46 protein-coding genes and 2 pseudogenes (1 of these 48 running past the window's edge) are annotated in these 57,671 nt (G+C 71.6%); 32 read left to right on the top strand and 16 right to left on the bottom strand.

Annotated elements, in window-relative coordinates; translation table 11 throughout:
* Positions 1-1,516, top strand: the 3' portion of a protein-coding gene (locus tag ACWEBX_RS18260) for an APC family permease (RefSeq protein WP_384795943.1). The gene continues 533 nt to the left of window position 1, outside the view; 1,516 of the gene's 2,049 nt are visible here — the last part of the coding sequence; the start codon falls outside the window, past its left edge; the stop codon is at positions 1,514-1,516.
* 161 nt (positions 1,517-1,677) lie between these two features.
* Positions 1,678-3,006 carry a class I SAM-dependent RNA methyltransferase gene (locus ACWEBX_RS18255; protein WP_451885851.1) on the top strand — a complete coding sequence of 443 codons (1,329 nt, stop codon included), beginning with the start codon at positions 1,678-1,680 and terminating at the stop codon, positions 3,004-3,006.
* Positions 3,007-3,181: 175 nt separating this feature from the next.
* Here the strand turns inward: ACWEBX_RS18255 and ACWEBX_RS18250 are convergent, their stop codons facing one another.
* The 3 genes from ACWEBX_RS18250 to ACWEBX_RS18240 all read right to left on the bottom strand — a co-directional run bounded on the left by ACWEBX_RS18250 (position 3,182) and on the right by ACWEBX_RS18240 (position 5,916).
* Positions 3,182-4,258, bottom strand: coding sequence for a hypothetical protein (locus ACWEBX_RS18250; RefSeq protein ID WP_451885850.1), 1,077 nt, complete (start codon positions 4,256-4,258; stop codon positions 3,182-3,184).
* Positions 4,258-4,914, bottom strand: coding sequence for a hypothetical protein (locus ACWEBX_RS18245; protein ID WP_451885849.1), 657 nt, complete (start codon positions 4,912-4,914; stop codon positions 4,258-4,260). Before ACWEBX_RS18245 ends, ACWEBX_RS18250 begins: the two co-directional genes overlap by 1 nt.
* A gap of 255 nt (positions 4,915-5,169) precedes the next feature.
* Positions 5,170-5,916 carry a hypothetical protein gene (locus tag ACWEBX_RS18240; RefSeq protein ID WP_451885848.1) on the bottom strand — a complete coding sequence of 249 codons (747 nt, stop codon included), beginning with the start codon at positions 5,914-5,916 and terminating at the stop codon, positions 5,170-5,172.
* A 139-nt stretch (positions 5,917-6,055) separates the two neighbouring features.
* Here ACWEBX_RS18240 and ACWEBX_RS18235 point away from each other — a divergent pair, with 139 nt between their 5' ends.
* From ACWEBX_RS18235 to ACWEBX_RS18200, 8 genes are all read left to right on the top strand, one after another.
* Positions 6,056-6,505 carry a winged helix-turn-helix transcriptional regulator gene (locus ACWEBX_RS18235; protein ID WP_451885847.1) on the top strand — a complete coding sequence of 150 codons (450 nt, stop codon included), beginning with the start codon at positions 6,056-6,058 and terminating at the stop codon, positions 6,503-6,505.
* Positions 6,506-6,691: 186 nt separating this feature from the next.
* Entirely contained in the window at positions 6,692-7,216 is a 525-nt protein-coding gene (locus ACWEBX_RS18230) for an SRPBCC family protein (RefSeq protein WP_451885846.1), read from the top strand.
* Positions 7,216-8,325, top strand: a complete 1,110-nt coding sequence (locus ACWEBX_RS18225) for an LLM class flavin-dependent oxidoreductase (protein ID WP_451885854.1) — start codon at positions 7,216-7,218, stop codon at positions 8,323-8,325. Before ACWEBX_RS18230 ends, ACWEBX_RS18225 begins: the two co-directional genes overlap by 1 nt.
* Positions 8,326-8,545: 220 nt before the next feature.
* Positions 8,546-9,079 (top strand): DUF7144 family membrane protein, encoded by a 534-nt coding sequence (locus ACWEBX_RS18220; RefSeq protein ID WP_451885845.1) that lies wholly within the window; start codon positions 8,546-8,548, stop codon positions 9,077-9,079.
* Positions 9,080-9,194: 115 nt separating this feature from the next.
* Positions 9,195-10,559 carry a hypothetical protein gene (locus tag ACWEBX_RS18215; RefSeq protein WP_451885844.1) on the top strand — a complete coding sequence of 455 codons (1,365 nt, stop codon included), beginning with the start codon at positions 9,195-9,197 and terminating at the stop codon, positions 10,557-10,559.
* Between the two features lie 113 nt (positions 10,560-10,672).
* The gene (locus ACWEBX_RS18210) at positions 10,673-12,307 is read left to right on the top strand and encodes a hypothetical protein (protein ID WP_451885843.1); all 1,635 of its coding nucleotides are present in this window, start codon (positions 10,673-10,675) and stop codon (positions 12,305-12,307) included.
* Between the two features lie 95 nt (positions 12,308-12,402).
* The gene (locus tag ACWEBX_RS18205; RefSeq protein WP_451885842.1) at positions 12,403-13,788 is read left to right on the top strand and encodes an AAA family ATPase; all 1,386 of its coding nucleotides are present in this window, start codon (positions 12,403-12,405) and stop codon (positions 13,786-13,788) included.
* A complete protein-coding gene (locus ACWEBX_RS18200; RefSeq protein ID WP_451885841.1) occupies positions 13,785-15,020 on the top strand; it encodes a vWA domain-containing protein in 1,236 nt (411 codons plus the stop codon). Before ACWEBX_RS18205 ends, ACWEBX_RS18200 begins: the two co-directional genes overlap by 4 nt.
* Positions 15,021-15,049: 29 nt before the next feature.
* Here ACWEBX_RS18200 and ACWEBX_RS18195 read toward each other — a convergent pair whose 3' ends face one another.
* The 3 genes from ACWEBX_RS18195 to ACWEBX_RS18185 all read right to left on the bottom strand — a co-directional run bounded on the left by ACWEBX_RS18195 (position 15,050) and on the right by ACWEBX_RS18185 (position 18,233).
* Positions 15,050-15,859 carry an SDR family NAD(P)-dependent oxidoreductase gene (locus tag ACWEBX_RS18195; protein WP_451885840.1) on the bottom strand — a complete coding sequence of 270 codons (810 nt, stop codon included), beginning with the start codon at positions 15,857-15,859 and terminating at the stop codon, positions 15,050-15,052.
* Between the two features lie 111 nt (positions 15,860-15,970).
* A complete protein-coding gene (locus ACWEBX_RS18190; RefSeq protein ID WP_451885839.1) occupies positions 15,971-17,713 on the bottom strand; it encodes a hypothetical protein in 1,743 nt (580 codons plus the stop codon).
* A 100-nt stretch (positions 17,714-17,813) separates the two neighbouring features.
* Positions 17,814-18,233 (bottom strand): TOBE domain-containing protein, encoded by a 420-nt coding sequence (locus ACWEBX_RS18185; RefSeq protein ID WP_451885838.1) that lies wholly within the window; start codon positions 18,231-18,233, stop codon positions 17,814-17,816.
* Positions 18,234-18,408: 175 nt separating this feature from the next.
* On the opposite strand from ACWEBX_RS18185, the gene ACWEBX_RS18180 reads away from it, so the two are divergent.
* The 4 genes from ACWEBX_RS18180 (at position 18,409) to ACWEBX_RS18165 (ending at position 21,090) form a co-directional block, all read left to right on the top strand.
* Positions 18,409-18,798: a cell division protein SepF gene (locus tag ACWEBX_RS18180; protein WP_451885837.1), complete on the top strand. Its 390-nt coding sequence runs from the start codon at positions 18,409-18,411 to the stop codon at positions 18,796-18,798.
* A 96-nt stretch (positions 18,799-18,894) separates the two neighbouring features.
* The gene (locus ACWEBX_RS18175; RefSeq protein WP_451885836.1) at positions 18,895-20,061 is read left to right on the top strand and encodes an AAA family ATPase; all 1,167 of its coding nucleotides are present in this window, start codon (positions 18,895-18,897) and stop codon (positions 20,059-20,061) included.
* The gene (locus ACWEBX_RS18170; protein ID WP_451885853.1) at positions 20,058-20,417 is read left to right on the top strand and encodes a nucleotide pyrophosphohydrolase; all 360 of its coding nucleotides are present in this window, start codon (positions 20,058-20,060) and stop codon (positions 20,415-20,417) included. Before ACWEBX_RS18175 ends, ACWEBX_RS18170 begins: the two co-directional genes overlap by 4 nt.
* Positions 20,418-20,610: 193 nt before the next feature.
* Positions 20,611-21,090 carry a DUF6099 family protein gene (locus ACWEBX_RS18165; RefSeq protein ID WP_451885835.1) on the top strand — a complete coding sequence of 160 codons (480 nt, stop codon included), beginning with the start codon at positions 20,611-20,613 and terminating at the stop codon, positions 21,088-21,090.
* Positions 21,091-21,185: 95 nt separating this feature from the next.
* Here ACWEBX_RS18165 and ACWEBX_RS18160 read toward each other — a convergent pair whose 3' ends face one another.
* Both ACWEBX_RS18160 and ACWEBX_RS18155 read right to left on the bottom strand, forming a co-directional pair.
* The gene (locus ACWEBX_RS18160; RefSeq protein ID WP_451885834.1) at positions 21,186-22,109 is read right to left on the bottom strand and encodes an LLM class F420-dependent oxidoreductase; all 924 of its coding nucleotides are present in this window, start codon (positions 22,107-22,109) and stop codon (positions 21,186-21,188) included.
* A 74-nt stretch (positions 22,110-22,183) separates the two neighbouring features.
* The gene (locus tag ACWEBX_RS18155) at positions 22,184-22,900 is read right to left on the bottom strand and encodes an SDR family oxidoreductase (protein ID WP_451885833.1); all 717 of its coding nucleotides are present in this window, start codon (positions 22,898-22,900) and stop codon (positions 22,184-22,186) included.
* 191 nt (positions 22,901-23,091) lie between these two features.
* Between ACWEBX_RS18155 and ACWEBX_RS18150 the strand changes: the two genes are divergently transcribed.
* From ACWEBX_RS18150 to ACWEBX_RS18140, 3 genes are all read left to right on the top strand, one after another.
* The gene (locus ACWEBX_RS18150) at positions 23,092-23,715 is read left to right on the top strand and encodes a TetR/AcrR family transcriptional regulator (protein WP_451885832.1); all 624 of its coding nucleotides are present in this window, start codon (positions 23,092-23,094) and stop codon (positions 23,713-23,715) included.
* A 541-nt stretch (positions 23,716-24,256) separates the two neighbouring features.
* Positions 24,257-25,759: a 3' terminal RNA ribose 2'-O-methyltransferase Hen1 gene (locus ACWEBX_RS18145; protein WP_451885852.1), complete on the top strand. Its 1,503-nt coding sequence runs from the start codon at positions 24,257-24,259 to the stop codon at positions 25,757-25,759.
* Positions 25,756-28,299, top strand: coding sequence for a polynucleotide kinase-phosphatase (locus ACWEBX_RS18140; protein ID WP_451885831.1), 2,544 nt, complete (start codon positions 25,756-25,758; stop codon positions 28,297-28,299). Before ACWEBX_RS18145 ends, ACWEBX_RS18140 begins: the two co-directional genes overlap by 4 nt.
* Positions 28,300-28,569: 270 nt before the next feature.
* On the opposite strand, the gene ACWEBX_RS18135 is transcribed toward ACWEBX_RS18140, so the two are convergent.
* A complete protein-coding gene (locus ACWEBX_RS18135; RefSeq protein WP_403650035.1) occupies positions 28,570-29,463 on the bottom strand; it encodes a hypothetical protein in 894 nt (297 codons plus the stop codon).
* On the bottom strand, positions 29,460-30,539 hold the full coding sequence (locus tag ACWEBX_RS18130) for an SPFH domain-containing protein (protein WP_451885830.1): 1,080 nt from the start codon (positions 30,537-30,539) through the stop codon (positions 29,460-29,462). The genes ACWEBX_RS18135 and ACWEBX_RS18130 overlap by 4 nt, the downstream gene beginning before the upstream one ends.
* Positions 30,540-30,701: 162 nt before the next feature.
* Between ACWEBX_RS18130 and ACWEBX_RS18125 the strand changes: the two genes are divergently transcribed.
* Together ACWEBX_RS18125 and argF are read left to right on the top strand one after the other, a co-directional pair.
* The gene (locus tag ACWEBX_RS18125) at positions 30,702-31,928 is read left to right on the top strand and encodes an arginine deiminase (RefSeq protein ID WP_451885829.1); all 1,227 of its coding nucleotides are present in this window, start codon (positions 30,702-30,704) and stop codon (positions 31,926-31,928) included.
* A 150-nt stretch (positions 31,929-32,078) separates the two neighbouring features.
* Entirely contained in the window at positions 32,079-33,086 is a 1,008-nt protein-coding gene (gene argF / locus ACWEBX_RS18120; RefSeq protein ID WP_451885828.1) for an ornithine carbamoyltransferase, read from the top strand.
* 56 nt (positions 33,087-33,142) lie between these two features.
* Here the strand turns inward: argF and ACWEBX_RS18115 are convergent, their stop codons facing one another.
* Complete coding sequence (locus ACWEBX_RS18115; RefSeq protein ID WP_355762972.1) at positions 33,143-33,598, bottom strand: ATP-binding protein; 456 nt, start codon at positions 33,596-33,598, stop codon at positions 33,143-33,145.
* 442 nt (positions 33,599-34,040) lie between these two features.
* Here ACWEBX_RS18115 and ACWEBX_RS18110 point away from each other — a divergent pair, with 442 nt between their 5' ends.
* Together ACWEBX_RS18110 and ACWEBX_RS18105 are read left to right on the top strand one after the other, a co-directional pair.
* Positions 34,041-34,868, top strand: a complete 828-nt coding sequence (locus ACWEBX_RS18110) for an enoyl-CoA hydratase family protein (protein WP_355762969.1) — start codon at positions 34,041-34,043, stop codon at positions 34,866-34,868.
* Between the two features lie 7 nt (positions 34,869-34,875).
* A complete protein-coding gene (locus ACWEBX_RS18105; protein WP_451885827.1) occupies positions 34,876-37,164 on the top strand; it encodes a bifunctional salicylyl-CoA 5-hydroxylase/oxidoreductase in 2,289 nt (762 codons plus the stop codon).
* On the opposite strand, the gene ACWEBX_RS18100 is transcribed toward ACWEBX_RS18105, so the two are convergent.
* The gene (locus ACWEBX_RS18100) at positions 37,148-38,002 is read right to left on the bottom strand and encodes a PaaX family transcriptional regulator (RefSeq protein WP_451885826.1); all 855 of its coding nucleotides are present in this window, start codon (positions 38,000-38,002) and stop codon (positions 37,148-37,150) included. The genes ACWEBX_RS18105 and ACWEBX_RS18100 overlap by 17 nt on opposite strands.
* Before the next feature lie 15 nt (positions 38,003-38,017).
* A complete protein-coding gene (locus ACWEBX_RS18095) occupies positions 38,018-39,766 on the bottom strand; it encodes an AMP-binding protein (protein WP_451885825.1) in 1,749 nt (582 codons plus the stop codon).
* A 139-nt stretch (positions 39,767-39,905) separates the two neighbouring features.
* Between ACWEBX_RS18095 and ACWEBX_RS18090 the strand changes: the two genes are divergently transcribed.
* Positions 39,906-41,021, top strand: coding sequence for an acyl-CoA dehydrogenase family protein (locus ACWEBX_RS18090; RefSeq protein ID WP_451885824.1), 1,116 nt, complete (start codon positions 39,906-39,908; stop codon positions 41,019-41,021).
* Positions 41,018-41,416, top strand: a complete 399-nt coding sequence (locus tag ACWEBX_RS18085) for a RidA family protein (protein ID WP_451885823.1) — start codon at positions 41,018-41,020, stop codon at positions 41,414-41,416. The genes ACWEBX_RS18090 and ACWEBX_RS18085 overlap by 4 nt, the downstream gene beginning before the upstream one ends.
* A gap of 28 nt (positions 41,417-41,444) precedes the next feature.
* On the opposite strand, the gene ACWEBX_RS18080 is transcribed toward ACWEBX_RS18085, so the two are convergent.
* Complete coding sequence (locus tag ACWEBX_RS18080) at positions 41,445-41,639, bottom strand: DUF5999 family protein (protein ID WP_451885822.1); 195 nt, start codon at positions 41,637-41,639, stop codon at positions 41,445-41,447.
* A 251-nt stretch (positions 41,640-41,890) separates the two neighbouring features.
* Here ACWEBX_RS18080 and ACWEBX_RS18075 point away from each other — a divergent pair, with 251 nt between their 5' ends.
* The 7 genes and pseudogenes from ACWEBX_RS18075 (at position 41,891) to ACWEBX_RS18045 (ending at position 50,744) form a co-directional block, all read left to right on the top strand.
* Positions 41,891-42,316 carry a DUF6299 family protein gene (locus ACWEBX_RS18075; protein ID WP_451885821.1) on the top strand — a complete coding sequence of 142 codons (426 nt, stop codon included), beginning with the start codon at positions 41,891-41,893 and terminating at the stop codon, positions 42,314-42,316.
* Positions 42,317-42,471: 155 nt separating this feature from the next.
* The gene (locus ACWEBX_RS18070; RefSeq protein ID WP_451885820.1) at positions 42,472-42,618 is read left to right on the top strand and encodes a DUF6183 family protein; all 147 of its coding nucleotides are present in this window, start codon (positions 42,472-42,474) and stop codon (positions 42,616-42,618) included.
* 164 nt (positions 42,619-42,782) lie between these two features.
* Positions 42,783-46,460, top strand: a pseudogene (locus tag ACWEBX_RS18065) (nitrate reductase subunit alpha).
* A gap of 1 nt (position 46,461) precedes the next feature.
* Positions 46,462-48,192, top strand: coding sequence for a nitrate reductase subunit beta (gene narH / locus ACWEBX_RS18060; RefSeq protein ID WP_451885819.1), 1,731 nt, complete (start codon positions 46,462-46,464; stop codon positions 48,190-48,192).
* Positions 48,189-48,803, top strand: coding sequence for a nitrate reductase molybdenum cofactor assembly chaperone (gene narJ, locus ACWEBX_RS18055; protein ID WP_451885818.1), 615 nt, complete (start codon positions 48,189-48,191; stop codon positions 48,801-48,803). Before narH ends, narJ begins: the two co-directional genes overlap by 4 nt.
* A pseudogene (gene narI, locus ACWEBX_RS18050) lies at positions 48,800-49,527 on the top strand (respiratory nitrate reductase subunit gamma). The gene narJ and the pseudogene narI overlap by 4 nt, the downstream one beginning before the upstream one ends.
* A complete protein-coding gene (locus ACWEBX_RS18045) occupies positions 49,524-50,744 on the top strand; it encodes a nitrate/nitrite transporter (protein WP_451885817.1) in 1,221 nt (406 codons plus the stop codon). Before narI ends, ACWEBX_RS18045 begins: the two are co-directional and overlap by 4 nt.
* Positions 50,745-50,859: 115 nt before the next feature.
* Here ACWEBX_RS18045 and ACWEBX_RS18040 read toward each other — a convergent pair whose 3' ends face one another.
* Positions 50,860-52,389, bottom strand: a complete 1,530-nt coding sequence (locus ACWEBX_RS18040; RefSeq protein ID WP_451885816.1) for a helix-turn-helix domain-containing protein — start codon at positions 52,387-52,389, stop codon at positions 50,860-50,862.
* A 228-nt stretch (positions 52,390-52,617) separates the two neighbouring features.
* Positions 52,618-52,812, bottom strand: coding sequence for a DUF4236 domain-containing protein (locus ACWEBX_RS18035; RefSeq protein ID WP_266763518.1), 195 nt, complete (start codon positions 52,810-52,812; stop codon positions 52,618-52,620).
* Positions 52,813-53,268: 456 nt separating this feature from the next.
* On the opposite strand from ACWEBX_RS18035, the gene acnA reads away from it, so the two are divergent.
* Together acnA and ACWEBX_RS18025 are read left to right on the top strand one after the other, a co-directional pair.
* Complete coding sequence (gene acnA / locus ACWEBX_RS18030; protein ID WP_451885815.1) at positions 53,269-55,983, top strand: aconitate hydratase AcnA; 2,715 nt, start codon at positions 53,269-53,271, stop codon at positions 55,981-55,983.
* A 166-nt stretch (positions 55,984-56,149) separates the two neighbouring features.
* On the top strand, positions 56,150-57,671 hold a 1,522-nt coding region (locus ACWEBX_RS18025; protein WP_451885814.1), incomplete at its 3' end, for a sensor histidine kinase.

Below are 57,671 nucleotides of genomic sequence, written 5' to 3'. Positions count from 1 at the left end.
CGTCTTCGTCGCCGGCGTCTTCATCATGATCGCCTGGGGTGCCTTCCGCGGGCTCGTGCTCGGCGACACCATGCACGCGCCGACCGCCGACTACCACATCAAGGCCGAGCACCAGGGGCTCGCGGGCTTCGCCCTCGTGTTCCTGCTGCTGCGCGCCTTCTCGTCCGGCTGTGCGGCGCTCACCGGCGTCGAGGCGATCTCCAACGGCGTCCCCGCGTTCCGCAAGCCGAAGTCGAAGAACGCCGCGACCACGCTGGCGGCGATGGGTCTGCTCGCCGTCACCATGTTCTGCGGCATCATCGCCCTGGCCATGACCACCAAGGTGCGCATGGCCGAGAACCCCGCCACGGACCTGATCCACAACGGCGTGGCGGTCGGCGCCGGCTACGTCCAGAACCCGGTGATCTCCCAGGTCGCCGAAGCCGTGTTCGGCAAGGGCAGCTTCCTGTTCATCCTGCTGGCCGCCGCCACCGCCCTCGTCCTGTTCCTGGCCGCGAACACCGCGTACAACGGCTTCCCGCTGCTCGGTTCGATCCTCGCCCAGGACCGCTACCTGCCGCGCCAGCTCCACACCCGCGGCGACCGCCTCGCCTTCTCGAACGGCATCGTCCTTCTGGCCGGCGCCGCGAGCATGCTCGTCATCATCTACGGGGCCGACTCGACGCGCCTGATCCAGCTCTACATCGTCGGTGTGTTCGTCTCCTTCACTCTCAGTCAGACCGGCATGGTCCGCCACTGGAACCGCCATCTGGCCAGTGAGACCGACCCGGCCAAGCGCACCCACATGATCCGCTCCCGCGCGATCAACGCCTTTGGTGCCTTCTTCACCGGGCTGGTCCTGGTCGTCGTCCTCGTCACCAAGTTCACGCACGGCGCCTGGGTCGCCCTGCTCGGCATGGTGATCTTCTACGCGACGATGACCGCGATCCGTAAGCACTACGACCGCGTCGCCGAGGAGCTCGCCGCGCCCGAGGGCCCGTCCGACGACAGCGTCCGCCCCTCCCGCGTCCACTCCGTCGTCCTGGTCTCCAAGATCCACCGGCCGGCGCTGCGCGCCCTCGCCTACGCCAAGCTGCTGCGCTCCGACACCCTCGAAGCGCTCAGCGTCAACGTCGACCCGGCCGAGACCAAGACCCTGCGCGACGAGTGGGAGCGGCGCGGCATCGACGTACCGCTGAAGGTCCTCGACTCGCCCTACCGCGAGATCACCCGTCCGGTCATCGAGTACGTGAAGGGCCTGCGCAAGGAGTCGCCGCGCGACGCGGTCTCCGTGATCATCCCCGAGTACGTGGTCGGCCACTGGTACGAGCACCTGCTGCACAACCAGAGCGCCCTGCGACTCAAGGGCCGCCTGCTCTTCACGCCGGGCGTCATGGTCACCTCCGTGCCCTACCAGCTCGAGTCGTCCGAGGCCGCCAAGCTGCGCGCACGCAAGCGCCAGGACTGGAACGCTCCGGGCGCGGTGCGCCGGGGCCCGGCCCAGGTGCGGCCCAAGGAGCCCACGCAGAAGAGCTGACGGGGGCGGGAAGCGCGTCGCGAGCTCACGGACGGGGCGGGAAGCGGTGCCGCGAGCTCACGGACGAGGCGGGAAGCGGTGCCGTGAGCACGTAGACTGGACGGCTGTTGTCCGGCCGTGTTGTCCGGCCGTTTCCCCCTCTCATCTGGAGTCACCCCACCATGCAGGCAGAACCGAAGAAGTCGCTGGTGGGGGACGAGTACGAGGTCGAGATCGGCCCCGTGGCGCACGGCGGGCACTGCATCGCCCGTACGGACGAGGGCCAGGTCCTGTTCGTCCGGCACGCCCTGCCCGGTGAGCGGGTCCTCGCCCGGGTGACCGAGGGCGAGGAGGGCGCGCGGTTCCTGCGCGCCGACGCCGTCCAGATCATCGACGCCTCCAAGGACCGCGTCGAGGCGCCCTGCCCGTACGCGGGTCCCGGCCGCTGCGGCGGCTGCGACTGGCAGCACGCCAAGCCGGGCGCTCAGCGCCGTCTCAAGGGCGAGGTCATCGCCGAGCAGTTGCAGCGCCTCGCGGGCCTCACGCCCGAGGAGGCCGGCTGGGACGGCACGGTGATGCCCGCCGAGGGCGACAAGCTGCCCGCGGGCGAGGTGCCGCAGTGGCGCACCCGCGTCCAGTACGCCGTCGACCCCGACGGCAACGCCGGACTGCGCCGCCACCGCTCGCACGAGGTCGAGCCCATCGAGCGCTGCATGATCGCCGCCCCGGGTGTCACCGAACTCGGCATCGAGGAGCGCGACTGGTCCGGGATGGAGGCCGTCGAGGCGATCGCCGCGACCGGCTCCCAGGACCGCATGGTGATCCTGGAACCGCGCCCCGGCGCCCGCCTCCCCCTCGTCGAACTCGACAAGCCGGTCTCCGTGATGCGGGTCGCCGAACAGGACGGCGGCATCCACCGCGTCCACGGCCGCGCCTTCGTGCGCGAGCGCGCCGACGGCCGCACCCACCGGGTCGGCAGCGGCGGCTTCTGGCAGGTCCACCCGATGGCCGCCGACACCCTTGTCAAGGCCGTCATGCAGGGCCTGCTGCCCCGCAAGGGCGACATGGCCCTGGACCTCTACTGCGGCGTCGGCCTCTTCGCGGGCGCCCTCGCGGACCGCCTGGGCGACCAGGGCGCGGTCCTCGGCATCGAGTCGGGCAAGCGCGCGGTGGAGGACGCCCGGCACAACCTCGCCGGCTTCGAGCGCGTCCGTATCGAACAGGGCAAGGTCGAGGCGGTCCTCCCGCGCACCGGCATCACCGAGGTCGACATCATCGTCCTCGACCCGCCCCGGGCGGGCGCCGGCAAGAAGACGGTCGAACACCTGTCGTCGCTGGGGGCACGGAAGATCGCCTACGTGGCCTGCGACCCGGCGGCGCTGGCCCGTGACCTGGCGTACTTCCGCGACGGCGGCTACAAGGTGCGGACGCTGCGGGCGTTCGACCTGTTCCCGATGACGCACCACGTGGAGTGTGTGGCGATTCTGGAGCCGGTGAAGAAGTCCGGCTGAGGCCGCGGGCTCCGGGCCTGCGGCCGCGGAAGGAAGGGCCACACCGGCGGCGAGTCCCGCGGAGGTGGTCCTGCTTCCGCTGCCCGGCTCAGTCGTGCGGGACTTCCTAATCACGGTCTCCTTGAAGCGTCGAAGTCGATGCGAATGTCACCCATGATTCCCCCGTGCGTCTGCTCTAGCGGTTGATGGACTGGATCTCCTGGACGTTCATGTCCTGGGTGGTCTCGAACGTGCCGTCCGGCAGGTCTCCCTTCGCGCCACCGCTGCCCTGCCAGGAGATCCGCCAGGTGATGGACGCGCTCAGCCGGTACGGCTTCCCGTCCGTGGCACGCAGGTAGGTGATGCCGCACGGCGGGGTCCTGCCGGCGTCGCCCTTGGCGTACGGGGTGCCGATGGATCCGTCGTCGTTGATCGCGCAGTCACCGGAGGCGGGGGAGGTCTCGGCGTCGCCCGTGCCCGGGTTCAGGTGGAGGGCGACCGGCTTGGCCGTCGTCTCCGCCCACACCCCCGCGGCTGCCAACTCGGCGCGCACCTTGACCTCCTTGAAGGTGCCCTTGTCCAGCCACACCCAGGTCGGGACGTTGACCGTGGACTTGGTGGCCGGCTTCAGTTCGATCTCGGTCTCGGGAACCTTGATCTTGTTGTAGACGTAGGCGGCGAGCACGTCAGGGGTGGGAGCGTGCTTGTTGGCGGGGAGTGTCCTGGCGTTCTGCCAGAACAGCGTGTCCTCGCAGTCGTAGGACTCGGGATCGTTCGCCCTGTCCTGGTTGATGACCCCGCGCCAGAACATGCCGTCCTTGCCGAGGTTGTAGTTCTCGTAGCCGTCCCCGCTGCCGTTCTCCGCTTTGCCCTTCTCGTAGTGGTCCACCATCAGGTCCTCGCCCCAACTCAGCGTGGGCGTGACGGGTACCAGGTCCCTGTTGGGGTTCTTCTTGAGGCTGTCCACTGCTGCCTTGAGCGCCTGCGGCGTGGCCACGGGTTCGTACCAGCAGGCAGGGGGCCGCCAGTTGGGATCCGCAGGAGCGAGCGTCTTGGGTGAGGTCCCCGAGGTGCCACCGCTCAATTGGGTGACCTTGATCCGGGTGGCGGTGGCCTTGGCTCGCAGCGTGTTGCCGGATGCGCCGCCTGAAGGTGTCGATGAAGGGGGCTTGTTGTCCTGATCTCCGATGGCTCCGTAAGCCGCCGTGGAGGAGAGGACCACCGCGTAGACCGACGTGGCCAACAGCGTGCACGTCTTCGCTGCGAAGCTCATCAGCGGCAGGCTCCCGGAACCACCGTCGAGGACGTGGTCTTCCAGACGCCTTGGGGGTTCTTGTCCAGCTTATTGCGGTACTGGAGTACGTTCTCGGGCTTGTCAGCGGTGGTGGTGATCTTCGCGGTCTTGCGGTTCTTCGTGGACGCCTTACGTTCGTCGACGCAGTAGAAGAGCACGCCCGAGCCGGTGTCGTTGATGTGGACCTGGGGGGCGAAGGCGGTGACGCTGCCGATCAGACTCTCGTCGTCATCGACAAACTGCTTGATCCACTTGCGGGCTGTGACCAGGGTGGCATCCGAGTTGTAGAACGCCACGGCGTCGGAGTTCAGATCCGCCTCGATGACCGCGGAGTACTCCGACCTCAGTTCCTCCCGGCCGTCGTTCAGGATCGCCTGGAGCTTCGGATCACTGTTCGTCCATCCTTCGAAGTTCGCCTGGAACTCCTTGGAGAGCGTGATTTTCGGCCGGGTGGCTGGGTCCTGCGAGGCCGGAGCGGAAGCGCTCGCGCCGGCCGAGGCCTTCCCGCCGCCGGCGTCCGCCCCTTTGATTTTGTCCGAGGACGAGCCGTCGTCCCCTCCCGAACCACAGGCGGTCAACAGCAGGGCCGCGGATACGGTGAGCACGGCTACGGCGAGCCTGGCGGGGCGGTTCACTCGGGACTCCTGTTGAGGTGGGGGTTGCTGAAGCGAACCAACGCTATCCCTGGGGCATGTCGTGACACCAGTTGGCATCCCGTCAAGACGGCACAACTGGTGCTCACCCAGGGCGGTTTAGCTGATCCCGCCCCACGCTTTCGTAAGGATCACCGATCGACGGCTCGAAGGGGAGACGGCCGTGTGCCGCAGCGACAGGTTGTTACCGGCCGCGGCCAGGAGCCATGCCGGAGGTTCGCCGAGGCGTTGCGGACGCTACGGGCCGCCGGGAGCGGGCTGATCGTGCGGGGAGACGGGCGGTACGTCGTCGTGAGGTGGGGACGGGGGCGTCGCATCCTCCGTCCGGAGCGGGTTTTGTGCCCGTGCCCGCAGTCTGCGTCGGTGGCCGGTGCGGTCGGGGCGGCCCTTGTAGCCCTTGGGCTGCCAGGTGGTGCCGTGCCAGAGGTCTGGCGGGACCCAGCGGGAGCAGGCCTGATCGACGTCCGTGGTCACGTTGATCATCCGGGTGAGTTCGATGCGATAGCGCAGCCTCGGGAGACCGTCGGCGGGCGGGTCGGCGTCTCGTACGTGGCGCCACAGCAAGGGGTGGTCGCGGTCGAAGTCCCCCCGGGGGAAGAGTTCGAGTGTCGCGGTGTCGTGGTCGCCGGCCGCGTCACCAGTGGAGTAGATGCACACCCCGGCCAGCGAATCCCAGGGCAGTAGAGCGTCCCCGTCCATGCTGAACCACCACCAGCCCGTCGCGTCGAAGACGAATCTGTCGTTCGACGTGGCTGCCGTCCCGATCAGCATGAACAGGCCGCCCAGCGCGCACAGGCCGCCGACCGAGGCCAGGAGCCACCGGGTCAGGTCCTGGTCGAGCAGCGCCGCTGCCGACAATCCGACGGCGGCGATCGACCAAGTGACCGCGGTGGTGATCAGGCAGGGTGTGATCTCCCGCTGCCCGTACCGCACGGCGGTCGCGTCCTCGGACGGCCGCTCCGGAAAGCTCCCCCCGGCGCTCATGGACGCCACGGTACCGGCCCCCGCCGAGCTACGGCACCCGATCCGTTCCGAGCTGACGGGTCCTTTTCCGAGACCTTCGTATGCTGGGCGTGTGAGGCGGACTTCTTTTGCGAACTGGCCCTGTTCCATCGCGCGCACGATGGATCTTCTCGGCGACTGGTGGACGCCCCTGGTGCTGCGGGAGGCGTTCTACGGGATCAAGCGGTTCGACGCGTTCCAGCAGGAGCTCGGCATCGCGCGCAACACCCTGACCGACCGGCTCCGGCGACTGGTCGACGAGGGGCTCATGGAGAAGCGGGCCTATCAGACGGACCCGGTGCGCTACGACTACGTGCTCACCGAGATGGGCCGGGACTTCTTCGGGGTGCTGGCCGCCATGAACAGTTGGGGCAACCGCTGGCTCAGCGGTGAGCAGGGCCCGCCGGTCGTCTTCCACCACGACCGCTGCGGGCATCAGGCCGAGGCCGCCGTCGTGTGCGGCGACTGCGGTGAGCCGATGACGGCCGAGGACACCCGTCCGCGGCTCGGCCCCGGCTATCCGCCGCACCTCGCCGAACGGCCGGACATCCAGAAGCGTTTCACCGCCTGACCGCGCCGCGGCTTCCGCGTTCGTCTCCCCTTTCCTCCCGGCTCTCTCCGCGCTCTCTCTGCTCCCCGCTTCCGGTCCCGTACCGGGAGCGGTTTTCCTTGACATGACAGTCTATCTACGCAACTCTCAAGGTCAGGGCCCTGGGATGGGTGAGGTCCTGGGGGACGAGAGGAAGGCCGGAGACTCATGGAGTGGACGGGCGCCCGCTACGCGGACCAGCCGACCGTCGATGTACGGACACGGATCGACGCTCCACCGGGACGGGTGTGGGACCTCGTCTCCGACATCCGGCTGATGCCGGACCTGAGCGCTGAGCTCCAGTCGGTCGAGTGGCTCGACGGCGTGACGGCGCCGCGCGTCGGCGCCCGCTTCGTGGGGCGCAGCAGGCACGCGTCGCTGGGGGAGTGGGAGACCACCTCGTACGTCGTGGAGTACGAGCCCTGCCGGGCCTTCGCCTGGGCTGTGTCGGACCCCGAACACCCCAGCGCCGTATGGCGGTTCGCCTTGGAAGAGGTGGACGACGGTACGGAGCTGACCCAGTGGATGCGGATGGGGCCGGGCCGTTCGGGGCTGTCCTTCGCGATCGACCGGATGCCGGAGAAGGAGCAGAAGATCGTGTTCGTACGGCTGCGGGAGTTCGAACGGAGCATGACGGACACCGTCGCGGCGATCAGGAAGCTGGCCGAGAGCGCGGAAGGGACGGGTGCGTGATGCGTACCTCCACGACGATCGAGGCGTCGACGGGCGACTGGCGGGAGACCGTCGACTTCGTGGTCGAGGCCGAGAAGCTCGGGATGGACATCTGCTGGGTCGCGGAGGCCTGGGGCTCCGAAGCCCCTTCTCCGCTGGGCTACTTGGCGGCGAGGACCGAGCGGCTGCTGCTCGGCTCCGGGATCATCCAGCTCGGGACCCGCACCCCGGCGGCCATCGCCCGCGCGGCGATCACGCTCTCCAACCTCTCCGAAGGGCGTTTCCTCCTCGGCCTCGGACCGTCCGGGCCCCAGGTCATCGAGGGGCTGCACGGAGTGCCGTTCGCGCGCCCGCTGTCCCGGATGCGCGAAACCGTGGAGATCGTCCGGCAGGCGGTCGCCGGGGAGGAACTCGCTTACGAGGGACGGGAGTTCACGATCCCGCTGCCGGGCGGCGAGGCGCGGCCCATGCGGATGTCCATACGGGCCGAGCACGACCTGCCCGTCTACCTCGCCACGCTCTCGCCGAAGATGCTGCATCTGACGGGCGAGATCGCCGACGGCTGGCTGGGCACCAGCTTCGTGCCCGAGGGCGCCAAGGGGGCGTACTTCGACCACCTGGACGCGGGCCTCGCCGCGTCCGGCCGCGGCCGTGCCGACCTCGACATCTGCCAGGGCGCCGAAGTGGCCTTCGCGGAGGACGAGGACGCGCTGCGTGCCATGGTCGCGGGCCGGAAGAAGGAACTCGCCTTCAGCCTCGGCGGAATGGGCTCCGCCACCACCAACTTCTACAACGCCGCCTACAGCAGGCAGGGCTGGGCGGAGATCGCGGCCGAGGTCCATGAGCGGTGGCAGGCCGGGGACCGGGACGGCGCCGCCGGGCTGGTGACCGACGAGATGGTCCTCGGCACCACCCTGATCGGCACCGAGGACATGGTCCGCGAGCGGCTCCGTGTCTGGCGCGCCGCGGGAGTCGACACCGTCCGCTTCTACCCCGCAGGCACGACCCTGGACGAACGGCTCACCACGCTGGGGCGCGCGCTGGATCTCGTAGCGGAGCAGAAGGCGGAACAGAAGGCGGAACAGGAGGCCGAGGAGGAGGCGGAGGGGACGTCGGCTGTCGCCGAGTAGCTTGGCGGGCTCTGTCTCTGCCTCGTGCGGTGCCGGGCCGGGCCGGGTCGGGTCGGGTCGGGTCGACACCGCGCGGCCCGGCCCCCGACCGCCGTCGAGACCGTCACCCGATCAGTGGAACCCCCGTGGCGGGGGAGGCGTGGCGGGCGGACGCTCGAACTCTCCGGTGCTTCCGGCACGGGGACGGCCGGCGGCCGACAGCGCAGCGAGGTGGTCGAGCATGAGCCAGGACTCTTCGAAGCCTCCGGGCCCCCCGCCCGGTGGCGGCACGGGATCCCAGCCCAGCGGCGGAGACATGCCGCTGTGGGGAGACCAGTGGTCCGGAGCCGCTCCCGCCGCGGGAGGCATGGGACCGCCGCCCTCCGGCAGCAGTGGCTGGGCGGCGGGCGGAGTCACCTTCGCGGGTGTCCTCATGCTGGTGAACGGCGGGCTCAACATCCTCCAGGGCATCTCCGCGCTCGCCAAGGACGACGTCTACACGCGCGTGAACGACTACGTCTACCGGATCAACCTCACCGGCTGGGGCTGGATCCTGCTGATCCTCGGCGCGATCGCCGCCGTCACCGGCTGGGGGATCCTCAAGGACGCCGCGTGGGCCCGCGTCACCGGCATCGTGCTGGCCTCGCTGAGCATGCTCTTCCAGTTCATGTTCCTGCCGTACGCGCCGATCTGGTCGGTCATCCTGCTGGCCATCGACGTCTTCGTCATCTGGGCGCTGGCCACGTACAGGCCCGACAGCCGACAGCCGCGCTGACGCGGCACCCTCCGCCGAGTGGAGCGAGACACGCCATGGATGACGTGACCGACCGGACGCGAGCGGGTCTGCTCGCGCGCGGTGCCGCGGGCACCGACGACGACCCGGAGACGACGTGAGCACCGGAGACGTGAGCGGCGGCGCCAACGGCGCCGGGGCCAACAGTGCCGGTGGCGGCGCGGACGCGCGCGAGCTGGCCGAACTGCGGGCCCGCGTTGCCGAACTGGAGAAGCGTCCGCCGAGAGTCGAACACCACCGCGTCCGGTCGACCTTCGCGGTCGTACTGATCCTCCTCGCGGCCCTGCTCACCCCACTGAGCGCCGTCGCGGCCTGGTCGAGCGATCTGATCGGCAACACCGACCGTTACGTGGCCACCATGGAGCCGCTCGCCTCCGACAAGGACGTCCAGGACGCCGTCGCCAAACGGGTGACCGACGCGGTGATGCAGCACGTCGACGTCAAGACGCTGCTCGAATCCGCCGCCCCGGCCGACCGGCCCGAACTGACCAAGGCGATCGGCCCGCTGAGCGGTCCGATCACCAGCGGCCTCACCGATTTCGTGCACACCGTGGCCTTGAAGTTCGTCAGCAGCGACGCGTTCGCCACCCTGTGGACCCAGCTGAACCGAACAGCCCATGCCTCGGTCGACAAGGCGTTGACCGGAAAGGGCGGCGGAGCGGTGAAGCTCACCAACGACGCCGTCGTCATCGACCTCGCCCCCGTCATCGACAAGGTCAAGCAGGCCCTTGTCGACCAGGGGCTCAGCATCGCCGCGAAGATCCCCCAGGTGCACACCAACTTCACGGTGTTGACCTCCGACTCCATCGGCAAGACCAAGAAGATCTACCGGCTGCTCCAAGTGGTCGGGTTCTGGCTGCCGGTCCTGACCCTGCTGCTGGCGGCGGGCGGTGTGCTCCTCGCCGTCCGCAGACGCCGCGCCCTCGTCACGGCGGCGCTCCTGGTGGCGGCCGGGGCCGCGGTCCTCGGCATCGCACTGTGGATCTTCCGGGAGATCTATCTGGACGGTCTGCCGTCGAACGTCTCCCAGCCCGCCGCCGAGTCGGTCTTCGACACCCTGGTGCGCTATCTGCGGACGTCGGTACGCCTCGTGATCACCCTCGGCATCATCGTGGCGCTGGCGGCCTGGCTAACCGGCAGCGGCCGGGCGGCCTCGCGGGTCCTCGCCGCCTGGAGGGGCGGCATCGGTGCCGTGCGCATCGCGTCCGGGGCCGAACTGGGCGCGGTCGGCGCGTGGGTTCACCGGGCCAAGACCTGGCTCATCTGGACCGTGGTCGCCGTCGCCGCCGCGATCCTGCTCGTCTGGAACTACCCCACGGCCGCCGTCACCATCTGGATCGCCGTACTGGCCCTGCTGGCCCTGGCGATCGTCGAGTTCCTCGACGACGACGGCACCCCGCACCTGACCGGCTCCGGGGGCGGCCCGGTCACGGGACCACCTGAGGCCCAGAGCCCGGCCTGATCCTTCGGCGTCCGAAAGCACCTGACAGATCGTCGGCGTGGGGTTACGCTCCCCCCGATGATGACTTCCTCCCCATTCAGATGGGGGGACCCGTCCGCGCAAGGTGAGTGCTGATGCTCACTTCGACCGCGTACGAGGATTCCCTCCTCTCCTTCTGGCCGCGCGTGCGTGACTTCGCCGTGCCGCCCACCATGATCGAGACCGCGACCGTCCGCCGCCGTCAGGGGGACTGGGCGGGGGCGTGTGCCGCCGCCGGTGTCGACATCGACTTCGATCTGCGTTCGCTGGCACGTACGCACGGCCGCGAACAGGCCTCCCGAATCCGCCGTGATCTACGCCATCTGGCTCCCGACCTGCTGCGCTGGCACATGCCGAGAGTCGCCCCCGACGGGCTGCTGCGTCCCGGCCTCACCATGACGCTGGCCCGGTACGACCGCCCCACCGGGCGGGATGACGACGATCCCGTAGGGCCCGTGCACCTCGTGGTCCGTACGCCGCCGGCCTGGGCGGACGGTGGCCAGCGGATCAGCCTCGCGCTCTGGGACGGAGCTCCCGGCGCGTCCCGCGAGCGGTTCTCCTTCGACAGCGGCGCCCGCCGCCATCCCCACCCCCGTCCCAGTCGCCGGTACCGCCTGGATCTGCACCGCCACCTGTGGGACACCCGCAGGACCGACGAGCTGCGGGTCCGTTCCGGAGCCGGACTGCCGACGGGCGACGACCCATCGGGGGGAGGGGATCCGCCGGGGCCGGTGCCCCGGGACCTCGGCTGCGCCGTCGGCCGGTGGGCGGAGGAGGCGGCCATCGTGCTGCGCGACGAGGGGCGTACGACCGGCACCGTCACCGTGCGGCTCGGGACCGGCCGGTGGCTGCTCCTGGAGCCGGCCGCGGACCCGGCACGCGTCGGGCCGCCCGCCCTGCGGATCACCGATGTGTCCGCCGGCCGGCGAGGCGGCGATCTCGCGGTGCCGGCCCTGCCCGACGCCGCGACCTGGGTGCTGCCCGATCTGGCACTGATCCGCGCCGGCGCCATCGAACCCGAGCGACTGCATCCGCTGGTCGCCTCGGCGTTGGTTCCGGGGCACAGCCCGTCGGGAGCCGACTGGATCGTGGCACCGTCGGGAGCCGACCGGACCGTGGCACCTTTCGACGCCGGCCGGATCGTGGAACCGTCCGGAGCCGACGGGACCGTGGCACCTTCCGGAGCCGACCGGAACGCGGTCCCCGCGGGCTCCGGCGGGCACGCGATTTCCTCCGGAGCCGGTGGGCCCGCGACCCCTTCGGGACCCGGCGCGCACTTGGCGCCGGGAGCGACGCGCTTCGTGGAATGCCGGGGAGCCCGGCACCGGATCGGCCTGGTCGACGGCGTGCTCGCGCCCCTCGACCACGATCCGGCCGAGATCCGCAGGGAAGAGCTGCTGGTCGCCCTCACCGGCACACCGCTTCCCTGCCTCCGGGCCATCGACGAGGCGCACCGGCAGCCGCAGTGTCTCTCCGGCGTCCGTGAGCGGCTGCGTCACGGCGACACCGCCGGTGCGCTGGCCGTCGTCGAGGGACTGCTGGGCCCCGACGCGGTGCTGCGCGGCGGTGCCCTGCGGGACGAACTCCAGGCAGCCGCGCGGCGACGCCTCACCTACGGACTGTTCAGGGCCGGGCTGACCGGGCCCGGGCCCGGACCCGACCGACTCGCTCCGGGGCCCGTCCGGCCCCTCGGCCATCGCTCCCACCCGCGTGACACGACCGGCCGCTGACCGCTCGTCCACCGCTCACTGACAGCCAGTTGACCGCCTCCGGGGCCAAGCCCCGTGTCCGGGCGGCTCGTTCACGAACCCAAAGGTGATCAAACATGCCCACAAGCACCCCGCTCGCCGAAGCCGAAGCCGAAACCGCGGTCCCAGTCGAAGCCGCAGTCGAGGCCCGAGCCCAAGCCGAGGCCCACGCTCGCATCGAAGCCGACACCTTCGCCGCCCCGGCCCCCGCCGTCCGACGCGACGCCGCCGACACCCTCGTGGCCCCGGCGGGCCCCGCCCAACTCGACGTGGCCGACGCCCTGTCGGCCCTGCTCCGCGCCACCGGTACCGAGCCGCGCCCCGACAGTCAGCTCGAAGCGTTGACCCTCGCCGTCGCCGCCGATCTGCCCGTACTCCTGTGGGGTGAACCGGGGATCGGCAAGACCGCGGCCCTGACCCAGCTCGCCGAGACCCTGGACCTGCCCCTGACCACCGTGATCGCCAGTGTCCACGAACCCTCCGACTTCTCGGGACTGCCCGTCCTCGGCGACGACCCGGCCGAGCAGGGCGTGCCCATGGCCCCGCCGGACTGGGCGGTGCGGCTCGTCCGGGCCGGCCGCGGACTGCTGTTCCTGGACGAACTGTCCACCGCGCCCCCGGCTGTTCAGGCCGCGCTGCTCCGCCTCGTCCTGGAGCGGCGCATCGGAACCCTTCAACTGCCGCCCGGAGTAAGGATCGTGGCTGCGGCGAACCCGCGCTCCTCGGCGGCCGACGGCTGGGAACTGAGCCCGCCGCTGGCCAACCGCTTCGTCCATCTCCAGTGGGCCCACGACCACGAGGTCGTCGTACGAGGGCTCGGTGGCACCTGGCCGCGGGCGACCCTGCCACGGCTCGACCCCCAACGTCTCCCGGAGGCCGTGGACTTCGCCCGGCGCGCGGTGTGCGGGCTCCTCGCCGCCCGTCCCGCGCTCGTCCACCGGCTGCCCAGCGGCGAGACCCGGCGCGGCGGTGCCTGGCCCTCACCCCGGAGCTGGGAGACGACCGTGCGGCTCGTCGCCTTCGCGCACGCCGCCGGATCCTCTCGCGAGGTGCTCTCCCTGCTGGTCAGGGGCGCCGTGGGCGACGGCCCCGGACTGGAACTGCTGGCGAGCGTGGACCGCATGGACCTGCCCGACCCCGAGACCCTGCTCGCCGACCCGGCGGCCGCGGTCCTGCCCGAGCGGGGGGACCTGCGCCAGGCCGTCCTCGACGGTGTGGTGGCCGCGGTCCGCAAGCGGCCCGACCGGGCCCGCTGGGACGCCGCCTGGGCGCTGCTCGTACGGGCCCTGGACACCGGTGCCCCGGACCTGCTGGTCGTTCCCGCGACGACCCTCGCGACGCTGCGCCAGGAGGACTGGGACGTCCCGGCGTCCATCGAGCGACTGGCCGGAGCGGTGGCTCTCTCCCGGCGCGCGGACGACGCGGCGGCGCGTGTCGCGGTCGCCGCGGAGGCGCGCCGATGACGACGACCGCGCCCGGGGCTCTGGACCTGGACAAGCTCTACGCCGCCCGGCTGCACGCGGCGCGCGCCCGGCCCTATCTGGCGACGGCGCTGTTCGCCCTCCACACCGTCGAGTCCAGGTGGGTGCCGACGATGGCCGTCGACCGGCACTGGCGGTGCTACGTCTCGCCCGGCTTCGTGGACCGCACACCCGTCGAGGACCTGGCCGGTGTCTGGGTGCACGAGGTGTCGCACCTGCTGCGCGACCATCACGGCCGCAGCGAGCGGTACGCCCGCGAACACGGGCTCACCGGCCCGGCGGAACGGCTGCGGATGAACATCGCCGCCGACTGCGAGATCAACGACGACGCGTTCGGGAACGGGCTCGTCCGGCCCGAGGGCGCCGTCACCCCGCAGTTCCTGAACCTGCCCACGGGTGAACTGATGGAGGACTATCTGCGCCAGTTCCGGCTCGGGCCGCGGACGCAGAGCCTCGCCTGGCTGGACTGCGGCAGCGGCGCCGACGGACGCGAACGGGAGTGGGACCTCGGGCCGGACGGCGCGCACGGCCTCAGCGCCCAGGAACGCGACGCGGTCCGCTTCCGGGTCGCGCAGGGCATCAAGGCGCGGCCCGGGCGGAGTCCGGCGGGATGGGAACGATGGGCGGAGGAGGCCTTCCACCAGCCGCAGCCGTGGCGGGAGTTGCTGGGGGCCGCCGTGCGCTCCGCGGCCTCGGGGCCCGGTGCGGGGGAGGACTACACCTACGGCCGGCCGTCGCGCCGCTCGGCCTCGGTGCCCGGTGTCGTCCTGCCGAGTCTGCGCCGCAGACCGCCGAGGGTGTCGGTCGTCATCGACACCTCCGGGTCGGTCAGCGACGCCGAGCTGGGCAGCGCCCTTCTGGAGGTCTCCGCGATCTCCCGTGCCGTGGGCGGCCGCCGCGACCTGGTCACCGTGGTCTCGTGCGACGCGGCGGCAGGGGTCGCGCACTCCCTGTGCCGGGCCGAGGGGATTCCTCTCCTGGGCGGCGGCGGTACGGATCTGCGCTCGGGTTTCACCGCGGCGCTACGGGCCCGGCCGGGCCCCGATGTCGTCGTGGTCCTGACCGACGGACAGACCCCGTGGCCGGATGCGCGGCCCCCGTGCCGGACGGTCGTCGGCCTCTTCCCGCGCGGAGGCGGCTCCTGGGACGAGGACGATCCCGACTACGTACCCGACGCGCCGCCCGCCTGGGCCCGCGTGGTCGAGATCGGCTAGGTCGTGTCCGTGCGTGATCCGATGCCCCCTCACACGCTGTACCCGCCGTCCACCCCCAGCGCCTGGCCGGTGATGAAGCCCGCGCTGTCCGAGGCCAGGAACGCGACGGCCTCGGCGACGTCCCTCGCGGTGCCGAAGCGGCGCAGCGGGGTGTTGCGGCGGGTGATCTCCAGTGCCGTGTCGTCGAGTTCGCCGGAACCGATCAGCCGGGCCGCGATGCCGTCGGTCAGCATGCCGGGTCCGACGCAGTTCACCCGGACGCCGTAGCGCCCTTCCTCGGCGGCCAGGGCGCGTGCGACCGCCTCGACCGCTCCCTTGGGCCCCGAGGAGAGCCCGTCGCGCACCGGATACCGGCGGGTGGCCACGGTGGTGACGGCGACGACGCTGCCCCGGCTCTCCCTCAGCAGCGGCAGCGCGGGGTGCACCAGGTTGAAGAACGCGCCCGCGTCCACGTCGAGTTGGGTACGGAACTCACGTGGCGTGACCCTGCTCAGGTGCACCATCGGCACGTGCGGGCCCGCCGCGTGGACGAGGGTGTGCAGTCCGCCGAGCGCGGCGGCCGTCTCGGACACGGCGGCGGCGACGGCCCGCTCCTCGCCCAGGTCGAGGCGCAGAGCGCGTACTCGGCGCCCCTGCTCCGCGAACTCCTCCGCCGTCTCCGCGGCGAGCGCGTCGGCGGCCGCCCGGCTGGAGCGATACGTGAACACCACGTCGCTGCCCCGCTCGGCGAGGATCCGCACGACCGCCGCGCCGATGCCGCCGGTGCCGCCGGTGACGAACGCGACCCCTTTCCGGTGCGCGAAGTCCGAGCGATGGGCGAGATCCGACGGTTTCGGCATGGGTTTCACCGTCCCAGGGGGTCGGGAGTCGGGAGACGGGCCATTCCAGCACGTCCGCCTCGCCGGCACCAGAAGGCGGACGGGGCCGGGGAGAGAATCGGGGCGCGAGGCTCAGGGCCGGGTCGTCGGCAGGTGGAGGTCCGTGCTCGACAGGGTCATCGGCGAGGCCGAGACGGCTCGCAGGCGGATGCGGACGCCGGCTCGTGGGAGCGTGAACCTGCCGTCGGGAGGCCGGAGTTCGTAGCGGCCGAAGGCGTGGCCGGCCAGGGTGGCGGGGCCGGAGGTCACCGACCAGTAGCGGCTCATGCCCTGGCCCGTGGTCAGCGTGAAGTGCGGACTCAGCGCCGCGGCACCGAGGTTGGTGACGCCTACCGTGAGTCCCGTCAGGGTATGGGCGGCGCGGCGGGCCTCGGTGACCCGCATGCGCAGCGGCGGTGACCCGGTGGCCGCCAGGCTCACCGCGGCCGCCGACGGGGCCAGCAGCAGGGCGACCGCGGCCACGCGGGCCCCGCGCCGGTCGGGACCGCGCAGAAAGGCGGGGCGGGGCTGCCAGGCGGTGCGGAACGACTGCCAGGGCGCGGTGATCACCGCGGCCACCCACAGCGGCGTCATCAGCAGGTAGTAGCCGTCCTGCGAACGGGTCGCCGCGTAGAACGCGCACCAGGGCAGCACCGTCGCCGCCGGCCCCAGCCGCCGTACGAACAGCACGAACAGCGCCAGCAGCCCCGCCGCGAGCAGCAGGCTCGCGTGCGCGTACCAGGCGAGGCGGTCGCTGCCGTCGGTGAGATAGAGCGAGATGCCGACCAGGCCCTGTCCGTGGATGTCCGCGTCCTGGGTGAGGGGCAGGGCGATCCCGGAGAGCCAGGAGCGCGGCTCGCTCACGATGAAGTACGCGTTGATCAGCAGCCAGGTGGTGGCGGCGACGCCCGCGATCCGGCCCACCGCCAGCGCCGCCGGCCGTGCGCCCAGGTCGCCGCGGCGCAGCGCGTACACCCCGGCCAGCAGGAACGGCGCGAGGAACCAGGGGAGTTGCTGCGCCGCGCAGGCCGCCCCGAGACAGGCCGCCCGCACGATGTCGGCCCGTCCGCCGCGGCCCGTCCGTGGCCATCCGATCACCACCGGGACGAGCAGGGCGCAGGCGAGGACCGCCGGATAGCCGAGCCGCGCGTACGTCGGCAGCAGTCCGAAACCGAGACAGGCCAGCGTCGCGGCGGACCGCCACGGCACCGGCAGCATGCGCCACATGACGGCCGTGCCCGCGATCAGGGCGCCGGTGCCGACCATCGTGGCGGCGGCCGAACCGTGGCCGATCCACAACAGCGGCGCGGTGAGCATGAGCGCGAGCGGCGGATAGCCGTACGTGTAGTCGTAGCCGCCGTTCATCGTCGCGGTGAGGGCGACGCCGTGCCCGAAGAGCCGCGGCCACGGACGGCCGTAGACCTGGTGGCCGGCGACGAACTCGTGGGCGGCCCGTGTGGTGAGGACCGACTCGTCGCTGCCCTGGTGGTTCATGACCAGCCCGCACACGACGAGCGTCACCGCGGTCACCAGGACGACGAGGTCGAGCCGCGCCAGCGAGCGGCCCCGGCGCACGACGAGGGTCAGTACGCCCGTCGCCAGGATCGAGGCGTAGCAGAGCGAGACGACCGCGGCCACGACGAGCCGGTGGCTCGCGGCCTGCGCCCACAGTGGGCGCGTACCGATGAACAGGCTGATGTCGGCCAGGAGGGTCAGGACGCGGTGCCACTGCGCGGGCGCCGCGTCCGGGTTCCAGCGCGTGACCGGCCCGTCGGGCGAGACCTTCGAAGGGGCCTGCCGACGGACGGGCGCTGGCGTGATTTCTGCCGAGTACACGGCCCGATACGCTAATTCTCGCCGGTGAGCGGGGTGCGACGGGACGTGAAGAGTCCGGTGTGAGGCCAGTAAGAGCACGTCCGCCGGCCGACCGGGCGCGTCAGGCGTCGGACAGTGCCACCTCGGTGGACTTGATCAGCGCGACGACCTCGGAACCCTCCGCGAGGCCCAGGTCCGCGACGGCGTCCTTGGTGATCGCGGAGGTCAGTTCGCCGCCCGCGATCCGGACCTTGACGCGGGCCATGGCGCCGCCGGAGGTGACGTCGGTGACCGTGCCCGGCAGTTGGTTGCGGATGCTCAGCCCGTCCACCGGACCGGTCGCCAGGGAGACCTCCGTGGACTTGACCAAGGCCCGCACGGCGGAGCCGGACGTCAGGCCGAGTTCCCGTACGGCCTCCAGGGTGACGGCCGCGGTGATCTCCTGTCCGGCGGCGAGCCGGACCTTCACCGTCGCCATCACCTCACCGGGGGTGACGGAGGTGACGGTGCCGGGGAGTTGATTGCGGATGCTCAGGCTCATGCGGAGGCCTCGCTTGCCGGGCTGCGTGATGGATACGGGCGTATATGCGTAGCTTGCCGCACGCGCCGGCTCCCGGTCCGGGTCGCGGACCGTGTCGCTGTTGGGCCGAACGGGTGACCATGCGTAAGAATTGCCCGGTGCAGACAACGAGTGCGAGCCAGGACGGGGTGGATCGATGACCGGCCACGACGTCACAGATGAACAGTGGGAAGGGCTCGCCCAGGTCGTTCCGTTGCGCGGCCGGGACGCCTGGCCGTCGGCGGTCCGCCACCGGTCGATCCCCGAGGCCGCGACCGAGACGCGGCGCCGCTTCGTGGTCCTGCGGGTGAACGTCTTCGCGGACGCCCGCGACGTCGCCGAGACGCTCATGTCCGGCGTCCCGGTGCTCCTCGACCTGACCGGCGCGGAGACCGAAGTCGCCAAGAGAGTCCTGGACTTCAGTACGGGCGTGGTCTTCGGCCTGGCCAGCGGCATGCACCGGGTCGACCGGAACGTGTTCCTGCTGACGCCCCCGGGGACCGAGGTGCGGGGTCTGATGGAGGGGGTCGGTGTCCCCGGCCACTGACAGCGCCCGGCCTCGATCGGGGGCCGCGTCCCCCGATCGTAGGAAGGTCCCCCGGGCGTAACGGTTCGCCCCGCCTCGGGGGCCTACCGTCCGCATATGACTCTGTCCTCGCCGGAAGCGCCCGTGGCGGTGGAGGCGCGCCCGGTCCGTCCGGGCGTCACCGAGCTGCGGCTCGCGGCCTTCGCCACCCACCGCCGCGTCCGGTTCCCGCTCGGACCGTTCACCCTGGTCACCGGTCCCAGCGGCAGCGGCAAGACGGCCGTCCTGCGGGCCTACGAGGCGCTGGCGAGGCTCGGTTCCGGAGCCGGGCTCGCCGAGGTGTTCCCGGACCCGGTCGCCTGGGTGCCCGAGCGGTCCCGGCCCGACGCCCAGCTCCGCCGGGGCTTCCGCATCGGCTGCACGGTCGACGGACCCGAGGGCCCGGTCCGGCTCGATGTCGCCGTCCAGGCCGAACCCGAACTGCGCGTCGTGGGCGAGCGGTTGTCGGCGGGCGGGCGGACCCTGCTGGAGACGGCGCTGCGCGACCCGGGCCGCCCGTCCGTCCAGGCGGCCTGGCACACCGGCGGATACTCGGCGGTGACGCGGGTCCCGCTCCCCGACGACCGCCTCGGCACCGCGCTGCTGCCCCTGCGCGTCGCGGGCCGCACCGCAGGGGAACGCCACGTCCTGGCCGCGGCCGAGCAGACGGTGCTCGCCCTGCGGTCCGTCTACGTCTGCGATCCGGACCCGGACTCCATGCGGGCCCCCGTTCCGCTAGGCCAGGGGCGGCTGCTGCGCGGCTGCGGCAACCTCGCCGAAGTGCTGTGGCGCACCCGGTCGGAGTGCGGTCACCGGTACGCCCACCTGGTCGCGGCGGTGCGCGCCGGGTGCGCGGGCCCGGTCACCGACGTCCTGGCCGACGTGCTCGGCGACGGCACGGTCCGTGCGCTTCTCGACCGCGGGGACGGCGTCCGTACGCCGCTCGGGCTGCTCGGGGACGGCGAGTTGCGGTATCTCGCGCTCGCCCTCGTGCTGCTCACCGGGCCCGGCGTCCTGGAGGTCGACCCGGCGGGCGAAGTGCCGGCCGCGCTCCAGTCGCTGACGGTCCTGGCCGACGGCCTCGACCGCGGACTGGACACCCGGCAGGCCGGGGAACTGGTGCGACTGGCGGGCCGCATGTGCGAGCGGGGACACATCCGTCTGCTGGGCGCGGTGAGCGACGGGGCCCACGCACTCGGAACGGCCGGGGTCACGGTGCTGGAGCTGACGTCGTCGGTGACCTGAGCGAGGGTGATAGACCTGACGCCGTGAGTGAACTGGACGTAGCGACCCTGCAGCGCAGACTGGCCGAGTTCGCGGCCGCGCGGAACTGGCAGCCGTACCACACCCCCAAGAACCTGGTCGCCGCCCTCAGCGTGGAGGCGTCCGAACTCGTCGAGATCTTCCAGTGGTTGACGCCGGACGAGTCGGCCCGCGTGATGCGGGACCCCGGCACCGCGCACCGCGTCACCGACGAGGTCGCGGACGTCCTCGCGTATCTCCTCCAGTTCTGCGAGGTGCTGGGCATCGACCCGCTCGCGGCCCTCGACGCGAAGATCGACCGCAACGAGGAGCGCTTCCCGGTGCCGGGGGAGCCCTGACGGACCGGTCGTCCCGCGGTGCACAAAACGGAATCCGATACTCTCCGTAGTCGTCATGACGCTCCGATGCGATTCCGTGTCCGCAGATTTCGGGCTTCCTCTGGCTTTTCGTCTCAAGGGACTTCACTCTGGGTAGTGAACAAGGGAGTTCGGCTGGACGTGCGAGAGCGCGTCGGACAGACGGGGGCAGCGCATGGAAGCGGTGCGGCTCATCGTGGCGAGCAGACGCGCCCTGGCGGAGGGCGGCGAGACTCCGGAGGTGATGGCGGAAGCGTGGCAGGCGCATTCCCTGGCGCAGGCGATCGGCAGCCGCCTCGCCGTGTCCGGACCCCCTGAACTCCGGGGCGAGGCCCTGGGGTTGACCGAGCTGGCCGGCCGCGGCTGTGGAGTACTCGGCGATCACGCGCTCGGGGTCGGCGTCTTACGGGCCGCCCAGCTCACGGAGCTGGGCGACGCGCGCGAGACCCTGCTCTGTCTCGGCGTTCTCCTCGCCGAGGTCGGCATAGCCCTGGTCGGCATCGCCTGCGCGGCGGACGACGAGGGAACGTACTGGCAGTGCATGGAGGCGATCGACGCGGCGGACGAGTCCAGGGACCGCGTCCTGGAGATGCTGAGACGCCTCGCCGTGCGGGACGAGAAACGCGTGGTGGAGCGGGATTCGGCCACGGGGTAGGAACCAGTGGGCCGTGAGACCCGTGCCGTCGCCCCTGGGGAACCGGTCCCGGTCACGGCGGGTCGCCCGACCGGAACCGTTTGTGGGCCCGGCGGTCAGGCGAGCTGTGGTGCCACCGCGGCGGCGATCAGGTCCAGGTGGTCCAGGTCGGCGAGATCCAGCATCTGGAGGTACATCCGCTGCGAACCGACCGCCTGATACCGGGCGATCCGTTCGACGACCTCCGCAGGCGAGCCCGCGAGCCCGTTGGCCTTCAGCTCGTCGACATCGCGGCCGATGGCGTCCGCCCGCCGCCTCACCTCGCTGTCGGTGCGGCCGACACACGCCACCAGGGCGTTGGAGTAGACGAGTTCGTCGGCCTTGCGCCCGGCCTGGTGCACCGCCGCGCGGACCCGGCCGAACTGCTGCTCCGTGTCCGCGACCGAGGCGAAGGGGATGTTGAACTCGTCGGCGTAGCGTGCCGCGAGCGCGGGGGTCCGCTTGGCGCCGTGGCCGCCGATCAGGACGGGCACCTTCGGCTGCGTGGGCTTGGGCAGCGCGGGCGAGTCCTTGAGCTGGTAGTACGTTCCGTCGAAGGAGAAGCGCTCGCCGACCGGGGTGTCCCACAGCCCGGTGACGACGGCGAGTTGCTCCTCCAGCCGGCCGAACTTCTCCTTCGGGAACGGAATGCCGTACGCCGTGTGCTCGGCCTCGTACCAGCCCGCACCCAGACCGAGTTCGACACGGCCCCGCGACATCTGGTCGACCTGGGCGACCTGGATGGCGAGGACGCCGGGCAGGCGAAAGGTTCCGGCGGTCATCAACGTACCCAGGCGGATGCGGCTCGTCTCGCGCGCGATGCCGGCCAGGGTGATCCACGCGTCGGTAGGACCGGGGAGCCCGTCCACGGATCCCATGTGCACATAGTGATCAGAGCGGAAGAAGGCTCCGTAATGAAGGTCTTCGGCGGCCTTGGCGACGCGGAGCAGCGTCTCGTAGGTCGCGCCTTGCTGCGGTTCTGTGAAGACTCGAAGATCCATGTATCCATCATGCACCGGTCACAACAGCCGTCCCGTGCCGAACCGCTGGCGCATTCCTCCCCGTCCGCGCCGGACTACCACCGCTGCACGGCGAGCTGCGGGTACAGGTCGCTCAGGTCGCCGGAGAGACCGGCCTTGACCTGGCGGGTGAGCGCGTCCGCGAGGACCTCGTGGGCGTCCGTCTCGATCCCGTCGAGGGCCTGCCCGGCGACACTCTCCGCGGAGACCTTGGGCACGTCGAGGCTCGCGGTCAGATCCGTGTCGACGTAACCGACGTGCAGCCCGGTGACCTGGATGCCGCGCGGCTGGAGCTCCAGCCGCAGGGCGTTGCTCTGGGACCACAGGGCGGCCTTGGCGGCGCTGTAGCCGTCGGCGCCGGGCACCGTGACCCAGGACAGCACCGAGTGGACGGTGAGGATGTGCCCGCCGCCGTTGCGCTCCAGGACCGGGACGAAGGCCCGGGTGGTCAGGAGCGGCCCGAAGAAGTTGATGTCGAACTCGCGCCGTATGTCCTCGACGGGGGAGTCCAGGAACGAGGTGGGGGTCGTCGCGCCCGCGTTGTTGACCAGGATGGTGACGTCCTGGGCCTGCGCGGCCGCCGCGGCGACGGACGCGGGGTCGGTGACCTCCAGGGCCAGCGGCACCGCGTCGGGGTGCGTGACGGTCCGCGGGTCGCGGGCCGTCGCGTAGACCTTCTTGGCGCCGCGTTCGTAGAGGGCGTCCACGAGGGCCTTGCCGATACCCCGGCTGCCGCCTGTCACAAGTGCCACCGAGCCGTCGATGCTGGTCATGATCTTCTCCTTCTGAGGCCGCCGGGAAGCGGGGGCTATGGGGTGATCGGGGGAAACGGTGCCGGTCGGAGAGCGGTCGACCGTGCCGTCCGCCCCGTCGGCCTCATCGTAAACCGATCGGTTTTCCGTGTTGCCCGCAACTGTAAACCGATCGGTTTCCGAGAAGCAAGCGGAGAACGTAAGCTGGGCCCATGACACAGGCGACCCCGACCGCGACCGCCGGTTCACCGACCCGCGACCGACTGCTCGACGCCGCGGCCGAGCTCTTCTACCGCGAAGGCGTCGGCGTCGGTGTCGAGGCGCTGTGCCGGGTCGCGGGGGTGTCCAAGCGTTCGATGTACCAGCTCTTCGACAGCAAGGACGGCGTGCTGGCGGCGAGCCTGGAGCGCAGCGCGCCCGCGTACCTGGCGTTCCTGCTGCCCCCCGACGACGACCGGGCGCCGCGTGATCGCGTCCTGCACGTCTTCGAACGGCTGGAGGAGATGGCCGCGCGTCCGGACTACCACGGCTGCCCCTTCGTGGCCGTGAGCGCCGAGCTGAAGGCGCCGGACCACCCCGCGAGCCAGGTGGCCCGCCGATGCAAGGACGAGCTGACCGCGTTCTTCCGGCAGGAGGCGGAGCGCGGCGGAGCCGGGGACCCCGAGCTCCTCGCGCGCCAACTGACCGTCGCCTTCGACGGATCGGGCGTCCGGGCCGTCATGCAGGGCCAGGGCCTCGACGGCCTCGCCCTCGCGACCGCCGCCGCCCTGCTCGCCGGTGCGGGCATGGACGGCGCCGACGGAGCCGCGCGCCGCGAACCGGAAACCTCCGGCTGACCTGGCCGGAAGCTACGGCTGATCCGGCCTGGGGCCGCTGGCTGGCCTGTCTGGAACTTCCGGCTGGTCCGGCCCGGGGCCGCCGGCCTGCCTGTCCGGAACCTCTGGCTGGTCCGGCCCGGGTCCGCCCGCCGGCCTGCCCGGAAGCTCCTGCTGACCAGCATGGAACCTCCGACCGACCAGGCCGGGAGTCGCCTGACGACCCGGCCCGGAAACCTCCTGACGACCTGGCCCGAAGCCTCCGCCCGCGGCCTGGAATCCTTCGGCCGCACCCTCCGCGCGCGGCGAAAAACCCCGGGTCCACCTGCGGCTTCCGCTGTACGTTGTGGGGGCGCGCCGAGGGCAGGCGTCGCCCCTGCGGTCGGCCGCGGCGCGGCGTGGCCACGGGCTACGCGGGTCGCGGACGAGCCGGGAGCGGCGATGGCCGAGACGCGCTCGCCCACGCTGTGACCCGACGGCGTCCGGCGGCTGCGCGCAGCGCACCGGCCGGACGAGTCGCCGGGTGTCCACGGCTCAGAAGACGTTTCGAGGCAGACACACCGTGTTCCTGACGATCAGTACCACCGGTACCCCAGAGCGGCCCGCGACCGACCTCGGCTTTCTGCTGCACAAGCATCCGGACAACGCCCAGAAGTTCTCGACGTCGTACGGGACGGCCCATGTGCTGTACCCCGAGGCGACCGCCGAGCGGTGCACGGCCGCCCTGCTCCTGGAGGTCGACCCGGTGGCGCTGGTCAGGCGGGGCAAGGGGAAGGGGCGCGGTGGCGCCCCCGACGCGGCACTCGCGCAGTACGTCAACGACCGCCCGTACGCCGCCTCCTCACTGCTCGCCGTGGCGCTCAGCGCCGTGTTCACCAGCGCGATGAAGGGCCAGTGCAACGCCCGGCCCGAGCTGCCCGCCGAGAGGAGGCCGCTGCGCGTCGAGGTGCCCGCGCTGCCCGCGCGCGGTGGCGCCGACCTGGTGCGAGGGCTCTTCGAGCCGCTGGGCTGGACGGTGACGGCCGAGGCCGTGCCGCTCGACGAGCACTTCCCGGAGTGGGGCGACTCCCGCTACGTACGCCTGGAGCTGGCGTCGGAGGAACTGACGCTCGCCGAAGCCCTGCGGCACCTGTATGTGCTGCTCCCGGTCCTCGACGACGCCAAGCACTACTGGGTGGCGCCCGACGAGGTCGACAAGCTGCTGCGGGCGGGCGAGGGCTGGCTGCAGCACCACCCGGAGCAGAAGCTGATCACCAGCCGCTATCTCTCCCGGCGCTGGTCGCTGACCCGGGAGGCCATGGAGCGGCTCGAACTCGCCCGGCTCGCCGAGACCGACGACATCGCGGTCGAGGAGATCGACAACGCCGTCGACGAGGAGACCGACACCGAGGAGAAGCCGGTCCCCCTCGCCGTGCAGCGCCGGGACGCGATCCTGGCCGCGCTGCACGCGTCCGGCGCGAGCCGGGTCCTCGATCTCGGCTGCGGACAGGGCCAGTTGGTGCAGGCCCTGCTCAAGGACACGCGGTTCACCGAGATCGTCGGGGTCGACGTGTCGATACGGGCGCTCACCATCGCCTCGCACCGCCTCAAGCTCGACCGCATGGGCGAGCGGCAGGCTGCCCGCGTCCAGCTCTTCCAGAGCTCGCTCGCCTACACCGACCGCCGCCTGAAGGGGTACGACGCCGCCGTGCTCAGCGAGGTCATCGAGCACCTCGACCTGCCCCGGCTGCCCGCCCTGGAGTACGCGGTGTTCGGCTCCGCCCGTCCGCGGACCGTCCTCGTGACGACCCCGAACGTCGAGTACAACGTCCGCTGGGAGACCCTGCCGGCCGGCCACTCCCGGCACGGCGACCACCGATTCGAGTGGACCCGCGAGGAGTTCCGTTCCTGGGCCCGCGCGGTGGCCGAACGGCACGGATACGACGTGGAGTTCACCCCCGTCGGCCTCGACGACCCCGAGGTCGGCCCGCCCACCCAGATGGCCGTCTTCACCCTGGCCACCGGCACGACCGGAGCCACCGGCACGACGGGCACCCCGAACGCGAAGGAGGAGAAGGCAGCATGAGCGAGCAGACCGAACAGGGGCGCGTGCTGCCCGTCACCGACCTCTCCCTCGTGGTGCTGATCGGCGCCTCGGGCTCCGGCAAGTCCACGTTCGCCCGGCGGCACTTCAAGCCGACGGAGGTCATCTCCAGCGACTTCTGCCGGGGGCTGGTCGCCGACGACGAGAACGACCAGAGCGCCAGCGGCGACGCCTTCGACGTCCTGCACTACATCGCCGGCAAGCGGCTCGCGGCCGGCCGCCGGACCGTCGTCGACGCCACCAGCGTCCAGCAGGAAAGCCGTCGGCAGCTCATCGAACTCGCCAGGAAGTACGACGTGCTGCCCATCGCCATCGTGCTCGACGTGCCCGAGGAGGTCTGTGCCGAGCGCAACGCGGCGCGCACCGACCGCGCCGAGATGCCGCGCCGCGTGATCCAGCGCCACATCCGCGAACTGAGGCGCTCGCTGCGCTCCTTGGAGCGAGAGGGCTTCCGCAAGGTGCACGTCCTGCGCGGGGTCGCGGACGCCGAGAACGCGTCGGTCGTGACCGAGAAGCGGTTCAACGACCTGACCCACCTCACCGGCCCGTTCGACATCGTCGGCGACATCCACGGCTGCGCCTCGGAGCTGGAGACCCTGCTCGGCAAGCTCGGCTACGTCGACGGTGCGCACCCCGAGGGCCGTACGGCCGTGTTCGTGGGGGACCTCGTCGACCGCGGTCCGGACTCGCCCGGCGTGCTGCGCCGCGTGATGTCCATGGTCGGTTCCGGCAACGCCCTGTGCGTGCCCGGCAACCACGAGAACAAGCTCGGCCGCTATCTCAAGGGCCGCCAGGTCCAGCACACGCACGGACTCGCCGAGACCATCGAGCAGATGGACGCGGAGAGCGAGGAATTCCGCGCTTCGGTACGGGAGTTCGTCGACGGGCTGGTCAGTCACTACGTCCTCGACGGCGGACGTCTCGTCGTCTGCCACGCCGGTCTGCCCGAGAAGTACCACGGCCGCACCTCGGGCCGGGTGCGCTCGCACGCGCTGTACGGCGACACGACGGGGGAGACCGACGAGTTCGGGCTGCCCGTGCGCTATCCGTGGGCGGAGGACTACCGGGGCCGCGCCGCGGTGGTCTACGGCCACACCCCGGTCCCCAACGCCACCTGGCTCAACAACACCATCTGCCTGGACACCGGCGCCGTGTTCGGCGGCAAGCTCAGCGCGCTGCGCTGGCCGGAGCGCGAGCTCGTCGACGTACCCGCCGAGCGGGTCTGGTACGAGCCGGCCAAGCCGCTGGCCACCGAGGCGCCCGGCGGTCACGAGGGCCGTCCGCTGGACCTGGCGGACGTGCACGGCCGCAGGGCCGTCGAGACCCGGCACGCCGGGCGGGTGGCCGTCCGCGAGGAGAACGCGGCGGCGGCGCTTGAGGTCATGAGCCGTTTCGCGGTGGACCCGCGGCTGCTGCCGTACCTCCCGCCGACCATGGCGCCGACGGCGACCTCGCACCTCGAGGGCTATCTGGAGCACCCCGCCGAGGCGTTCGCCCAGTACCGGGAGGACGGGGTCGCGCGGGTCGTGTGCGAGGAGAAGCACATGGGGTCGCGCGCGGTGGCCCTGGTCTGCCGGGACGCGGACGTGGCGCGCGAGCGGTTCGGCGTCGACGGCCCCACCGGGTCGCTGTACACCCGTACCGGCCGCCCCTTCTTCGACGACTCCGCCGTCACCGAGGAGATCCTCGGCCGGGTGCGCGCCGCGGCGACCGAGGCCGGGCTGTGGGAGGAGCTGGGCACCGACTGGGTGCTGCTGGACGCCGAGTTGATGCCGTGGTCGCTGAAGGCGTCCGGGCTGCTGCGCAGTCAGTACGCCGCTGTCGGCGCCGCGTCCGGGGCGGTGTTCCCGGGAGCGGTGGCCGCGCTGGAGGGGGCGGCGGCTCGGGGCGTCGACGTCACGGACCTGCTGGCGCGCCAGCGGGAACGGGCCACGGACGCGCAGGCGTTCACGGACGCGTACCGCCGCTACTGCTGGACCACGGACGGCCTCGACGGCGTCCGCCTCGCACCGTTCCAGATCCTGGCCGTCCAGGGCCGGAGTCTCGCCGCGCTGCCGCACGACGAGCAACTCGCCCTGATCGACCGGCTCGTGGAGAACGACGGGAGCGGACTGCTGCACACCACCCGGCGGCTCTTCGTCGACACCGGTGACCCGGAGTCGGTGCGGGCCGGTGTCGACTGGTGGCTGGAGATGACCGGCCGCGGCGGCGAGGGCATGGTCGTGAAGCCGGTCGGCGCGGTGGTGCGCGGCGGGTCCGGGCGACTGGTGCAGCCCGGCATCAAGTGCCGGGGGCGCGAGTACCTGCGGATCATCTACGGTCCGGAGTACACCCGTCCGGAGAACCTCGCCCGGCTGCGGGGCCGCTTCCTCAACCACAAGCGGTCCCTGGCCATCCGCGAGTACGCACTCGGCCTCGAAGCCCTGGACCGCCTGGCCGAGGGTGAACCCCTGTGGCGCGTCCACGAGGCGGTGTTCGGAGTCCTCTCCCTGGAATCCGAACCGGTCGACCCCCGCCTGTAGCGGGTCCACCCTCTCGACCCCGGGTGGGAGAGCCCCGCAAGGGGCGCGAGGAACTGCGCGACCAGCCCCCACCGGGACCGGTAATCGCCGGCCCGGTGGGAGCCCCGTCAGGGGCGCGGGGAACGGCGCGCCCGGCCCCCACCGGACGGGCAGCCGAACCCGCCCCCACCGGGGTACACGCAACCGACCCCGCCCGGGGGAAGCCCGGTCCGGGGCGGCGGGGCCCGGCGGGGTTCGGCGCAGCCGGGCGGTGGGGGAGCGAAGCGAACCTCAGCCGACCAGGCGGAGCCGAACCCCGGCCACCCCCACTTGCACGGTCTGGCCCCAGACCAGTTCCACCGCATCCCCCTCCATCCCGTCCCCGAACACGATGAGCCGGTCCGACTCCACCGTGAGGGACAGCCGCCCGGACCCGGTGAGCTCGCCGGCCACGAGCGAGGTGCCCGTGGCCGGCGACGGCCAGGCCTCGCGGACGAACCAGAGCAGGCGCTCGTCCGTGGGCCCCGGCAGCGGCAGCCGCTCCCCCCGCTCCTGCCACACCGAGCGCAACCAGCCGGTGGCCCCCGTCCCGGTCCCCACCAGCACCCCGGAGGACGCCTGGGGTTCGACGGCACCCCCGTACTCGTCGAACCCCAGGCGGTATCGGGCGGTCTGATGGCCGGCGGCTCCCAGATAGATCTCGTTGAGCGCGACCAGCCGCTGGGTGTCGTCCGCGACCGCCTCGACCATGGTCAGCTCGTCGGCGCCGCCCCCGTGCGCCGAGGCGAGCAGCGCGCCCGCGTCCCCGGGCCGGTGCCGCACGAGCACGCCCGGATTACGCCCGGGGTCGGCGTCGATCCCCACGACCGGCTGACCCGCCAGGTACTTGGCGACGTTGGCGACCAGCCCGTCCTGGCCGACGACGACCACCACGTCCTCCGGCGCGAACAGGAAGCGGTCCAGATCGGCGCGCTCCACGCGAGCCTGACGCCAGGTCAGCGGAATGGCCGCCACGACCGCGGCGAGCGCCTCGCGGGCCCGCCGGTGCCGCTCGGCGACCTCCGCGATGTCCCGGCCGCGCGAGGACAGGAAGAACGCCGCCTGCCCGTGCGTGCCGTGCCGGGCCGTCAACTCCTCGTACTCCGTGGTCCGGTGGACGATGACGACCCGGGGCGCGAGACTCACGCCGAGTCCCCTGCGGTGCCGTTGCCCAGCTTGGCGAGCAGCCCGGTGAGGACGTCGGGCGAGAGCGTGAGGTTCTCGATCCGCGGCAGGTTCTCGGCGAGCCGGCTGCCGGTCAGGGCGTGCAGCGTGGCGACATCGACGTCGCCGTGGACACGCAGCCAGGCCGCCTGCGCCTCGGCCCGCGCCGCGCCGACCTCGCGCGCCGCCTGCGCCTCGGCCCCCGCGAGCCGCACCTTGCGCGTGGCCTCCGCCTCGGCGAGCCGCAGCGACCGGGTGGCCTCCGCCTCGGCCAGCCGGACCGTGCGGGCCGCCTCCGCCCCGGCGCGCACCGCGTCCGCCGCCGCGTGCTCCTCCGCCTCGCGGCGGGTGTTCGTGCCCTGCTGCTCGACCAACTGCTCCTCGCGCCGCGCGAGTTCGATCCGGCTGGCGAGTTCGTTCTCGGCGATGGCGCGCTCCCGCTCGACGGCGACCGCCCGGCGTTCGTACGTGGCCTTGTCCGCGTCCTGCTGGATCTGCTCGCGGGCGGGGGTGCGCAGCGCCCGTTCCACCTCGGGCTCCGGGCGCAGCGCGACGACCCGCACCGCGACCACCTCCAGGCCGGTGCCGGGCAGCCGGGGTTCGGCGGCGAGGCCGTCCGTGACCCGCTCCCGTACCGCCGCGACGCCGTCGACCAGGGCGGACGCCAGCGACGTCCGGGCCAGGACGTCCAGCGCGTGCTGCTGGGCCGTCTCGGTCAGCAGCGAGCCGAGCTGCTCCAGCGGGGTGCCGCGCCAGGCGCCGGAGTCGGGGTCTATGGAGAAGTCGATGCGGGAGGCGGCGACGGACGGGTCGCTGATCCGGTAGGTGACGGTCGCCTGCACCGCGACGTCCTGGAAGTCGGACGTACGGGCGTGGAAGGTCATCGCCAGCTCGCGGTCGTCGACGGGGACCTCGGAGAGCGCCGCGGTCAGCGAGCGGTACCAGAAGCTGAGCCCGGGACCGTCGTGGACCAGTTGCCCCGACTTGTGGTGCCGGATGTGGGCGGTGGGCGCCCCCCGCAGATGGCGCCAGCCGAGGCGTCGCGTGATGTCGGCCATGAGTACCCCCTCGACGCCGGGTCGGCCCGGCGGCTCCGCTTCTTCGTTGTCGTCATTGAGACGATAATGAATCGACCGCTTATCGTCAAGGGGACGAAATGAATGCGAGGCGGCTGAGGAGATCCACGGGTGAACACGCGTCCGGATGGTCAGGATGGAGACATGGGATTCCACGTCGACTCCGAGGCCGGGCGGCTGCGCCGCGTCATCCTTCACCGGCCCGATCTCGAGCTCAAAAGGCTCACCCCCAGCAACAAGGACGCGCTGCTCTTCGACGACGTGCTGTGGGTGCGCCGGGCGCGCGCGGAACACGACGGGTTCGCCGACGTCCTGCGCGACCGTGGGGTCATCGTCCACCTCTTCGGCGACCTGCTCACCGAGACCCTGGCGACCGGGGAGGCCAGGTCCCTCGTCCTGGACCGGGTCTTCGACGAGAAGGAGTACGGGCCGCTGGCCACCGATCACCTCCGGGCCGCCTTCGAGGCGATGCCCGCCCAGGAACTGGCCTCCGTGCTGGTCGGCGGCATGACCAAGCGCGAGTTCCTGGACGCGCACGCGGAACCCACTTCCGTGCGCTTCCACGTCATGGACCTCGACGACTTCCTCCTGCGGCCGCTGCCCAACCACCTCTTCACCCGTGACACCTCCGCCTGGATCTACGACGGGGTCTCCATCAACGCCATGCGCTGGCCCGCCCGGCAGCGCGAGACCGTGCACTTCGAGGCGATCTACCGGTATCACCCGCTGTTCCGCGAGGAGGGCTTCAACCTCTGGTCGGAAGGGCAGGTCGACTACCCGTCCACCATCGAGGGCGGCGACGTCCTCGTGATCGGCAACGGCGCGGTGCTCATCGGCATGAGCGAGCGGACGACGCCCCAGGCCGTCGAGATGCTCGCCCACAAGCTGTTCGCGGCCGGCTCGGCCCGCACCATCGTGGCGCTCGACATGCCCAAGCGGCGCGCGCTCATGCACCTCGACACGGTGATGACGATGGTCGACGGCGACATCTTCACGCAGTACGCCGGGCTCGGCATGCTCCGCTCGTACACCATCGAGCCGGGTGTGGGGGACAAGGAGCTGAAGGTCACCGACCATCCCCCGGAGCACATGCACCGCGCCATCGCCGCGGCGCTCGGCCTCAACGAGATCCGGGTCCTGACCGCCACGCAGGACGTTCACGCGGCCGAGCGGGAGCAGTGGGACGACGGCTGCAACGTCCTCGCCGTCGAGCCGGGCGTCGTCATCGCCTACGAGCGCAACTCCACCACCAACACCCACCTGCGCAAGCAGGGCATCGAGGTGATCGAGATCCCGGGCAGCGAGCTGGGCAGGGGCAGGGGCGGCCCCCGTTGTATGAGCTGCCCCGTCGTACGGGACCCGGTTCAGTAGTACGGGGCCCGGTTCGAAGGGGTCCGTGCGGGCCGAGGGGCGGGACCGTCGCGCACAGTCGAACGACAGGCCGCATATAAATGTCGGGCGTCGTATAGAATTTCAGACGTCCGGTCCCGTCCTCGTCCCCGTCATCCCTGGAGCGCCCCCATGGCGACAGTCCCGACCGCCCTCGCCGGCCGTCACTTCCTCAAGGAGCTGGACTTCACGGAGGAGGAGTTCCTCGGCCTGGTCGAGCTGGCCGCCGGACTCAAGGCGGACAAGAGGCTCGGGGCGGAGACCCGGTATCTCACGGGTGTGAACATCGCGCTGATCTTCGAGAAGACCTCGACGCGCACCCGCTGCGCCTTCGAGGTGGCGGCCGCGGACCAGGGTGCCTCGACGACGTACCTCGACCCGGCAGGCTCCCAGATCGGCCACAAGGAGTCCGTGAAGGACACCGCCCGTGTGCTCGGGCGCATGTTCGACGCGATCGAGTACCGCGGCGACAGTCAGGACGCGGTGGAGGAACTGGCCGCCCACGCCGGGGTGCCGGTCTACAACGGTCTCACCGACGCATGGCACCCCACCCAGATGCTGGCCGACGTCCTCACGATGACCGAGCACTGCGCCAAGCCGGTCGCCGAGATCGTGTTCGCCTATCTGGGTGACGCCCGTTTCAACATGGGTAACTCCTACGTGATCACCGGCGCGCTGCTCGGCATGGACGTGCGGATAGTGGCCCCGCGGGCCTACTGGCCGGCCGACGAGATCGTCGCGCGGGCCCGCGAACTCGCCGCGAAGAGCGGCGGCGCCGTCACCCTCACCGAGGACGTGGCCGAGGGCGTCCGGGGCGCCGACTTCGTCGCCACCGACGTCTGGGTCTCCATGGGGGAGCCCAAGGAGGTCTGGGCCGAGCGCATCGGCGCCCTCGTCCCGTACGCCGTGACCATGGATGTGCTGCGCGCCACCGGGAACCCGGACGTCCGGTTCCTGCACTGCCTGCCGGCCTTCCACGACCTCGGCACCCGGGTCGGCCGCGAGCTGTACGACGTGTACGGACTCGACTCGCTCGAGGTGACCGACGAGGTCTTCGAGTCGGCGCACTCCGTGGTGTTCGACCAGGCCGAGAACCGGCTCCACACCATCAAGGCGATCTTGGTCGCCACGCTGGCCTGATCTCGACCTGCGGGCCCGCGGGCCCGCAGGTCGTACGTCGTGTCCCGTGCGGACCGCTACAGCGCCGGCCGACGCTGGGCGGGGATCACGGGCAGCCTGAACCAGACCGCCTTGCCGGAGTCGGTGGGGCGGTGTCCGCAGGCCGAGCTGAGGGCACGGAGCAGCAGGAGGCCGCGCCCGTGCTCCTGCCAGGGGTCCGGCTCGCCGGGCGGGTGCGGCAGCGTGAGATCGAGCGGCGGCACCGGGTCCGGGTCGTGCACCTCGACCCGGCAGCCGGTCGGCATCAGCTCGACGACCAGCTCTATGGGGCCGTCGCCCGCGGTGTGCTCGACGGCGTTGGCGACCAGCTCCGCCGTGAGCAGCTCGGCGGTGTCGCTGTCGGCCGCGTGCTCCCGTTCCGCGAGTGCCGTGCGGACCAGGGCGCGGGCCACCGGCACGGCCGCGACGGTGTGCGGCAGCGCGATGCGCCAGGAGGCGGGTGCTGGGGTGTCGGGCAAGGCGAGTCCGTTCATGGAGCAGGCTGTCCTGCTTGCAACCTAAGGAATGGTACGGCTCCACCGGCCGAACGCGCGCGGTGGGCTTTCTCTGGACATCGGCCGATGTGTTCCGGAGGGGGTGTGGCCTCCTTTCGGGACGTTCGGTCCGATACGGGCTGTCTACCCGGACGAACGGCCCCTCTCCCGCGTCCGCTCCCGCCGTTACACGTCTGTCGAAGGTCCGTGACGGGGTGACGGATCGCGATCCTCTCGCGCCCCCGTGTTCACGGCCTGTCGCCGCTCGCTCACCAAGCGCGACTGCTCTTTCATGTCTCGTAGTCATCACGTTTTCGCGGCGGCACCCTCGCGCCCTGCCCCTCCATCGCTCTATCGCGCACTCGTGACGACAGTCACGAACAGGTGATAACTTGGTGGGACAGCCGTATCGCGTCGCCCCCGCCCTAGGAGGCCGCCCGCCATGAGTCCTTTCACCGGCTCCGCCGCCCGCACCGCCGACTGGCGGCATCTGAGGTACGAGCTCACCGACGGCGTCGCCACGGTCACCCTGGCCCGCCCCGAGAAACTCAACGCGCTCACCTTCGGTGCCTACGCCGACCTGCGCGACCTGCTCGCCGAGCTGTCCCGCGAGCGGTCCGTGCGGGCCCTGGTGCTCGCCGGCGAGGGCCGCGGATTCTGCTCCGGCGGCGACGTCGACGAGATCATCGGCGCGACCCTCTCCATGGACACCGCCCAGCTCCTCGACTTCAACCGGATGACCGGGCAGGTCGTCAGGGCCGTACGGGAATGCCCGTTCCCGGTGATCGCGGCGGTGCACGGGGTGGCGGCGGGCGCCGGAGCCGTGCTGGCGCTGGCCGCGGACTTCCGGGTGGCCGACCCGAGCGCCCGCTTCGCGTTCCTCTTCACCCGGGTCGGACTGTCCGGCGGCGACATGGGCGCGGCCTATCTGCTGCCCCGCGTGGTCGGACTCGGCCACGCGACCCGGCTGCTGATGCTCGGTGAACCGGTGCGGGCGCCCGAGGCCGAACGCATCGGGCTGATCAGCGAGCTCACCGACGAGGGGCACGCCGACGAGGGCGCCCAGGCGCTGGCCCGCCGTCTCGCCGACGGCCCGGCCCTGGCGTACGCCCAGACCAAGGCGCTGCTCACCGCCGAACTGGACATGCCGCTCGCGGCCGCCGTCGAACTGGACGCCGCGACCCAGGCCCTGCTGATGAACGGCGAGGACTACACCGAGTTCCACGCCGCCTTCACGGAGAAGCGGGCCCCGAAGTGGCGGGGGAGGTGAGCCCGCGATGCGGGTGAAGGCCGGCGCTCGGCGTGTCGCGGTGATCGGCGGTGGCCCCGGCGGCCTCTACGCCGCGGCGCTCCTCAAACGCCTGGATCCGGACCGCGAGATCACCGTCTGGGAGCGCAACGCGCCCGACGACACCTTCGGTTTCGGCGTCGTCCTCTCGGACGAGACCCTGGGCGGCATCGAGCACGCCGACCCGGTCGTGTACGCCGCGCTCCAGGCCGAGTTCGTCCGCTGGGACGACATCGACATCGTGCACCGCGGGGTACGGCACACCTCCGGCGGCCACGGCTTCGCCGCGCTCGGACGGCGCCGGCTCCTGGAGATCCTGCACGAACGCTGCCGCTCGCTCGGCGTCGGCCTGCGCTTCACCGCCGAGGCCCCGCCCGTGGACGAACTCATGGCGGAGTACGACCTCGTGGTCGCCGCCGACGGCGTGCACAGCCTCACCCGCGCGGCCCACGCGGAGGTGTTCCGGCCGTCCGTCGAGGAGCACCGCTGCCGCTACATCTGGCTCGCCGCCGACTTCGCCTTCGACGCCTTCCGCTTCGAGATCGCCGAGACCGAGCACGGCGTGATGCAGCTCCACGGCTACCCGTACTCGGCCGAAGCCTCCACCGTCATCATCGAGATGCGCGAAGAGGTCTGGCGCGCCGCGGGGTTCGCCGGCCTCGACGAGGCGGAGTCCGTCGAGCGGTGCGGCAAGATCTTCGCGGACGCGCTCGGCGGACGCCCGCTGCGCGCCAACAACTCGACGTGGACGACCTTCCGCACGATCGTCAACGACCGTTGGTCGCACGGAAATCTGGTCCTGCTCGGCGACGCGGCGCACACCGCGCACTTCTCCATCGGCTCCGGGACGAAGCTCGCCGTCGAGGACGCGCTCGCACTGGCGGCCTGTCTGGAGGAACAGACCTCACTGGAAGAGGCGCTGGCGGCCTACGAGGAGGAACGGCGCCCGGTCGTCGCCTCCACCCAGCGGGCCGCCCGCGCCAGCCTCGACTGGTTCGAGAACGTCGGCCGCCATCTCGGCCAGCCCACCCGGCAGTTCGCGTTCAACCTCCTCACCCGCAGCCGCCGTGTCACGCACGACAACCTGCGGCTGCGTGATCCGCACTTCGTGGCCGCGGTCGAGCGCGAGTTCCGCTGCCCGCCCGGCACCCCGCCGATGTTCACCCCGTTCCGGCTGCGCGGACTGACCCTGCGCAACCGTGTCGTCGTCTCGCCGATGGACATGTACTCGGCCGTGGACGGCGTCCCCGGCGACTTCCATCTCGTCCACCTGGGAGCCCGGGCCCTGGGCGGCGCGGGGCTGGTCATGACCGAGATGGTGTGCGTCAGCGCGGAGGGGCGCATCACCCCCGGCTGCGCGGGCCTCTACACCGCCCGGCAGGCCGAATCCTGGCGGCGGATCGTGGACTTCACGCACCGTCAGGCCCCGGGCGCCGCGATCGGCCTCCAGCTCGGCCACGCCGGCCGCAAGGGCTCGACACGGCTCATGTGGGAGGGCATCGACGAACCCCTGCCGGACGGCAACTGGCCCCTCGTGGCCGCCTCGCCGCTCCCGTACAAGCGGGACAGTCAGACACCCCGTGAGCTCTCGCGTGCCCAGCTCACCGATCTGCGCGAGCAGTTCACCGCGGCTGCCTGTCGCGGGGCCCGCTGCGGCTTCGACCTCCTCGAACTGCACTGCGCCCACGGCTACTTGCTCTCCGGCTTCCTCTCCCCGCTGACCAACCGGCGGACCGACGCGTACGGCGGGTCGCTGGAGAAGCGGCTGCGCTTCCCCCTCGAGGTGTTCGACGCGATGCGGGCGGTGTGGCCCGCCGAGCGCCCGATGACCGTACGCATCTCCGCCACCGACTGGGCCGAGGGCGGCACCACCGGCGACGACGCGGTCGCGATCGCCCGGGCCTTCGCGGCGCACGGCGCCGACGCGGTGGACGTGTCCACCGGCCAGGTCGTGGCGGACGAACGCCCCGAGTACGGCCGCTCCTACCAGACGCCGTACGCGGACCGGATCCGGAACGAGACCGGGATCCCGGTGATCGCCGTCGGCGCGATCTCCTCCTGGGACGACGTCAACTCCCTCATCCTGGCGGGGCGGACGGACCTGTGCGCGCTCGCCAGGCCGCATCTGTACGACCCGAACTGGACGCTGCACGCCGCCGCCGAACAGGGCTACGAGGGGCCTGGCGCCGACTGGCCGCCGCCCTACCGCGCCGGCAGCCGCCGCCCGCAGACCGGCCGTACCGACGCACCCAAACCGCGTCTCACCCTGGGGACGTGAGCGATTCCGGGTGCCCCGGCCACGGGGGCACCCCGGCGAACTCCGCGCCCGCGTCCCGCAGTCGCTCGTGCAGCGCCCGGAAGACGGTCGCCGAACGGGCGCCGGGCCAGTCCCCGGGGAGCAGGGCCGCGGGCAACCCCGGGTCGGTGTAGGGGAGATGGCGCCAGGAGTCGAGGGCGAGCAGATAGTCGCGGTAGGCCTCGGCGGGCGGGGTGTCCGTCCGGTCCTCCCAGGTGTGCAGCACCCGCGCGTGCCGGCCGAGGAACGCCTCGTGCTCCTTGGCGATCGCGGTCAGGTCCCACCAGCGCGCCACCGCGTCGGCCGTGGCCGCGAACCCCAGATGCTCGCCCCGGAACAGCTCCACGTACCCGTCGAGCCGCAGCCGTTCCAGGGTGTGCCGGGTCTCCTCGTACAGCCGTGCCGGGGCGATCCACACCCCGGGAGCGGCCGTGCCGAAGCCGAGACCGGCCAGCCGTGAGCGCAGGACGTGCCGCTTCTGCCGCTCCGACTCGGGCACGGAGAACACGGCGAGCACCCAGCCGCCGTCCTCGGGGGGCGTCGTCGCGTACACCCGGCGGTCGCCGTCGTCGAGCAACTGCCGTGCGTCCGGCGACAACGCGTAGCCGGCCGCGCCCGCCACGGTGCGCGCCGGCTCAAGCAGTCCGCGGCGCTTGAGCCGGGACACCGACGAACGCACCGAGGGCGCGTCCACGCCGACCGCGGCGAGGAGCCGGATCAACTCGGCCACCGGCACCGGACCGGGCGCGAAGCGGCCGTAGGCGCCGTAGAAGGTGACGATGAGGGACCGGGGGGCGTGGTGCTCTGACACGCTGATCACTCTAGTGCGCGAAGATCACTTGAGATCGCCGTCCGCGGGCAGGCCGCCCTCGGGCGCCGAGGCCGGCTCCCGCGGAACAGGCGGCGACGGGGTGCCCGTACCGCCGTCGGAACGGGTCTCCTCCCGCAGTCTGAACCGCTGGAGCTTGCCCGTGGCGGTCCGTGGCAGCGCGTCCAGGAAGACGATCTCGCGGGGGCATTTGTACGGCGCCAGCTCGGACTTGAGGAAGGCCCGCAGCGCCTCGCCGTCCCTCCGGGCGCCCTCCTTGACCACGGTGTACGCCACCACGATCTGCCCGCGCGCCTCGTCGGTCCGTCCGACGACGGCCGTCTCCAGGACGTCCGGATGCCGCAGCAGCGCGTCCTCGACCTCGGGGCCCGCGATGTTGTACCCGGCCGAGATGATCATGTCGTCGGCGCGGGCCACATAGCGGAAGTAGCCGTCGGGGTCGCGGACATAGGTGTCACCGGTGATGTTCCAGCCGTCGCGTACGTACTCCCGCTGCCGGGGGTCGGCGAGATACCGGCAGCCGACCGGGCCGCGCACGGCCAGCAGACCGGGTTCGCCGTCCGGCACCGGCGTCCCGTCGGCGTCGACCACGCGCGCGTGCCAGCCCGGCACGGGCAGGCCCGTCGTGCCGGGGCGGATGTGCCCGTCGGCGGCGGAGATGAAGATGTGCAGCAGCTCGGTGGCGCCGATGCCGTTGATGATGCCGAGGCCGGTGCGGCCCTCCCAGTCCCGCCAGGTCGCGGCGGGAAGGTTCTCGCCGGCGGACACACAGCGGCGCAGCGAACCGACGTCGTGCCCGTCCGCCTGCGCCTCCGCCTCCGCCATGTCCGCCAGCATCGCCCGGTAGGCGGTCGGCGCGGTGAACAGCACGGAGACCCGGTGCTCGGCGATCGCGGGCAGCAACTGCCTGGGGCCCGCCTGTTCGAGCAGCAGGGAGCAGGCGCCGGCGCGCAGCGGGAAGACCACGAGACCGCCGAGCCCGAACGTGAAGCCCAGGGGCGGACTGCCCGCGAAGACGTCGTCCTCGCGCGGCCGCAGCACATGCTTCGAGAACGTGTCCGCGATCGCCAGAACGTCGCGGTGGAAGTGCATACAGCCCTTGGGTCGCCCGGTGGTGCCCGAGGTGAACGCGATCAGCGCCACGTCGTCGGCGGCCGTGTCCACCGCGTCGAAGGGATCGTCCGGGGCCCCGGTGATCCGCAGCAGCAGATCGTCGGGCGCGTCACCGCCGTACGTCGTGACCCGCAGCCCGGGAGCCTCCGCCTTGACCAGGTCGTCGACCGAGCGGACGTCGCACAGGGCGTGCGTCACCCGTGCGATCGAGCAGATCGTGCCCAGTTCGTGCGGCCGTTGCTGCGCGAGCACCGTGACGGCGACCGCGCCCGCCTTCAGCACCGCCAGCCAGCAGGCCGCGAGCCACGGTGTGGTCGGGCCGCGCAGCAGCACCCGGTTGCCCGGCACGACGCCCAGCTCGCCGGTCAGCACATGGGCGATCCTGTCGACCCGGGCGCGGAGCTGTCCGTACGTCCACGGCGCGCCGGACGGCGTACGGAACACCGGGCGTTCGGGGTCGGTGTCCGCGAGGAGCTCGGCGGCGCAGTTGAGCCGGACGGGGTAGCGCAGCTCGGGCAGGTCGAAGCGGAGCTCGGGCCACTGCTCGGGGGGCGGGAGATGGTCGCGCGCGAAGGTGTCGACGTGGGCCGAGCGTGCCGGCCCCGGAATGTCTGCGGGATCCAGGGGATCCACAAGGTCCATGGCGTCTCGCCCCCTTGCCTTGGTGGGCTGCCTCGGTGGGCGTCGTGGTGGGCTCGCACAAGGAGCGTATCGTGTTGGTGACGACAGTCAACGGTTCGCGATAACGTGGGTGGCGTCCGATGGGGAGAGAGGACGGGCAATGACCGCATTCTCGCTCGAACCGGGGCAGACCGCCTGGTGTGCCGAGCTGCGCGCGCTGGCCGCGGAGCACCTGCGCCCCCTGGCCGACAAGGGCGAGCCGGGCCACGTCAACCGGCCGCTCGTCGCCGAACTCGGCCGGCTCGGACTGCTCTCCCGCCTGTTCACCTCCGGCGCCCTCGACCTCTGCCTCATGCGTGAGTCCCTGGCCCAGGTCTGCACCGAGGCCGAGACGGCACTCGCCCTCCAGGGGCTCGGCGCCCATCCCGTCCACGCCCACGGCACCGACGCCCAGCGCGGACACTGGCTGCCCCGGGTCGCGGACGGCACCGCCGTGGCGGCCTTCGCGCTGAGCGAGCCCGGCGCCGGTTCGGACGCCGCCGCGCTGGCGCTCCGGGCGGACGAGGACGGCACCGGCGGCTGGCGGCTCACCGGCGAGAAGTGCTGGATCTCCAACGCCCCCGAGGCCGACTTCTACACCGTCTTCGCCCGCACCGCGCCCGACGCCGGAGCCCGCGGTGTCACCGCCTTCCTCGTCCCCGCCGACCGCCCCGGGCTCACCGGCACCCCGCTCGACATGCTCTCCCCGCACCCCATCGGCGCCCTCGCCCTCGACGCCGTACCCGTCACGGCCGACGACGTGCTCGGCGAACCCGGCCACGGGTTCCGGGTCGCCATGAACACCCTCAATCTCTTCCGGCCGAGCGTGGGCGCCTTCGCCGTCGGCATGGCACAGGCCGCGCTGGACGCGGCCCTCGCGCACACGGCGCGGCGCGAGGCGTTCGGCGGCCCGCTGAAGGACCTGCAGACCGTGGCCCACCAGGTCGCCGAGATGGCGCTGCGCACCGAGGCGGCCCGGCTGATGGTCTACGCGGCGGCGGCGGCGTACGACGCGGGGGCGCCGGACGTGCCCCGGCGGGCGGCGATGGCGAAACTGCTCGCGACCGAGACCGCCCAGTACGTCGTGGACGCGGCCGTCCAGTTGCACGGGGCCCGCGCCCTGCGCCGTGGCCACCTGCTCGAACACCTCTACCGCGAGGTGCGCGCGCCCCGCATCTACGAGGGCGCCAGCGAAGTCCAACGGGCCATCATCGCGAAGGAGTTGTACCGCGTATGACCGTCGAGCGCGTCAATCCGCCCGAGCTCTCCCCGCCGGCCGGGTTCTCGCACGCCGTCGTCGCCACCGGCTCCCGCGTCGTCTTCCTGGCCGGACAGACCGCCCTGGACGTGGACGGGAAGGTGGTGGGGGAGACCCTGCCCGCGCAGTTCGAGCGGGCACTGGCCAATCTGCTGACCGCGCTGCGGGCGGCGGGCGGCACTCCCGCGGACCTGGCCCGGGTGACCGTCTACGCCACGGACGTCGCGGACTACCGTGCCCACGTCGCCGAACTGGGCGGCATCTGGCGCCGGCTGGCGGGCCGCGACTACCCCGCGATGGCCGTCGTCGGCGCCTTGCGCCTGTGGGACGAACAGGCGCTGGTCGAACTCGACGGGTTCGCCGTGCTGGCGTAGGACCGCGGGGCGCGGCGGGGAACGGGGATCAGGCCGCGACGGCCAGCAGGCCGGCGAACAGCCGGTGCGGAGCGACCACACTGCCGTCGGGGAGCAGTTCACCGCTGTCGTCGAAGACGATCGCGCCGTTGCACAGGAGGTTCCAGCCCTGCTCGGGATGGGCCGAGACGATGTGCGGGGCGATGGCGTCCGCGGACGGGCACGAAGACCGGTGAGAACACATGGTGCACCTCCACGTGGGATGCGAAGAGTGTCGGCGGCGCTGTCGTCGCCCTCGCATGTACAGACCATGCGCGCGCGGCGAACTGATCGGAACACCCGGCCGTGAAGCGTGACAACACGAGGACAACTCTCGGACGTCCCCAAGACGGACGGCGTCAACTCGCCACCAAAGGGGTGATGATCACCGGCTTCGGGGCTTTGGACCGGTACCTGTTGAGCACCCTTGCAGGTCCCCGTTCCAGGAGGTATCCCATGTTGTTCCGCCAGGCCGTCGGCGCGGCCGCCGGTGCCGCGCTGCTCCTGTTCCTCGCCCCGTCCGCCGTCGCCCTGTCCGTCCCCTCCGACGAGCTGACCGTCGACCAGACCGCCACGGTCGCCGCCGACGGCACCGTCACCCTCTCCGGCACCTACCGCTGCACGGGCGCCTCGGGTCCCGTCTTCGTCTCCTCCTCGGTGTCGCAGAGCGACCCCCGGGTCAGCCAGGGCATCGGCGGCACGACGGCACTCTGCGACGGCGCCGAGCACACCTGGACCAACTCGGAGAGGCCCGGCACCGACCCCCTCAAGGCGGGCCCGGCCCACGTCCAGGCCACCATCATGGAACTGAGCGCCACGGGTCTCCCGCTCCCCGCGTTCCACGCGGTCAAGGACCAGGACATCACCGTCGTACAGGGCTGAGCGGGTACCGGGAGGGCCGCCGACGGTGGTCGGCGGCCCCTCGGCGGCTCACACGGGACAGGCCGTGTGGACGGTGGCCCGTCGCACGGCCTCGCTCCACGCACGTACGCCTCGGCGAACTGGGTCTGCCCACCGACGTCCCGTTCCTGGCGGCGGTGGGGCAGGCCCTCGACCACCGCTGGCTGCGGTTCACGGCGTTCACCGACTGGTTCCACCACGACACGGCGGACGAGGCCTTCGCGGTACTGGATCCCGCCCGCAGCCGCGTGGCGGTGCTGGCCGCCACCGACACCGGCGGCTGAGACCGCGCGCGAGGCCGTCGGCCGGGTTCGGTCGGCGGTCCGGCGGGTGCGCTCACCCTTTCAGTCCCCTACACATGCGTCCCCCGCCCGTCGATGGTGCCCTGAGGTGGAGTCGGTCGAGAGGAGCGGTCGTGCCTGCGACAGGGGCCCGGGGAGCGGGCGGGATGGACGGCACGGCCAGTGAGCTGCTGTTGCGGACCGGGCGGTTCTTCCGGCGGGGGGAGACCTCCGCCGATCTGCGCACGCTCTCCAAGGAGGGCGGTCGGAGCGGCGACGTCTTCTACCGGGACCGGTGGAGTCACGACAAGGTCGTGCGCTCCACGCACGGGGTCAACTGCACGGGCTCCTGCCGGTGGAAGGTGTACGTCAAGGACGGCATCATCACCTGGGAGACACAGGAGACGGACTACCCGAGCGTCGGCCCGGACCGCCCCGAGTACGAGCCGCGCGGCTGTCCGCGGGGCCGCGTTCTCCTGGTACACCTACTCGCCGACGCGGGTGCGCTACCCGTACGTCCGCGGAGTGCTCCTGGAGATGTACCGGGAGGCGAGGGCGCGCACCGGCGACCCCGTCACCGCGTGGGCCGACATCCAGGCCGACCCCGAGCGGCGCGGACGCTACCAGCGGGCCCGGGGCAAGGGCGGCCTGGTGCGGGCGAGCTGGGACGAGGCCGTGGAGATGGCAGCCGCCGCGTATGTCCACACCATCAAGACGTACGGCCCCGACCGCGTCGCCGGGTTCTCGCCGATCCCCGCCATGTCCATGGTCTCGCACGCCGCCGGTGCCCGGTTCCACTCGCTCATCGGCGCCCCCATGCTGTCCTTCTACGACTGGTACGCCGATCTGCCGGTCGCCTCCCCGCAGGTCTTCGGCGACCAGACGGACGTCCCCGAGTCGGGGGACTGGTGGGACGCGGCGTACCTGATGATGTGGGGCACCAACGTGCCGGTCACCCGGACCCCGGACGCCCACTGGATGGCCGAGGCGCGCTACCGGGGCCAGAAGGTCGTCGTCGTGTCCCCGGACTACGCCGACAACACGAAGTTCGCCGACGAGTGGCTGCATCCCCATCCCGGCACCGACGGAGCACTGGCCCTCGCGATGGGCCACGTCGTGCTGAAGGAGTTCTTCGTCGACCGGCAGGTGCCGTTCTTCACGGACTACGTCCGGCGGTTCACCGACCTGCCGTTCCTCGTCACCCTGCGGGAGCACGAAGGACGTCACGTCCCCGACAAGTTCCTGCGCGCCTCCGACCTCGGGGACACCGCCGAGGGCGCGGAGTGGAAGACGGTCGTCCTCGATGACGACACCGGCCGGCCGGAGGTTCCCGGCGGGTCGCTCGGTTTCCGCTGGACCGAGTCGGGCGAGGGCCGGTGGAATCTGGAACTGGGTGAGCTGGAGCCCCGGCTCTCGCTGCACGGACGGGAGGACGCCGTACCGGCCGAGGTGCTCCTGCCCCGCTTCGACACCGACGGCGGTCCGCACGGCCAGGGCAGCGGGGCGGTCCGTGCCGGCGGTGTCCCCGCGGTGCGGGTTTCGGCGGCCGTCTGGTGACGACCGTGTACGACCTGCTGCTCGCCCAGTACGGCGTCGGCCGCGACGGTCTGCCCGGCACCTGGCCCCAGGGGTACGACGACGCCTCCGTCCCCTGCACGCCGGCCTGGCAGGAGATCCACACGTCCGTCCCGGCCGCGGCGGTCGTCCGTACCGCGCGGGAGTTCGCGGACACCGCCGAGCGTTCCCGGGGCCGCTGCATGATCCTCATGGGCGCCGGCACGAACCACTGGTTCCACTCCGAGACGATCTACCGCGCCTTCCTCGCCATCCTCCAGCTCACCGGCTGCCAGGGCCGCAACGGCGGCGGCTGGGCGCACTACGTCGGCCAGGAGAAGTGCCGCCCGCAGACCGGCTGGGCCACGCTCGCCGCGGCGTCCGACTGGTCGCGTCCGCCGCGCCAGGCGATCGGCACCGCCTACTGGTTCCTGAACACCGACCAGTGGCGCTACGACCACTACCGCGCCGACACCCTCGCCTCCCCGCTCGGCCGGGGAGCTCTCGCCGGGATGACCGCCGCCGACTGCCTCGCCCAGGCGACCCGTTCGGGATGGATGCCCTCCTACCCGACGTTCGACCGCAACCCCCTCGACCTGTGCGACGAGGCGGGCGGCCAGGACCCCGCCGCGTACGTGGTGGACCAACTCCGCGAAGGGAAGCTGGGATTCGCGGGGGAGGACCCCGACGCTCCCGCCAACTGGCCGCGCATCGTCACCCTTTGGCGGGCGAACCTGCTGGGCTCGTCCGCGAAGGGCGCCGAGTACTTCCAGAAGCACCTGCTCGGCACCACCTCCTCGCTCGGCGCCGAGGAGGCCGCCCCCGAGGAGCGTCCGCGCGATGTGCGCTGGCACGAGAAGGCACCCGAGGGGAAACTCGACCTGCTGCTGTCGCTGGACTTCCGCATGACCTCCTCCACCCTCATGTCGGACATCGTCCTGCCGGCCGCCACCTGGTACGAGAAGCACGACCTGTCCAGCACGGACATGCACCCCTACGTGCACTCCTTCACCCCGGCCGTCGACCCGCCGTGGCAGGCCCGCACCGACTTCGCCGCCTTCCACGCCCTCGCCCGGTCCTTCTCCGCGATGGCCGCGAAACACCTCGGCGTGCGCCGCGACCTCGTCGCCACCGCCCTCCAGCACGACACCCCCGGCGAGACCGCCCAACCCGGGGGCGTCGCGCTGGACTGGCGGCGCGGCGAGTGCGAACCCGTGCCGGGGAGGACCATGCCCCAACTGACGGTCGTGGAGCGGGACTACGGCGCCGTCGGCGAGAAGATGGCCACCCTCGGCCCGCTGGCCGACAAGCTCGGCCTGCCGGTCAAGGGCATCACCTTCGATGTGGCCGAGGAGGTGCGGCTGCTCGCCGGCCGGCACGGCGTCCGCAGGTCGGGACCGGCCGCGGGACGGCCGCTCCTCGACACGGCCGTCAAAGCGGCGAACACGATCCTCGCCCTGTCCGGCACCACCAACGGTCACCTCGCCACCCAGGGCTTCCGCACCCTGGAGCGCCGCACCGGACAACCGATGGCCCACCTCGCCGCCGAACACGAGGGCAAGCGCGTCACCTACGCCGACACCCAGGCGGCACCCGTGCCGGTCATCACCTCCCCGGAGTGGTCCGGCAGCGAGACGGGCGGGCGCCGCTACACCGCCTTCACCCTCAACACCGAGCACGCCAAGCCCTGGCACACCCTGACCGGACGCCAGCACTTCTTCCTCGACCACGACTGGATCCACGAACTCGGCGAGGCACTGCCCGTCTACCGGCCGCCGCTCGACATGCGCCGTCTCTTCGGGGACAGGGTCTCCACCGGCGACGACGGCCAGGCCGAGGTCACCGTCCGCTATCTCACCCCGCACAGCAAGTGGTCCATCCACTCCGAGTACCAGGACAACCTCCTCATGCTGTCGCTCTCCCGCGGCGGCCAGAACATCTGGATGTCCCCGCAGGACGCCGAGACGATCGGCGTGCGCGACAACGACTGGATCGAGGCGGTCAACCGCAACGGCGTCGTCGCGGCCCGCGCGGTCGTCAGCCACCGGATGCCGCGCGGGACCGTGTACATGCACCACGCGCAGGACCGCGTCATCGCCACACCCAGGACACAGACGACGGGCAGACGCGGTGGTACGCACAACTCCCTCACCCGGCTGCTGCTCAAACCGACCCATCTCATCGGCGGATACGCCCAGTTGAGCTGGGCGTTCAACTACCTGGGGCCGACGGGCAACCAGCGCGACGAGATCACGGTCATCCGGCGCCGCACCGAACCGGTGGAGTACTGACATGCGTGTCATGGCACAGATCGCGATGGTCATGAACCTCGACAAGTGCATCGGCTGCCACACCTGTTCCGTCACCTGCAAACAGGCGTGGACCAACCGTGGCGGCGTGGAGTACGTGTGGTTCAACAACGTCGAGACCCGCCCCGGACAGGGATATCCGCGCCGCTACGAGGACCAGGAGACGTGGAAGGGCGGCTGGGAGCTCACCAGGCGCGGCAGGCTGAAGCTCAAGGGCGGCGGCCGCTTCTCGAAGCTGGCCCACATCTTCTCCAACCCCAAACTGCCCACCATCGGCGACTACTACGAGCCGTGGACGTACGAGTACGCCAACCTCGTCGACGCCCCCCTCGGCGACGACATCCCCGTGGCGCAGCCCCGCTCGCTCCTCAGCGGCAAGCCCATGGAGATCGAGTGGAGCGCCAACTGGGACGACAACCTCGGCGGAGTGAGCGAGCACGGCGCACTCGACCCGATGGTGGCCAAGGTCCGTGAACAGGCCTCGGAGAAGGTGAAGTTCGCGTTCGAGCAGACCTTCATGTTCTATCTGCCGCGGATCTGCGAACACTGCCTGAACCCGTCCTGCGTCGCCTCGTGCCCGTCCGGCGCGATGTACAAGCGGCAGGAGGACGGCATCGTCCTCGTCGACCAGGACCAGTGCCGGGGCTGGCGCATGTGCGTGACCGGCTGCCCGTACAAGAAGGTCTACTTCAACCACCGCACCGGCAAGGCCGAGAAGTGCACGCTGTGTTACCCGCGCCTCGAAGTCGGCCTGCCCACCGTGTGTTCCGAGACCTGCGTCGGGCGGCTGCGCTACCTCGGCGTCATGCTCTACGACGCCGACAAGGTCCTGGAAGCGGCCTCCGCCCCCGACGACACCGACCTGTACGAGGCCCAGCTCGGCGTGTTCCTCGACCCCGAGGACCCCGTCGTACGCCGGGAGGCCGAACGTGCCGGCATCGCCCAGGACTGGATCGACGCGGCCCGCCGCTCGCCCGTCCACGCGCTCATCAGCAAGCACAGAGTGGCGCTGCCGCTCCATCCGGAGTACCGCACGATGCCGATGGTCTGGTACATCCCGCCGCTCTCTCCCGTCGTCGAGGCCCTCACCGAGACCGGCTTCGACGGCGAGGACGCCGGCAACCTCTTCGGCGCCATCGACACCCTGCGCATCCCCCTGGAGTACCTCGCCGAACTGTTCACCGCCGGCGACACCGCTCCCGTACGGGCCTCGCTGGAGAAGCTCGCCGCCATGCGCGGCGCGATGCGCCCCGGGCTGCTCGCCGGCGACCTCTCGGGACCGGCCCCGGTCGACGAGGAGATCGCCCGGTCGGTCGGCATGTCAGGGGAGGAGATGTACGCGATGTTCCGGCTGCTGGCCCTCGCCAAGTACGAGGAGCGGTACGTGATCCCCACCGCCGCGGTCGGAGACGCGCGACGCCTCGAGGAGTCCGTGCTGCCCGACGAGTGCAGCCTCGACTACGCGGGCGGGCCCGGGATGGGCGGCTCCGGCCCCTACGGCGAAGGGTCCGGCGAGTCGCCGCCGATGTCCGTGGAGAACTTCCACGTGCTGCGCGACCGCCAGACGGCCGACGCGCCCGCCGACCCCGCCCGCAGCCGCGTCAACCTCCTCAACTGGGACGGCCGGGGCCACCCCGCCGGACTGTTCCCCCGCCGGAACGGCGGGATCGGCGAGGACGCCGAGGACGCGCACGACGACGAGGAGGAGAGATGACCACCGCGCACGCCGTCGTCCACGCGGCGGTCGCCCGCTGCCTGGTCTACCCCGACGACGGGTTCCACGCCGGGCTGGGTGTCCTGCGCGCGGCCCTCGACGAACAACCCGGTCCGGGAGGAGGGGAGTTGCGCGCTTTCCTCGACCACGCGGAGGGCACGGGACCCGACCGGCTCCGGCAGGACTACGTCCGGACGTTCGACTTCTCCGGCCGCCGCTGCCTGTACCTCACCTGGTGGACCGACGGCGACACCCGCCGCCGCGGCCGGTCCCTGGTGCGCTTCAAGGAGATCTACCGGGAGCACGGATGGGAGTACGCGGACACCCGCGAACTCCCCGACTTCCTCCCGGCCGTCTGCGAGTTCTCCGCCCTCACCGGCACCGACACCCTCCTGCGCGACCACCGCCCGGCCCTGGAACTGCTGCGCTTCGCCCTCGTCGAGGCCGCCTCGCCCTGGGCCGGAGTCCTCCGGGCGCTCGTCGCCACCCTCCCCGGCGCCTCGCCCCGCGACCGTGCCGCCGCCCAGGCGATGGCCCGCAACGGACCACCGCGCGAGGACGTGGGGCTCGCGCCGTTCGGCACCCCGCTGCTGGAGGTCGTCACCCGATGAGCCTCGCCGACAGCCTCCTGTGGACGGCCATGCCGTACGTCACGATCGTCCTGCTCGTCGGAGGGATCATCTGGCGCCACCGCTACGACAAGTTCGGCTGGACGACCCGCTCCTCGCAGCTCTACGAGTCGAGGCTGCTGCGGATCGCGTCCCCGGTGTTCCACTACGGCATCCTCTTCGTGCTGGCAGGCCACCTCGTCGGACTGTTCGTCCCGGACTCCTGGACCAGCGCACTCGGGGTGAGCGAGACGACCTACCACAACCTCTCCCTGTACGGCGGTACGCTCGCGGGCCTCGCCACCGTCGCCGGCATCGCGCTGCTGATCTACCGCCGCCGCACCAACGGGCCGGTCTTCCTCGCCACCACCCGCAACGACAAGCTCATGTACGTCGTCCTGCTCGCCGCCATCCTCATGGGCATGATCGCCAAGCTCACGCACGCGGGAGGCCACGGGTACGACTACCGCACCACCATCGCCCCCTGGCTGCGCAGCGTCTTCACCCTGCGGCCGGACTACGCGCGGATGGACGGCGTGCCGGTGGCCTATCAGATCCACATCGTCATCGGGTGCGTCCTCATCGCCCTCGCCCCCTACACCCGGCTGATCCATATGTTCAGCGCCCCCGTGCAGTACCTCTTCCGCCCCTACATCGTGTACCGCAGCCGGGAACGCGCCAGCTCGGCACCCGTTCCGAGCGGCCCGGGTGGGAGCGAGTGCAGTGACCGCCCGGACCGCCGCTCGGACGGCCCCGGCCCCCGCCGTGCCCGGCGCCGCCTACCGCAACCTCGTCGTCTCCACGATCGGGTTCGCCATCACCTTCTGGGCGTGGAACCTCATCTCTCCCATCGCCACGCCCCTGGGCGAGAAGCTCTCGCTGAGCTCCTTCCAGCAGTCGCTGATGGTCGCCGTCCCCGTGCTCGTCGGCTCGCTCGGCCGGGTGCCCGTCGGCGCGCTCACCGACCGCCTCGGCGCGAAGCTCATGTTCCCGCTCGTCACCGCGCTGACCATCGTGCCCGTCCTGCTGCTCATCGCCGTGAAGGACTCCTACGCGGGCCTCCTCGTCGTCGGCTTCTTCCTCGGCCTGGGCGGCACGACCTTCGCGATCGGCGTCCCCCTCGTCAACTCCTGGTTCCCGCCCGCGCGGCGTGGCTTCGCGGTCGGGGTGTTCGGCGCGGGCATGGGCGGCGTCGCCCTCTCCGGCTACTTCACCCCCCGCATCTACAAGCACGGCGAGAACCTGCCGTTCGTGGTGCTGGCCGTCGGCCTGGCCGTCATGGCCGTCGTCGAGTACCTCCTCCTAGCCGACCGCCCCGACCGCGTGGTCCCCACCACCTCGCTGGGGCAGCGGCTGGGCGACGTCGGACGTCTGCGGGTCACCTGGGAACTCGCGGCCCTGTACGCGATCGGGTTCGGCGGCATCGTCGCGTTCGGCGTCTACCTGCCGACCTACCTCAAGACCTGGTACGACCTGTCGCCCACCGACGCCGGTACCCGGGCGGCCGGTTTCGCGCTCGTCACCGTCGTCTTCCGCCCGATCGGCGGCTGGCTCTCCGACCGCGTCCACCCCGCCGTCGTCACCTCCTGGGCCCTCGGCGTCGTGGGGATCATGGCGGTGTGCCAGGCGTTCGAACCCCACCTCGTCCCGGGCGGAACGGTCTTCCTTCTCGTGATGGCGGCCGGCCTCGGCACCTCCAGCGGCAGCGTCTTCGCGATGGTCGCGCGGGTCACACCGCCGCCGAAGGTCGGCAGCGTCACCGGCATCGTCGGCGCGATCGGCGGACTCGGCGGCTTCGTCCCGCCCCTCGTCATGGGAGCCGTCTACAGCGCCAAGAGCTCCTACGCCATCGGCTTCATGCTGCTCTCCGACCTCGCCCTGGCCGGCTGCGTCTACGCCTTCGGGCGCATGCGCGAGGTGGGCCGGGACCAGCAGACCACCTGAGACCGCGAAAGCCCCGCGGACGCCGCCGCGCCCTGCCGGACCCGTGTGCGAACGGGTCCGGCAGGGCACGGTGACATCAGGGCGGGGCCCGGCCGATCGCAGGTCCTGCAGCCGGTCAGATGTCCCGGAAGATCTCGATCTGCGCGCCGATCGAGTTCAGACGCTCGGCGAGGTCCTCGTAACCGCGGTTGATGACGTACACGTTCCGCAGCACCGAGGTGCCGTCGGCCGCCATCATCGCGAGCAGCACGACCACGGCGGGCCGCAGTGCGGGCGGGCACATCATCTCGGCGGCGCGCCAGCGGGTCGGGCCCTCGACGAGCACGCGGTGCGGGTCGAGCAACTGGAGCCGGCCGCCGAGGCGGTTGAGGTCCGTCAGGTAGATCGCCCGGTTGTCGTAGACCCAGTCGTGGATCAGCGTCTGGCCCTGCGCGGTGGCCGCGATGGCCGCGAAGAACGGGACGTTGTCGATGTTCAGGCCCGGGAACGGCATCGGGTGGATCTTGTCGATCGGCGCCTCCAGCTTGGAGGGCCGCACGGTGAGGTCGATCAGCCGCGTACGGCCGTTGTCCGCGAAGTACTCGGGCGTGCGGTCGTGGTCGAGGCCCATCTCCTCCAGGACCGCGAGCTCGATCTCCAGGAACTCGATCGGCACCCGGCGCACCGTCAGCTCCGACTCGGTGACCACGGCGGCGGCGAGCAGGCTCATCGCCTCGACCGGGTCCTCGGAGGGCGAGTAGTCCACGTCGACGTCGATGTTCGGCTCACCGTGCACGGTGAGCGTCGTGGTGCCGATGCCCTCCACCCGTACGCCCAGGGCCTCCAGGAAGAAGCAGAGGTCCTGGACCATGTAGTTGGAGGAGGCGTTGCGGATGACCGTGACGCCGTCGTGGCGGGCGGCGGCGAGCAGCGCGTTCTCGGTGACCGTGTCCCCGCGCTCGGTCAGCACGATCGGGCGTCCGGGGGTGACGGACCGGTCGACGCGGGCGTGGTAGAGCCCCTCGGTGGCGGCGATGTCGAGTCCGAACCGGCGCAGCGCGATCATGTGCGGCTCGATGGTGCGGGTGCCGAGGTCGCAACCGCCCGCGTAGGGCAGCCTGAAGGCCTCCAGGCGGTGCAGCAGCGGGCCGAGGAACATGATGATGGACCGCGTGCGGATGGCGGCCTCGTGGTCGATGGACTCCATGTCCAGCTCGCCCGGCGGCACGATCTCCAGATCGATCCCGCCGTTGATCCAGCGGGTGCGGACGCCGATCGAGTTGAGGACCTCCAGCAGGCGGTAGACCTCTTCGATCCGGGCCACCCGGCGCAGCACCGTGCGCCCCTTGTTCAGGAGCGTCGCGCACAGCAGGGCGACACAGGCGTTCTTGCTCGTCTTGACGTCGATCGAGCCGGACAGACGACGCCCGCCGACGACGCGCAGATGCATCGGACCCGCATATCCGAGCGAGACGATCTCGCTGTCGAGCGCCTCACCGATGCGGGCGATCATCTCAAGGCTGATGTTCTGGTTGCCGCGCTCGATGCGATTGACAGCACTCTGACTGGTGCCGAGCGCCTCGGCGAGCTGCGACTGTGTCCAGCCCCGGTGTTGCCGGGCGTCACGGATGAGCTTGCCGATACGTACGAGGTAGTCGTCTGCCATGGCGCGACCGTATATCGGATGTGAGATAAACAAAAGTGGACCGCCGCCTTCCGAGTGATGGGGGTCACCAGGCGGTGTTCGAGGGGCAGTTCGGATGCCGCGCACCGGCGCGGCGACGGCGCCCGCGGGGTGCCTGCACCTCCGCGAGCCCGTGCCGCCGTGCGTGAATGCCGTGAAGATGCGCTTCCGTGACGGTTCGTCGGTGACGGACTCTTTGTCGCTATTGGGTCACTTTGCCTTGCGCGTGGTCTTGCGCCACCCGAACGGCCCCGGCAGGTCCATCGACGTCGTCCTGCGTCCGGTGCTGCTGTGCGTGCGCTTCGGCCCGTTCTTTCCGCCCGAGGTGATGGACCACGACTTGCGGTTGATGTTGAGCCGCAGTCCGGGAAGGATCCGGAAGCTCTTGCGGAAGGTGAGCGGCATGGGTGCCCCCCTGTGTCGTCGTGCCGGGACTCTCCCGGCGGACACCGGGTACCCCGAAACGGCTCCGGTGTGCCTGTCCGTGGCTTCGGTGCGTCAACTTCCTTCGGGAGGCGGTGTCGTGGCCGTCCCGACGCCGGATCCGTCCGGAGGCGGCTCGTCGGCGACAGGGGAGCGGATACGTCCCTGTGGCCCGGTGGTGCCGGATGATGCGGGCATTCCGCGCGCGGCGGGGCAAGCGGTGCGGCCCGGACATGCGGGCGTGCGGACATGACCTGCCCGCCCCCATGCACTAGAGTTATCTCGACATCGAGATATCTGCCGAGGCGTACCGCAGCAGCGCGCCGCCATCGGTCCGGCGGTAAGGGCTACCTAACTTAGCCTTACCTTAGCGGATCGGTCATGGCGTCGTGGCGGCAGGATGCGGTGGGAACGCGCACATCAATGAAGGAGACTGTCGTGTCGGCGAACAGCTTCGACGCCCGCAGCACGCTGCAGGTGGGCGACGAGTCGTACGAGATCTTCCGGCTGGACAAGGTGGAAGGCTCGGCTCGCCTTCCGTACAGCCTGAAGGTGCTGCTGGAGAACCTGCTCCGCACGGAGGACGGCGCGAACATCACCGCCGACCACATCCGTGCGCTCGGCGGCTGGGACTCGCAGGCCCAGCCCAGCCAGGAGATCCAGTTCACGCCCGCCCGCGTGATCATGCAGGACTTCACCGGCGTGCCCTGTGTCGTCGACCTCGCCACCATGCGCGAGGCCGTCAAGGAGCTCGGCGGCGACCCGGCCAAGGTCAACCCGCTCTCCCCGGCCGAGCTGGTCATCGACCACTCCGTCATCGCCGACAAGTTCGGTACGAAGGACGCCTTCGGCCAGAACGTCGAGCTGGAGTACGGCCGCAACAAGGAGCGCTACCAGTTCCTGCGCTGGGGCCAGACCGCGTTCGACGACTTCAAGGTCGTCCCGCCGGGCACCGGCATCGTCCACCAGGTGAACATCGAGCACCTGGCCCGTACGGTCATGGTCCGGGGTGGCCAGGCGTACCCCGACACCCTCGTCGGCACCGACTCGCACACCACGATGGTCAACGGCCTGGGCGTGCTCGGCTGGGGCGTCGGCGGCATCGAGGCCGAGGCCGCGATGCTCGGCCAGCCGGTCTCCATGCTCATCCCGCGTGTCGTCGGCTTCAGGCTGACCGGTGAGCTCACCCCGGGCACCACCGCCACCGACCTCGTGCTGACCATCACCGAGATGCTGCGCAAGCACGGTGTCGTCGGCAAGTTCGTCGAGTTCTACGGCGAGGGTGTGGCCGCCACGTCGCTGGCCAACCGCGCCACCATCGGCAACATGTCGCCGGAGTTCGGCTCCACCGCCGCGATCTTCCCGATCGACGGCGAGACCCTGAACTACCTCAAGCTCACCGGCCGCTCCGCGCAGCAGGTCGCGCTCGTCGAGGCGTACGCCAAGGAGCAGGGCCTCTGGCTCGACCCGGCCGCCGAGCCCGACTTCTCCGAGAAGCTGGAGCTCGACCTCTCCACGGTCGTCCCCTCCATCGCCGGCCCGAAGCGCCCGCAGGACCGCATCGTCCTCGCGAACGCCGCCGAGCAGTTCAAGAGCGACGTGCGCAACTACGTCGCCGACGACGACGAGGCGGGGAAGGAGTCCTTCCCGGCCTCCGACTCCCCGGCGGCCGCCAACGGCGTTCCGTCCAACCCGGTCACGGTCACGGCCCCCGACGGCTCGACCTACGAGATCGACCACGGTGCGGTGACGGTCGCGGCCATCACCTCCTGCACCAACACCTCGAACCCGTACGTCATGGTCGCCGCCGCGCTCGTCGCGAAGAAGGCCGTGGAGAAGGGCCTGACCCGCAAGCCGTGGGTCAAGACCACCCTCGCCCCGGGCTCCAAGGTCGTCACCGACTACTTCGACAAGGCGGGGCTCACCCCCTACCTCGACAAGGTCGGCTTCAACCTGGTCGGCTACGGCTGCACGACCTGCATCGGCAACTCGGGCCCGCTGCCGGACGAGGTCTCCAAGGCCGTCAACGACCACGACCTCGCGGTCACCTCGGTCCTCTCCGGCAACCGGAACTTCGAGGGCCGTATCAACCCCGACGTCAAGATGAACTACCTGGCCTCCCCGCCGCTGGTCGTCGCCTACGCCCTCGCGGGCTCCATGAAGGTGGACATCACCCGCGACGCGCTCGGCACCGACACCGAGGGCAAGCCGGTCTTCCTGGCCGACATCTGGCCCTCCGAGGCCGAGGTCAACGACGTCGTGGCGAACTCCATCGGCGAGGACATGTTCAACAAGTCCTACCAGGACGTCTTCGCGGGCGACGCCCAGTGGCAGGCGCTGCCGATCCCCGAGGGCAACACCTTCGAGTGGGACCCGCAGTCGACGTACGTGCGCAAGCCCCCTTACTTCGAGGGCATGACGATGGAGACCACCCCGGTCTCCGACATCGCCGGCGCGCGCGTCCTCGCCAAGCTCGGCGACTCGGTCACCACCGACCACATCTCCCCGGCCGGTGCGATCAAGGCCGACACCCCCGGAGGCAAGTACCTCACGGAGCACGGCGTCGAGCGTCGTGACTTCAACAGCTACGGCTCCCGCCGCGGCAACCACGAGGTCATGATCCGCGGTACGTTCGCCAACATCCGCCTGCGCAACCAGATCGCGCCGGGCACCGAGGGCGGCTACACCCGCGACTTCACGCAGGACGGCGCCCCCGTCTCGTTCATCTACGACGCCTCGCGCAACTACATCGAGCAGGGCATCCCGCTGGTCATCCTGGCCGGCAAGGAGTACGGCTCCGGCTCGTCCCGCGACTGGGCCGCCAAGGGCACCGCACTCCTCGGCGTCAAGGCCGTCATCGCCGAGTCGTACGAGCGCATCCACCGCTCGAACCTCATCGGCATGGGCGTCCTGCCGCTCCAGTTCCCGGAGGGTGCCACGGCCGAGTCCCTGGGTCTGACCGGCGAGGAGACCTTCTCCTTCACCGGCGTCGAGGAGCTCAACAACGGCACCACCCCGCGCACGGTGAAGGTCACGACCGACACCGGCGTCGAGTTCGACGCGGTCGTCCGCATCGACACCCCCGGCGAGGCGGACTACTACCGCAACGGCGGCATCATGCAGTACGTGCTGCGCAACCTGATCCGCAACTGAGCACTCCGGTGACGCAGTTGTAGGCAGCTCCGCAGGAGTTCGAGGGCCGCATCCCCGGTTGACGGGGGTGCGGCCCTCCGCCGTCGCCCCGAACTCCCCTCCAGGACATCGGCGGTGCTCAGGTGGAACACAGGATTCCCCCAGCGGGCCGGGACACGATTGCCCCATGTACGGCGCATCCGGGGTCCTTGTCGGTCACGTCCGCGTCCCGCGGGCGCGCTCCTCGCACCCACGGTCCCTGCGCACGCGGCTCCTCGCCCTCATCGGACTGACACTCCTCGCGGTGTGCGTGACCATGGGCTTCACCACGGTGCTCACACAACGCGCCTACCTCCTCGGCGACTTGGACCGGCGCGTCGCCGAGGCGGCCGCGCGCGGCCGGGACGGCGCTCTCGGCGGCGGGTCCGGCGCGGGGACGGGCCTCGGCTCGTTCGACGGCCGGAGCCGGCCGGCCGGCACGATCACCGCCCGGCTCGACAAGGACGGCACCGTCGTCGCGGCCGAGGTGGTGACCCGTTCCGGCGGGCCGCGCGAGCTCCGCGCCGCCCAGCGCTCCGCCCTCGCCGGCATCGAGCCGGACGGCACACCGCACACCCGCACGGTCCCCGGGCTCGGCGCCTACCGGGCCGCCGCGCTCGACGGCGCCGGACGGCCCGTGCTCACCGCCCTCCCGATGGACGACGTACAGGACGCCGTACGGGGTCTGGCCGTGGTCGAGACCGTGGTGGCCGCCGGAGCCGTCACCGTCGCGGGCTCGGTCTGCGCGGTCGCGGTCCGGCGCCGACTGCGCCCGCTCGAACGGGTGGCGGCCGCGGCCGCCGAGGTCTCCCGGTCGCCGCTGGGAACGGACGAGGTGACAGGCGACGAGGGGACCGGCCAGGCCCGGGCCCCCGGACGCGACACCGGACCCGGCAGCGAGGCCGACCGGATCGGTGCCGCTCTCGGCCTTCTCGTGGACCATGTCGAGGCCGCCCGTGCCCAACGCCTGCGCGGAGAGCGGGAGATGCGGCACGGCGAGGAACGCGTGCGCGCCGGCGAGGAACGCATGCGCCGCTTCCTCGCCGACGCGAGCCACGAACTCCGCACACCGCTGGCGTCGATCGCCGGGTACGCCGAACTCATGAACCGGGACACCGGCGTCGTCGAACCGGCGACGGCCTGGCGGCGGGTGTCCGCCGAGTCGGCCCGGATGACGGGCCTGATCGAGGATCTGCTGCTGCTCGCCAGGCTCGACGAGGGTCATCCGCCGGAGGCGGCGGAGGTGGACGTGACCGTGCTGGTCGCCGAGGCCGTACGGGTCGCGCGGGCCGCGGGGGAGGACCACGTCTGGCACCTCGCCGGGCTTCCGGACTCCCCGGCCCTGGTGGCCGGCGACGCGGCCCGGCTCCGCCGGGTGGTGGCGAACCTGCTGGCCAACGCCCGTGCGCACACACCGGCGGGCACGACCGTCGTCGCCTCGGTGGAGGTCACCGGCGCGTCCTGCGCGATCCGGGTCCGCGACGACGGCCCCGGCGTCCCGCCCGCGCTGCTGCCCAGCGTCTTCGAACGCTTCACCCGCGCCGACGCCTCCCGCTCCCGCGTCTCACCCGGCCGGGGCGGCCGGGGCGGCCGGGGCGGCCGGGGCCTGACTCCGCGCAGCGTCGCCGGTCAGGTCTTCCTGCTGCAACTGGCGGTCGTCCTGCTGCTCA

It is taken from the genome of Streptomyces sp. NPDC005070 (genome assembly GCF_053600395.1).
This window is presented reverse-complemented; position numbering and strand designations above follow the sequence as displayed.

Coding starts and splice junctions, on each gene's coding strand:
- ACWEBX_RS18095 (WP_451885825.1), bottom strand. CDS start 39,766: ATGGACCTTGTGGATCCCCTGGATCCCGCAGACATTCCGGGGCCGGCA.
- ACWEBX_RS18115 (WP_355762972.1), bottom strand. CDS start 33,598: ATGAACGGACTCGCCTTGCCCGACACCCCAGCACCCGCCTCCTGGCGC.
- ACWEBX_RS18195 (WP_451885840.1), bottom strand. CDS start 15,859: ATGCCGAAACCGTCGGATCTCGCCCATCGCTCGGACTTCGCGCACCGG.
- ACWEBX_RS18040 (WP_451885816.1), bottom strand. CDS start 52,389: ATGGCAGACGACTACCTCGTACGTATCGGCAAGCTCATCCGTGACGCC.
- ACWEBX_RS18140 (WP_451885831.1), top strand. CDS start 25,756: ATGAGCGAGCAGACCGAACAGGGGCGCGTGCTGCCCGTCACCGACCTC.
- ACWEBX_RS18200 (WP_451885841.1), top strand. CDS start 13,785: ATGACGACGACCGCGCCCGGGGCTCTGGACCTGGACAAGCTCTACGCC.
- ACWEBX_RS18110 (WP_355762969.1), top strand. CDS start 34,041: ATGAGTCCTTTCACCGGCTCCGCCGCCCGCACCGCCGACTGGCGGCAT.
- ACWEBX_RS18090 (WP_451885824.1), top strand. CDS start 39,906: ATGACCGCATTCTCGCTCGAACCGGGGCAGACCGCCTGGTGTGCCGAG.
- ACWEBX_RS18085 (WP_451885823.1), top strand. CDS start 41,018: ATGACCGTCGAGCGCGTCAATCCGCCCGAGCTCTCCCCGCCGGCCGGG.
- ACWEBX_RS18225 (WP_451885854.1), top strand. CDS start 7,216: ATGCGTACCTCCACGACGATCGAGGCGTCGACGGGCGACTGGCGGGAG.
- ACWEBX_RS18150 (WP_451885832.1), top strand. CDS start 23,092: ATGACACAGGCGACCCCGACCGCGACCGCCGGTTCACCGACCCGCGAC.
- ACWEBX_RS18105 (WP_451885827.1), top strand. CDS start 34,876: ATGCGGGTGAAGGCCGGCGCTCGGCGTGTCGCGGTGATCGGCGGTGGC.
- ACWEBX_RS18125 (WP_451885829.1), top strand. CDS start 30,702: ATGGGATTCCACGTCGACTCCGAGGCCGGGCGGCTGCGCCGCGTCATC.
- narJ (WP_451885818.1), top strand. CDS start 48,189: ATGACCACCGCGCACGCCGTCGTCCACGCGGCGGTCGCCCGCTGCCTG.
- ACWEBX_RS18160 (WP_451885834.1), bottom strand. CDS start 22,109: ATGGATCTTCGAGTCTTCACAGAACCGCAGCAAGGCGCGACCTACGAG.
- argF (WP_451885828.1), top strand. CDS start 32,079: ATGGCGACAGTCCCGACCGCCCTCGCCGGCCGTCACTTCCTCAAGGAG.
- ACWEBX_RS18205 (WP_451885842.1), top strand. CDS start 12,403: ATGCCCACAAGCACCCCGCTCGCCGAAGCCGAAGCCGAAACCGCGGTC.
- ACWEBX_RS18185 (WP_451885838.1), bottom strand. CDS start 18,233: ATGAGCCTGAGCATCCGCAATCAACTCCCCGGCACCGTCACCTCCGTC.
- ACWEBX_RS18180 (WP_451885837.1), top strand. CDS start 18,409: ATGACCGGCCACGACGTCACAGATGAACAGTGGGAAGGGCTCGCCCAG.
- ACWEBX_RS18240 (WP_451885848.1), bottom strand. CDS start 5,916: ATGAGCGCCGGGGGGAGCTTTCCGGAGCGGCCGTCCGAGGACGCGACC.
- ACWEBX_RS18210 (WP_451885843.1), top strand. CDS start 10,673: ATGCTCACTTCGACCGCGTACGAGGATTCCCTCCTCTCCTTCTGGCCG.
- ACWEBX_RS18235 (WP_451885847.1), top strand. CDS start 6,056: ATGGATCTTCTCGGCGACTGGTGGACGCCCCTGGTGCTGCGGGAGGCG.
- ACWEBX_RS18250 (WP_451885850.1), bottom strand. CDS start 4,258: ATGAGCTTCGCAGCGAAGACGTGCACGCTGTTGGCCACGTCGGTCTAC.
- ACWEBX_RS18080 (WP_451885822.1), bottom strand. CDS start 41,639: ATGTGTTCTCACCGGTCTTCGTGCCCGTCCGCGGACGCCATCGCCCCG.
- ACWEBX_RS18165 (WP_451885835.1), top strand. CDS start 20,611: ATGGAAGCGGTGCGGCTCATCGTGGCGAGCAGACGCGCCCTGGCGGAG.
- ACWEBX_RS18230 (WP_451885846.1), top strand. CDS start 6,692: ATGGAGTGGACGGGCGCCCGCTACGCGGACCAGCCGACCGTCGATGTA.
- ACWEBX_RS18175 (WP_451885836.1), top strand. CDS start 18,895: ATGACTCTGTCCTCGCCGGAAGCGCCCGTGGCGGTGGAGGCGCGCCCG.
- ACWEBX_RS18220 (WP_451885845.1), top strand. CDS start 8,546: ATGAGCCAGGACTCTTCGAAGCCTCCGGGCCCCCCGCCCGGTGGCGGC.
- ACWEBX_RS18035 (WP_266763518.1), bottom strand. CDS start 52,812: ATGCCGCTCACCTTCCGCAAGAGCTTCCGGATCCTTCCCGGACTGCGG.
- ACWEBX_RS18255 (WP_451885851.1), top strand. CDS start 1,678: ATGCAGGCAGAACCGAAGAAGTCGCTGGTGGGGGACGAGTACGAGGTC.
- ACWEBX_RS18075 (WP_451885821.1), top strand. CDS start 41,891: ATGTTGTTCCGCCAGGCCGTCGGCGCGGCCGCCGGTGCCGCGCTGCTC.
- ACWEBX_RS18130 (WP_451885830.1), bottom strand. CDS start 30,539: ATGGCCGACATCACGCGACGCCTCGGCTGGCGCCATCTGCGGGGGGCG.
- ACWEBX_RS18155 (WP_451885833.1), bottom strand. CDS start 22,900: ATGACCAGCATCGACGGCTCGGTGGCACTTGTGACAGGCGGCAGCCGG.
- narH (WP_451885819.1), top strand. CDS start 46,462: ATGCGTGTCATGGCACAGATCGCGATGGTCATGAACCTCGACAAGTGC.